Source organism: Gemmatimonadaceae bacterium (assembly GCA_035606695.1).
Lineage (GTDB): Bacteria > Gemmatimonadota > Gemmatimonadetes > Gemmatimonadales > Gemmatimonadaceae > JAQBQB01.
Genome location: DATNEW010000004.1, coordinates 1 through 52,031, shown reverse-complemented (window position 1 = coordinate 52,031; position 52,031 = coordinate 1). Strand labels below are relative to the sequence as shown.

The 52,031-nt window shown below is 63.9% G+C and carries 58 protein-coding genes; 42 read left to right on the top strand and 16 right to left on the bottom strand.

Going from position 1 to position 52,031, the window contains the following annotated elements; genetic code table 11:
• Positions 1-325 precede the first annotated feature (325 nt).
• The 8 genes from VN706_01700 (at position 326) to VN706_01665 (ending at position 5,894) form a co-directional block, all read left to right on the top strand.
• Positions 326-976, top strand: coding sequence for a hypothetical protein (locus VN706_01700; GenBank protein HXT14313.1), 651 nt, complete (start codon positions 326-328; stop codon positions 974-976).
• Positions 963-1,748, top strand: coding sequence for a hypothetical protein (locus VN706_01695; protein ID HXT14312.1), 786 nt, complete (start codon positions 963-965; stop codon positions 1,746-1,748). Before VN706_01700 ends, VN706_01695 begins: the two co-directional genes overlap by 14 nt.
• Before the next feature lie 463 nt (positions 1,749-2,211).
• Positions 2,212-2,589: a hypothetical protein gene (locus tag VN706_01690; protein ID HXT14311.1), complete on the top strand. Its 378-nt coding sequence runs from the start codon at positions 2,212-2,214 to the stop codon at positions 2,587-2,589.
• A 192-nt stretch (positions 2,590-2,781) separates the two neighbouring features.
• Positions 2,782-2,988 (top strand): AbrB/MazE/SpoVT family DNA-binding domain-containing protein, encoded by a 207-nt coding sequence (locus VN706_01685; protein HXT14310.1) that lies wholly within the window; start codon positions 2,782-2,784, stop codon positions 2,986-2,988.
• A complete protein-coding gene (locus VN706_01680; protein ID HXT14309.1) occupies positions 2,985-3,404 on the top strand; it encodes a type II toxin-antitoxin system VapC family toxin in 420 nt (139 codons plus the stop codon). Before VN706_01685 ends, VN706_01680 begins: the two co-directional genes overlap by 4 nt.
• 101 nt (positions 3,405-3,505) lie before the next feature.
• A complete protein-coding gene (locus VN706_01675) occupies positions 3,506-3,931 on the top strand; it encodes a nuclear transport factor 2 family protein (GenBank protein HXT14308.1) in 426 nt (141 codons plus the stop codon).
• A gap of 505 nt (positions 3,932-4,436) precedes the next feature.
• Positions 4,437-5,438: a serine hydrolase domain-containing protein gene (locus tag VN706_01670; GenBank protein HXT14307.1), complete on the top strand. Its 1,002-nt coding sequence runs from the start codon at positions 4,437-4,439 to the stop codon at positions 5,436-5,438.
• Positions 5,439-5,582: 144 nt separating this feature from the next.
• The gene (locus VN706_01665; protein ID HXT14306.1) at positions 5,583-5,894 is read left to right on the top strand and encodes a hypothetical protein; all 312 of its coding nucleotides are present in this window, start codon (positions 5,583-5,585) and stop codon (positions 5,892-5,894) included.
• Positions 5,895-6,072: 178 nt separating this feature from the next.
• Here VN706_01665 and VN706_01660 read toward each other — a convergent pair whose 3' ends face one another.
• Positions 6,073-6,216, bottom strand: coding sequence for a hypothetical protein (locus tag VN706_01660; GenBank protein ID HXT14305.1), 144 nt, complete (start codon positions 6,214-6,216; stop codon positions 6,073-6,075).
• A gap of 13 nt (positions 6,217-6,229) precedes the next feature.
• Here VN706_01660 and VN706_01655 point away from each other — a divergent pair, with 13 nt between their 5' ends.
• The 3 genes from VN706_01655 to VN706_01645 all read left to right on the top strand — a co-directional run bounded on the left by VN706_01655 (position 6,230) and on the right by VN706_01645 (position 8,097).
• Positions 6,230-6,520, top strand: coding sequence for a hypothetical protein (locus VN706_01655; GenBank protein ID HXT14304.1), 291 nt, complete (start codon positions 6,230-6,232; stop codon positions 6,518-6,520).
• A 234-nt stretch (positions 6,521-6,754) separates the two neighbouring features.
• Positions 6,755-7,495, top strand: a complete 741-nt coding sequence (locus VN706_01650; GenBank protein HXT14303.1) for a hypothetical protein — start codon at positions 6,755-6,757, stop codon at positions 7,493-7,495.
• 56 nt (positions 7,496-7,551) lie between these two features.
• Positions 7,552-8,097: a dihydrofolate reductase family protein gene (locus tag VN706_01645; GenBank protein ID HXT14302.1), complete on the top strand. Its 546-nt coding sequence runs from the start codon at positions 7,552-7,554 to the stop codon at positions 8,095-8,097.
• Between the two features lie 114 nt (positions 8,098-8,211).
• Here the strand turns inward: VN706_01645 and VN706_01640 are convergent, their stop codons facing one another.
• From VN706_01640 to VN706_01630, 3 genes are all read right to left on the bottom strand, one after another.
• Entirely contained in the window at positions 8,212-8,700 is a 489-nt protein-coding gene (locus VN706_01640; GenBank protein ID HXT14301.1) for an SRPBCC domain-containing protein, read from the bottom strand.
• Positions 8,697-9,038, bottom strand: coding sequence for a metalloregulator ArsR/SmtB family transcription factor (locus VN706_01635; protein ID HXT14300.1), 342 nt, complete (start codon positions 9,036-9,038; stop codon positions 8,697-8,699). Before VN706_01635 ends, VN706_01640 begins: the two co-directional genes overlap by 4 nt.
• 167 nt (positions 9,039-9,205) lie before the next feature.
• Positions 9,206-9,472: a hypothetical protein gene (locus VN706_01630; protein HXT14299.1), complete on the bottom strand. Its 267-nt coding sequence runs from the start codon at positions 9,470-9,472 to the stop codon at positions 9,206-9,208.
• A gap of 217 nt (positions 9,473-9,689) precedes the next feature.
• On the opposite strand from VN706_01630, the gene VN706_01625 reads away from it, so the two are divergent.
• The gene (locus VN706_01625) at positions 9,690-10,220 is read left to right on the top strand and encodes a hypothetical protein (protein HXT14298.1); all 531 of its coding nucleotides are present in this window, start codon (positions 9,690-9,692) and stop codon (positions 10,218-10,220) included.
• 182 nt (positions 10,221-10,402) lie between these two features.
• A complete protein-coding gene (locus VN706_01620; GenBank protein HXT14297.1) occupies positions 10,403-10,822 on the top strand; it encodes a GNAT family N-acetyltransferase in 420 nt (139 codons plus the stop codon).
• A gap of 170 nt (positions 10,823-10,992) precedes the next feature.
• Here the strand turns inward: VN706_01620 and VN706_01615 are convergent, their stop codons facing one another.
• Positions 10,993-12,066, bottom strand: coding sequence for a hypothetical protein (locus VN706_01615; GenBank protein ID HXT14296.1), 1,074 nt, complete (start codon positions 12,064-12,066; stop codon positions 10,993-10,995).
• Positions 12,067-12,182: 116 nt separating this feature from the next.
• Here VN706_01615 and VN706_01610 point away from each other — a divergent pair, with 116 nt between their 5' ends.
• From VN706_01610 to VN706_01590, 5 genes are read left to right on the top strand one after another with little or no spacing between them, the layout of a single operon-like run.
• Positions 12,183-12,710: a hypothetical protein gene (locus tag VN706_01610; protein HXT14295.1), complete on the top strand. Its 528-nt coding sequence runs from the start codon at positions 12,183-12,185 to the stop codon at positions 12,708-12,710.
• A 20-nt stretch (positions 12,711-12,730) separates the two neighbouring features.
• Positions 12,731-14,617 (top strand): CocE/NonD family hydrolase, encoded by a 1,887-nt coding sequence (locus VN706_01605; protein ID HXT14294.1) that lies wholly within the window; start codon positions 12,731-12,733, stop codon positions 14,615-14,617.
• Positions 14,618-14,632: 15 nt separating this feature from the next.
• Positions 14,633-15,109, top strand: a complete 477-nt coding sequence (locus VN706_01600; protein HXT14293.1) for a GNAT family N-acetyltransferase — start codon at positions 14,633-14,635, stop codon at positions 15,107-15,109.
• A gap of 3 nt (positions 15,110-15,112) precedes the next feature.
• The gene (gene aac(6') / locus VN706_01595; protein ID HXT14292.1) at positions 15,113-15,565 is read left to right on the top strand and encodes an aminoglycoside 6'-N-acetyltransferase; all 453 of its coding nucleotides are present in this window, start codon (positions 15,113-15,115) and stop codon (positions 15,563-15,565) included.
• Between the two features lie 46 nt (positions 15,566-15,611).
• Entirely contained in the window at positions 15,612-16,532 is a 921-nt protein-coding gene (locus VN706_01590; protein HXT14291.1) for a hypothetical protein, read from the top strand.
• A gap of 90 nt (positions 16,533-16,622) precedes the next feature.
• On the opposite strand, the gene VN706_01585 is transcribed toward VN706_01590, so the two are convergent.
• The 3 genes from VN706_01585 to VN706_01575 form a co-directional block, all read right to left on the bottom strand.
• Positions 16,623-17,468 (bottom strand): hypothetical protein, encoded by an 846-nt coding sequence (locus VN706_01585; protein ID HXT14290.1) that lies wholly within the window; start codon positions 17,466-17,468, stop codon positions 16,623-16,625.
• A 92-nt stretch (positions 17,469-17,560) separates the two neighbouring features.
• Complete coding sequence (locus tag VN706_01580; GenBank protein ID HXT14289.1) at positions 17,561-20,545, bottom strand: hypothetical protein; 2,985 nt, start codon at positions 20,543-20,545, stop codon at positions 17,561-17,563.
• Positions 20,546-20,750: 205 nt separating this feature from the next.
• Positions 20,751-20,888, bottom strand: a complete 138-nt coding sequence (locus VN706_01575) for a hypothetical protein (protein HXT14288.1) — start codon at positions 20,886-20,888, stop codon at positions 20,751-20,753.
• Positions 20,889-20,902: 14 nt separating this feature from the next.
• On the opposite strand from VN706_01575, the gene VN706_01570 reads away from it, so the two are divergent.
• Positions 20,903-21,217, top strand: coding sequence for a hypothetical protein (locus tag VN706_01570; protein HXT14287.1), 315 nt, complete (start codon positions 20,903-20,905; stop codon positions 21,215-21,217).
• A gap of 53 nt (positions 21,218-21,270) precedes the next feature.
• Here VN706_01570 and VN706_01565 read toward each other — a convergent pair whose 3' ends face one another.
• Entirely contained in the window at positions 21,271-22,062 is a 792-nt protein-coding gene (locus tag VN706_01565) for a hypothetical protein (protein ID HXT14286.1), read from the bottom strand.
• A 169-nt stretch (positions 22,063-22,231) separates the two neighbouring features.
• Here VN706_01565 and VN706_01560 point away from each other — a divergent pair, with 169 nt between their 5' ends.
• Positions 22,232-23,371: a helix-turn-helix transcriptional regulator gene (locus tag VN706_01560; protein HXT14285.1), complete on the top strand. Its 1,140-nt coding sequence runs from the start codon at positions 22,232-22,234 to the stop codon at positions 23,369-23,371.
• Here VN706_01560 and VN706_01555 read toward each other — a convergent pair.
• Complete coding sequence (locus VN706_01555) at positions 23,337-24,092, bottom strand: DUF5602 domain-containing protein (protein ID HXT14284.1); 756 nt, start codon at positions 24,090-24,092, stop codon at positions 23,337-23,339. The two genes, VN706_01560 and VN706_01555, sit on opposite strands and share 35 nt — an antisense overlap.
• A gap of 148 nt (positions 24,093-24,240) precedes the next feature.
• On the opposite strand from VN706_01555, the gene VN706_01550 reads away from it, so the two are divergent.
• The 13 genes from VN706_01550 (at position 24,241) to VN706_01490 (ending at position 32,662) form a co-directional block, all read left to right on the top strand.
• On the top strand, positions 24,241-24,717 hold the full coding sequence (locus VN706_01550; GenBank protein HXT14283.1) for a DUF4440 domain-containing protein: 477 nt from the start codon (positions 24,241-24,243) through the stop codon (positions 24,715-24,717).
• A 217-nt stretch (positions 24,718-24,934) separates the two neighbouring features.
• Complete coding sequence (locus tag VN706_01545; GenBank protein HXT14282.1) at positions 24,935-26,059, top strand: DUF11 domain-containing protein; 1,125 nt, start codon at positions 24,935-24,937, stop codon at positions 26,057-26,059.
• A gap of 219 nt (positions 26,060-26,278) precedes the next feature.
• Complete coding sequence (locus tag VN706_01540) at positions 26,279-26,512, top strand: hypothetical protein (protein ID HXT14281.1); 234 nt, start codon at positions 26,279-26,281, stop codon at positions 26,510-26,512.
• Positions 26,513-26,563: 51 nt separating this feature from the next.
• On the top strand, positions 26,564-27,052 hold the full coding sequence (locus VN706_01535) for a VOC family protein (protein HXT14280.1): 489 nt from the start codon (positions 26,564-26,566) through the stop codon (positions 27,050-27,052).
• Positions 27,049-27,873 carry a hypothetical protein gene (locus VN706_01530; GenBank protein ID HXT14279.1) on the top strand — a complete coding sequence of 275 codons (825 nt, stop codon included), beginning with the start codon at positions 27,049-27,051 and terminating at the stop codon, positions 27,871-27,873. The genes VN706_01535 and VN706_01530 overlap by 4 nt, the downstream gene beginning before the upstream one ends.
• Before the next feature lie 19 nt (positions 27,874-27,892).
• Entirely contained in the window at positions 27,893-28,651 is a 759-nt protein-coding gene (locus tag VN706_01525; protein HXT14278.1) for a hypothetical protein, read from the top strand.
• Between the two features lie 15 nt (positions 28,652-28,666).
• Entirely contained in the window at positions 28,667-29,428 is a 762-nt protein-coding gene (locus tag VN706_01520) for an NAD-dependent deacylase (GenBank protein HXT14277.1), read from the top strand.
• 85 nt (positions 29,429-29,513) lie between these two features.
• Positions 29,514-29,771, top strand: coding sequence for a hypothetical protein (locus tag VN706_01515; protein ID HXT14276.1), 258 nt, complete (start codon positions 29,514-29,516; stop codon positions 29,769-29,771).
• 1 nt (position 29,772) lies between these two features.
• Complete coding sequence (locus tag VN706_01510; protein ID HXT14275.1) at positions 29,773-30,315, top strand: hypothetical protein; 543 nt, start codon at positions 29,773-29,775, stop codon at positions 30,313-30,315.
• Positions 30,308-30,868, top strand: coding sequence for a hypothetical protein (locus VN706_01505; GenBank protein ID HXT14274.1), 561 nt, complete (start codon positions 30,308-30,310; stop codon positions 30,866-30,868). The genes VN706_01510 and VN706_01505 overlap by 8 nt, the downstream gene beginning before the upstream one ends.
• Positions 30,858-31,577, top strand: a complete 720-nt coding sequence (locus tag VN706_01500; GenBank protein HXT14273.1) for a GNAT family N-acetyltransferase — start codon at positions 30,858-30,860, stop codon at positions 31,575-31,577. Before VN706_01505 ends, VN706_01500 begins: the two co-directional genes overlap by 11 nt.
• Positions 31,578-31,602: 25 nt before the next feature.
• Positions 31,603-32,256: a hypothetical protein gene (locus VN706_01495; protein HXT14272.1), complete on the top strand. Its 654-nt coding sequence runs from the start codon at positions 31,603-31,605 to the stop codon at positions 32,254-32,256.
• Between the two features lie 7 nt (positions 32,257-32,263).
• A complete protein-coding gene (locus tag VN706_01490; protein ID HXT14271.1) occupies positions 32,264-32,662 on the top strand; it encodes a VOC family protein in 399 nt (132 codons plus the stop codon).
• 3 nt (positions 32,663-32,665) lie between these two features.
• Here the strand turns inward: VN706_01490 and VN706_01485 are convergent, their stop codons facing one another.
• The 4 genes from VN706_01485 to VN706_01470 all read right to left on the bottom strand — a co-directional run bounded on the left by VN706_01485 (position 32,666) and on the right by VN706_01470 (position 38,696).
• On the bottom strand, positions 32,666-33,829 hold the full coding sequence (locus VN706_01485; protein ID HXT14270.1) for an amidohydrolase family protein: 1,164 nt from the start codon (positions 33,827-33,829) through the stop codon (positions 32,666-32,668).
• Between the two features lie 142 nt (positions 33,830-33,971).
• Complete coding sequence (locus tag VN706_01480; GenBank protein ID HXT14269.1) at positions 33,972-35,039, bottom strand: EAL domain-containing protein; 1,068 nt, start codon at positions 35,037-35,039, stop codon at positions 33,972-33,974.
• A 94-nt stretch (positions 35,040-35,133) separates the two neighbouring features.
• Positions 35,134-36,306 carry a thiolase family protein gene (locus tag VN706_01475; protein ID HXT14268.1) on the bottom strand — a complete coding sequence of 391 codons (1,173 nt, stop codon included), beginning with the start codon at positions 36,304-36,306 and terminating at the stop codon, positions 35,134-35,136.
• 74 nt (positions 36,307-36,380) lie between these two features.
• On the bottom strand, positions 36,381-38,696 hold the full coding sequence (locus VN706_01470) for a 3-hydroxyacyl-CoA dehydrogenase/enoyl-CoA hydratase family protein (protein ID HXT14267.1): 2,316 nt from the start codon (positions 38,694-38,696) through the stop codon (positions 36,381-36,383).
• A gap of 429 nt (positions 38,697-39,125) precedes the next feature.
• Between VN706_01470 and VN706_01465 the strand changes: the two genes are divergently transcribed.
• Positions 39,126-39,710 carry a hypothetical protein gene (locus tag VN706_01465; protein ID HXT14266.1) on the top strand — a complete coding sequence of 195 codons (585 nt, stop codon included), beginning with the start codon at positions 39,126-39,128 and terminating at the stop codon, positions 39,708-39,710.
• A 40-nt stretch (positions 39,711-39,750) separates the two neighbouring features.
• On the opposite strand, the gene VN706_01460 is transcribed toward VN706_01465, so the two are convergent.
• Together VN706_01460 and VN706_01455 are read right to left on the bottom strand one after the other, a co-directional pair.
• Positions 39,751-41,559 (bottom strand): PDZ domain-containing protein, encoded by a 1,809-nt coding sequence (locus VN706_01460; GenBank protein ID HXT14265.1) that lies wholly within the window; start codon positions 41,557-41,559, stop codon positions 39,751-39,753.
• On the bottom strand, positions 41,559-43,532 hold the full coding sequence (locus VN706_01455) for an oligopeptide transporter, OPT family (GenBank protein ID HXT14264.1): 1,974 nt from the start codon (positions 43,530-43,532) through the stop codon (positions 41,559-41,561). Before VN706_01455 ends, VN706_01460 begins: the two co-directional genes overlap by 1 nt.
• 152 nt (positions 43,533-43,684) lie before the next feature.
• On the opposite strand from VN706_01455, the gene VN706_01450 reads away from it, so the two are divergent.
• The 8 genes from VN706_01450 to VN706_01415 all read left to right on the top strand — a co-directional run bounded on the left by VN706_01450 (position 43,685) and on the right by VN706_01415 (position 51,959).
• Positions 43,685-44,437, top strand: a complete 753-nt coding sequence (locus tag VN706_01450) for a carboxypeptidase regulatory-like domain-containing protein (protein ID HXT14263.1) — start codon at positions 43,685-43,687, stop codon at positions 44,435-44,437.
• Positions 44,438-44,530: 93 nt separating this feature from the next.
• A complete protein-coding gene (locus VN706_01445) occupies positions 44,531-46,222 on the top strand; it encodes an amidohydrolase (protein HXT14262.1) in 1,692 nt (563 codons plus the stop codon).
• A 33-nt stretch (positions 46,223-46,255) separates the two neighbouring features.
• Positions 46,256-46,699, top strand: coding sequence for a hypothetical protein (locus VN706_01440; GenBank protein ID HXT14261.1), 444 nt, complete (start codon positions 46,256-46,258; stop codon positions 46,697-46,699).
• Positions 46,700-46,977: 278 nt separating this feature from the next.
• Positions 46,978-48,048: a M20/M25/M40 family metallo-hydrolase gene (locus VN706_01435; protein ID HXT14260.1), complete on the top strand. Its 1,071-nt coding sequence runs from the start codon at positions 46,978-46,980 to the stop codon at positions 48,046-48,048.
• A 43-nt stretch (positions 48,049-48,091) separates the two neighbouring features.
• Positions 48,092-49,378 carry a M28 family peptidase gene (locus tag VN706_01430; GenBank protein ID HXT14259.1) on the top strand — a complete coding sequence of 429 codons (1,287 nt, stop codon included), beginning with the start codon at positions 48,092-48,094 and terminating at the stop codon, positions 49,376-49,378.
• 9 nt (positions 49,379-49,387) lie between these two features.
• Complete coding sequence (locus VN706_01425) at positions 49,388-50,335, top strand: hypothetical protein (protein HXT14258.1); 948 nt, start codon at positions 49,388-49,390, stop codon at positions 50,333-50,335.
• A gap of 45 nt (positions 50,336-50,380) precedes the next feature.
• Entirely contained in the window at positions 50,381-51,292 is a 912-nt protein-coding gene (locus VN706_01420; protein HXT14257.1) for a histone deacetylase, read from the top strand.
• A 262-nt stretch (positions 51,293-51,554) separates the two neighbouring features.
• Positions 51,555-51,959 (top strand): prepilin-type N-terminal cleavage/methylation domain-containing protein, encoded by a 405-nt coding sequence (locus VN706_01415; GenBank protein HXT14256.1) that lies wholly within the window; start codon positions 51,555-51,557, stop codon positions 51,957-51,959.
• The last annotated feature ends 72 nt before the right edge of the window (positions 51,960-52,031 follow it).

The window sequence follows — 52,031 nt, the reverse complement described above, 5'->3', positions numbered from 1 at the left end:
TGCGTCGGCGCTTTCGCGCCCATCGGCAGGACGGCGATGGTGATGGAGTCCTTGTGGACATCCATACCGAGGTAGATGATAGAGGGAGCAACAGCAGCGGACACTGATGACATGGGTTGGTCTCCGCGAAGGGGCGACAGATCGATCGTCGCAGGTGGCTCTGGCAACTCCGTCTCACAGCGCGAGGAGCTAACCCACGCGAGAGTCGGAGGCCAGCCCAGTCATATTTTCTAGATGACCATATACATCAACGCTCATTAAGGAATTTGCCGCGCGCCTTCTGTCGCGCTATGTTTATGCCCCCCAATCGCCGACGGAGGCATGCGTGGCAAAGTTCCGCGTGAAGCTCAAGCTGCAGGGGCTGGAGCTGGAGATCGAAGGCAGCCGAGAAGACGCCCCTCTCATCGCCCAAAACCTTGGCAGGCAGTTCGCGGGTCTTCTCCAACCGGCAGCGCAGATCGTCGCTGGGAACGACGACGTGCCGCTCGACGCGGCGCCGATCGCGATACAGGAGCCCGATGCCGCCAGCACCGTACGGAAGCGAGGACCGCGGAAGAAACGCGGCGCTCCCCCTGCCGCAGCCGCGAGCGATTCTGCAGAGGAAGTGCCACTTGATTGGCGCCACGACCCGGCGAAGTGGGGATCACCAAAGCAGGCTTGGAACACAGCTAACAAGGCTATGTGGCTGTTGTACGTCGCTTCGAACGAGACGGATCAGAAGGAACTCTCTTCCAAGCGTATCGCGAATACGTTCAACAAACACTTCAAGCAGGCCGGTCAGATTCTCCCGTTCAACGTCACGCGTGATCTCGGAAAGCTAAAGATCGGCAAGGACGCACCGGTGTCTGAGGATACCACCCAAACTTCGTCTCCGTGGTTTCTCACCGAAGCCGGTACGAAACGCGCGCAAGGGTTGGTTTCGGAGGCTCTAGGACGCACCGCCGGCGAACAGGAAGAGAACAGTGGGGCTGATTGAGAAGCAGGCCTTGCTCGTGCGAATCTCGCCGCCGCTTGACCACCTCCTGTCAAACCAACTCGTCGACGAGTTCATCTCGGCCGAGCGGCGATTCATCCAGCGAGACTGGGAGCCGGCCGAGCTGGATGGTGGCCAGTTCTGCGAAATTCTAGCTCGAATCCTATATCACATGGATTCGGGCAACCTCAACGCATCGAAGGGATTTGATGACTGCATCAAGTACTTAGAGAACGACCAGGTCGCGCACACATTAGTCCCTCGACAAGACCCGCTGCACCTGACAAAGGTTCTGCGCACAGTCTACAAGTTTCGCAGTCAACGAGGCGCTGTGCACATCTCCCCCACCTATACTCCCAATCACATGGATTCGAAGCTTGTTATCGAGTGCGTGCGATGGGCCATGAACGAAACTCTACGCCTGTTTTGGCAGGGCGACCGGGAAAAAGTTGCTAAGGCGATTCGCGAACTGCTGCAGTTTGATGTGCCATGCGTCGGCGTATTTGAAGATGTCATCATCGTTCAGCGCACAGATCTTCAGGCCGAGGAAGAGCTCTTGATTCTGCTCCACTATGCGGGAGAAGCGGGATTCACCAGAACTGAACTCGGCCAATACAGCCTGTCGTCAGCCCCCTCGGTGACTCGCGCTCTTCAGTCTCTGGTCGCGCCTGCAAAGCGGCAGATTGTTCTTATTGGCAGCGGGCGGTATCGCTTGACTGACTTGGGCTCGCGTCGAATACGCAATGAGCTAGCAGACCGATTGCTCGTCGAATGAATGCGAGCGGTCATCTAACGAACGCTGAAACTGACAAGGAGTCTGCGGAATTGCACGTGGCTTCGCCACGTGCTCATATTGGGTCTCCTTGCAGCTGAGCTAAGGCGTTAGCCGGATTATACAGAGTATGGGTGAAGGCCGCCGCAAGCCCGATCGTTCTAGTCGTGTTCGAGCGAGTCGCGCACTGTCACGCGATCTTGTGTTCTATGACGATGGCCCGGTCCAACGCAAGTTTCAGCAGCGGTTTAGTCCCGAGTTAGACGCGTTTGTTGCTGCGAGCTTCGCTGCGCACTCGGAAATCGAGTCAGCGGGTAAACACTGGCCGCGCAACGAGCGGGTGCACTACGTTCTGCTTTTCTTGCACGTCGGCCTCAACAGCCTCTATACGTCTGCGCACTTCCTAGTATCGGGATACCAACAGGCGGCAGGGTACCAAGCTAGGAGTTATGGGGAATCTTGCGCGATGGCCATGCTGCTTCTCGCTGACGCTGAATGGCAGGCATTTTCACGGCAGAAGACAGAGTACCCTGCACACAAAGCGATGAGCCGCATCACGCGGAAGGCAACCGCACAAATCCTCGAAAAGAAGCTGGGATTCAACCTTAAGGGCTGGGACGCCTACAGCAGCATTCATGGCCTATACGACCAGTTTGCACACGCGGGAGCCTTCACACTCGCATTGCATCTGAACCTCGGCACTCATGCCACGATCGTTGGCGGAGACTTCGACGCGATCAAGCAGCCGGAGTACCGTGGCCACATCGAGTCGCTTACTCGTGGCGCATCGAGCTTGGCCGAGCTGACTCGACGCATCGGAATGCATACCTCTGGTATCTCTTAGCAACCGGCTAACGGACGCTGCAGCTGACAAGTAGGCTGCGGAGTTGCACGCGGCTTCGCCGCGCGCTCTTATTGGGCCTCCTTGCAGCTGAGCTCAGGGGTCAGCCAGCCCGTCCGGTGCTCGTTGCCCGTATGGCGATTTAATGATAGATTGCCATATCGTCATACGATTCTTCGATCGATCGAGGCCCCGATGGACGTCGTGACTATTTCGCCGAAATTCCAGGTCGTAATCCCTCGGGAAATTCGCGAGCGGCTGGGATTGGCGCCTGGCCAAAAAGTGCAGGCGCTCGCCTACGAGAACCGCATCGAGCTGATCCCGGTACAGCCACTGAAACGCATGCGCGGCTTTCTCGCGGGTCTCGACACCACCATGCGTCGCGAGCGCGACCGGGTGTGATCGCGCCAGCGAAGCGGGCCGCGACGACAGGCCCGAATGTCGTCGACTCGTCGGCGTGGCTCGAGTACTTCGCGGATGGCCCGGGGGCCGGGCGCTTTGCCGCGGCGATCGAAGCCGTCGACCGGCTCGTGGTACCGAGCGTGTGTTTGCTCGAAGTGTTCAAGGTGGTATTGCGCCAACGCGGGGAAAGCGACGCGCTCCAAGCGGTGGCGCTCATGCAACAAGGCACGGTGATCGACCTCGACGCGGCGCTGGCGTTGTCAGCGGCCACGGTAGGCGTGGTGCACAAGCTGCCGTTGGCGGACAGCATCGTCTATGCGACGGCGCAGCGGATGGCGGGGACGGTGTGGACGCAGGATGAGGATTTTGACGGGCTGCCGGGCGTGAAATTCCATCCGAAGCTCGCGAAAGGATAGCTCCTGACGCCGCCCAACGAACGCTGAAGCTGACTATACACATCGCACGCGGAGGACCCCGTGTGCCTCTCTGCGCTCTCGTTCCAAGAGGTGCGGTGAACATGTTTTTCGCCATTCTGCTCTTGTTCTCATCGCCTCATGGCGCTGCGTGCCCAGCCGACGAGGCCAAGGACGAAGCCGCTTTGGTGCGGGTCGAACAGGCGTGGGTCCGCGCCGCGGAGCACCATGACACCACAGCGCTCGAATGCCTCCTGGCGACCGAATTCGAGGAGGCCGACTTTGATGGTTCGCTCATCACCCGGTCCGCGATGTTGGCTAACGCGGCGAAGCCGAGCAGCAGCCACAGCGAGCTAGTGGATTTACACGTTCACATATACGGTGAGGCCGCGTACGTCCGAGGCATCGGCGTGAACAGCGAGAATGGCCGGCCTACAGGACGCACACGATTCACCGACGTTTTTGTCTTTCGTGACGGACGCTGGCAGTGTGTGGCTGGCCACGATTCGCGTTTTCCAAAGGGTCGGTAGGATTCGCGGTTCGTGACGTCGTGACTTCGTGACGTCGTGACGTCGCGACGTCGCGCGTCTCGCATCGGGCCGGGGGCGGCCGCATCTGATGTACGACGAGAATCGAGAGGCCGTCCGAGTTGCGTAATTCGAGTGTCCATAACCGAGTCAGCTAACGAACGCTGAAGCTGACAAGGAATCTGCGGACTGGCGCGGGCTCCGCCCGCGCCGCTTATTAGACTTCCTTGCAGCCCCAGATAGGGCGTTGCGCCGCCATTGACTGGCGCGCGCTGACACATCACCTTTATCGAAGATTCTTAGTGGAGTGTCTTCGATGAGGACATCGACCGTGTATGCGTTCACGCGCCTGGCGTACTGCGGCCTCATTTTCTCAGCCCAAGCCACCTGGTGCGCAGCTCAGCAGCCACTGCCTCGAGCCGCCTCTGCAACTCGCGCCTACTCCCGCGAGATCGGCGCGGCCCACCGGATCGCGTTGGCGGCCTACGAACACGGGCTCCCAGCCCCGATGGAGGCGCCGTTCCATGGCGAACGCGTACGACCGCCGGCGTTGTCCGTCGCGATCGCAGTGCACGGGCAGGTCGTCTACGCCGAGGCGTTTGGTTTCGCCGACCTTGAACAGCGCGTTCCAGCCACCACTTCCACGAAATTTCGCATCGGCAGTATTTCGAAGCCGCTCACGGCGGCGGCACTCGGGCTCCTCGAACAACACGGCCGACTCGATTTCGACGCGCCCGTTCGCCGATATGTGCCCTCATTTCCTGACAAGGGTGCCACAGTAACGGTCCGCGAGGTTGGCGGCCATCTCGGCGGCATTCGAGGATACAAACCGAACGAGCCGGAAAGCCAGAGTCACTATCCGTCCGTCGACTCGAGTCTCTCTCGGTTCCGAGACGATTCACTCGTCGCACAACCCGGAACGCGGTTTGTCTACTCGAGCTACGGCTTTGTTTTGCTGAGCAGCGTCATCGAACACACGGCCGGGGTCCCGTACTTGGATTTCATGCGCGATAGCGTCTTTGGTGTGCTCGGCATGACGAGTACGGTACCTGACGATCCCTCCGCCATCGTTCCGTGGCGCGCACGATGGTACGATCTTCAAGCCGACGGAACATATCGCAATTCTGAATTCGCCGACCTCAGTTACAAGTGGGCGGGCGGGGGGTTTCTGTCGACGCCGACGGATCTCGTACGGTTCGGCGCCGCGATGCTCCATCCCGGTTTCCTCAGTGCCGCGACACTCCGTGTGTTGGAGACGTCGCAACTCACGGCCGCCGGCAAACCGACTCAGTATGGAATCGGGTGGTTTGTGTCCGATTCAACGCGTTTCATCAAGCAGCGTACTATCCGACATAGCGGCGGCGCGATCGGAAGCACTGCCAACCTGCTGCTGTACCCAGACTACGACATCGTCGTGGCGTGGGCACAGAACGATGGACAGCTGAACGACAACGACCTGTTCGGTCTTGTCGCCCCGTTCATCCACGGTCCGGCCCGCAAGGGCCGATGATTCGCGCGGCCGTCGACACGCGTTGACTCGCTCCTAGCCTGCCTAACGCGTTACCCGGCGCTTGATCGTTGGAGCTGACGCACATACGTTCGAGCAGTTGCTCAACTCGCAACCGCTGACATGTCGACGAGATCTTCTCGTGCCATGATGCGCCTGCTCATCGCGGCGTTCCTGTTGCTTCTGGGAAGCGACGCGAACGGACGCGCGCGTGTCTCGCTGCGCAGGCATCACGGCTCGCACCCAAGTATTGCGACAGCGAACCATAGTGCGCTGCTGGCGGCGACGCTCGTGCCGAAGGACGTCGATGCCGCGCGGCCGCAGCTGTTGGCACCCGGCGCGAGCCTGCACGACCGCCGAGTTCAATCCGCGCCGCCGCCGACTCGCGATTCTTCGTCGTTGTGCTCGTGCGAGCGCACGACCGGCCAAGCCGCCCGACCACCTCCGTTCCAGGCCTGAAGTCAGACGAAACGATCGCCGGCACTCGCGTGCCGCGCATCGCGCTGTCCGCGAACACCTCGCGGCGGTGAATCTCTCACGTCCGATCTCTCAGACTGGAGCACCCAATGCACGAATCATTTCGCAGACGGTCATGCGTGAACCCCCGCATGAACCGCAAGCCGCCTTTTGTAATCGTTCACACGCTGTTGTCGCTGACGATCTGTCTATCCGTCGCTTGCGCCACACGCCATGCGGCGGGCGTACCATGCCCCGCCGTCGAGATGAGCGCGGTCGCGGATACACCGACGGACTCCACCAAGACCGTCACTCTGAACGACACGACGACAATCCTGATGTCTCGAACTCCTCTCGTCGCTACCGGCGATATCACCGGCGCCACAGCGTCACAGGGCAAGGACCAGTGGAGTCTCGACTTCACGGTGACCGATGATGCGGCCATGCGCGTTCGTGAATTCACCAAACAGCACGTCGGCAGAAGGCTGGCCCTTCTCGTCGACGGGAAAGTCTATGGCACGCCTCGAATCGCCTCGGCGATCACCGGCAATGGATATCGAATCGGAGGTCTCAATCGATCAGACGCGGAGCGGGCGGCGACCGCGATCAGCAACGGTTGCCGTCGCTAGACGCGGGCGGTCTCACTCAGCACCATAGAGTCGGACGCGGACCAGCCTGGTGGGTCGCAACTGCGGCCGCCGGCTGGTCCGCGCAGCGTCGCGAACTCGTCACGCACGCGGTCACCCCGAGTTCCGTCGTCCCGTATGTCCCGGCAACCGTTTCTCTCCGGATGGTGACGAACGTCGTCAGTTCGTTCACCGCTCACTCCACATTGCGAACGGGCCCGAAATCGGAGAACGCGTATGTCAGACCAACTTGTCCAATTGAAGCGTGAGGTCCGGCTTCTTCGCGCGTACGTGCTCGGCGCCGTGCTGGGCATCGCCATCATCGGCTTGACCGCATTTCGGCGAACGGCGGCCCCGACGCGTTTCGACGAAATTGACGTGCAGCGCATCAACATCCGCGAGCCTGACGGCAAGCTCCGGATGGTGCTGTCAAACAAGGCTCGGTCGACCGGCCCCGTTGCCTACGGAAAAGCATTCGGCTACCCGGGCGGAACGCGGCCCGGAATCATCTTCTTTAATGATGAAGAGACCGAAGATGGAGGGCTCGTCTTCCACGGAAAGACGGAAGATGGTAAGTACGATGCCGGCGCTCAGCTGTCATTCGATCAATACAACCACGACCAGGTGATGACGCTCGCCTATGTTGACCGGAACGGAGATCGGACCGTCGGTCTCGAGATGGGAGAGCGCCGCGGGCCGATGGTCGATGAGCGTGTCGGGCAGTTGGACTCGATCGACAAGATGCAGAACGGCGCGGCGAAGGATTCCGCCAGACGAGCTTTGTTTGCCCCGATCAACGGAGCTCCACAATTTGCTCCACGAGTCTTTGTGGGCCGGCGCGACAACGGCAACGCTGCCGTCGTGCTCATGGACGGCAAGGGCCGGCCTCGCCTGAGATTCATCGTCGATTCTCTTGGTTCGGCGCGGATAGAATTTCTGAATGACAGCAATCGCGTTGTCCGTAGCTTGGCTCCATAGTCCTTGGCGCGCGCCAGCGAACGTACGCGCGAGCCGACAATCGGAGGAATAAAGGCATGGGTAAGCTCGTCTTCGGCATGATGCAGTCCCTCGACGGCTACGTCGATGGCGTCGCGGGCACGCTGGAATTGCCTCCGCCCGACGCTGCCCTTGGCCGTCATTTCATGGATCACGTCCGCGGCTTGGCCGGCTCGTTGTATGGCCGACGGATCTACGAGATCATGCGCTACTGGGACGAGGATCGACCGGAGTGGGATGACGGCGATCACGAGTTCGCGGCGGCATGGCGTGCGCAGCCGAAGTGGGTCGTCTCGCGCACGCTGAACTCGGTCGGCGCGAACGCCACGCTCGTCGCCGAGAACGTCGACGCATTTGTTCGCAGGCTGAAAGAGGACGTCGAGGGTGAGATCGACGTCGCGGGACCCACCCTGGCGGCAAGCCTGACCGAACTCGGTCTCGTCGACGAATATCGTCTCTACTTCCGCCCGTTCGTGCTTGGCGGTGGCAAGCCGTACTTTGCCGGAGCCCGGGCACCGCTCCGCATTATTGCCAGCGATCGCATTGGCGAGGAAGCGGTTTGCCTGACGTGTGTTCCGATCTGAGACGGGTTAGCGCAACGGGCGTCCGTCAGCTCCATTTCACGGGCGTTCATCGTTCGCGTGGATCGAGAGCGGCGCACTTCTCGTCATGCGTTCCGAGATCGACGAACCGGGGAACTACTTCATCGACATCACGTGCGCGACAAACTGCTCCAGCGCGATCTCCGTTCCCTCCTGCCAACCGGACGCCTTGTCTTTCTCGTAGTCAGCTTCATCCCGATGCAACGCCGTGAAGATGTAGCGCGTGCCGCTCCCGACGCTCTCGAGCGTCATGATGGCGGTGATCGGAATGTCGTCGAAGACGGCCGGACGGTAGCCGGGGAACAACATGGAGGTCCAGACGAGTCGCTGCATCGGAACGACGTCGAGGAAGCAGCCAAGGTTGGGAACTTCGCGACCGTCTCCGGTTGCGATGTCGATGCTGAACATGCCGCCCGGCCGCACGTCCATTTCGACTCGCGCCACGCGCCCCCACGCCTTGGGCATGTACCACTCCGTGAGATGCTCCGGTTTCGTCAACGCTTCCCACACGAGCCGCGCGGGAGCGTCGATGAACCGTTCGATGACGAAGTCGAGCTTCGGATCGATCGCGAATTGCTTTCTCATGATTCCGATTCCTTCTGCTTGAGTTGTTTGACGTAGAGGTCGAATCGGTCCAATCGCGCTTCCCACAACTGCCGGCGCGCGGTCAGCCAGTCTTCAACAACTGTGAACCGTTCGGGTGCGATCTCGTACGTCCGCACGCGCCCTCGCTTCTTCGACTTCACCAGCCGGCTCTGTTCGAGCACCGAGAGGTGCTGCACGAACGAGGGGAGTTTCATGTCGAATGGCGCCGCCAGCTCGCTGACCGTGGCGGGTCCCGCGGACAGGTGCTCGAGGACCTTCCGCCGCGTCGCGTTGGACAAGGCATAAAACACGTCGTCAACGACAGCGGATTGAACCATTGCAATACCAGTCGATTGGTTGAGTCGCCCGATCTGACTGAGCGATTCTATCAGCGAATAATACTAAGGTCAATACCTAAGTATTTCGGAACTCGAAGCAGCGTCTTCGATGTGCTCGACTTCAGCGCGCGGAAGCTGCTCTGGGCGTTGGGCCGGCCGAGTCTTGCTCAGCGCACGAAGCGGCGCGCCACTTGCTCCAGGCGTTCGTCACCATCACGTTCCGCCGCGGCACGGATCTCCTCGACGTACGCGTGCAGCCGCGGCTCGCCCCAGTAGTAGCCCGTCGCTCGCTCGGCGAGCTGAGTCTCGTTCACCCGCGCCGCCTCGAGCAGCGCGCGAGCGGCGGCGCGGTCGTAGCCGGGATCGTCGCGAGGCGGCAGGTCGTAGTGGCGGCGCGGCATCTCCCCTTCCGCGTCATCTCGAAGAAACGCCATCGACATGCCTCGTCCTCCTCACAGCTGTCCGCTGCCTACGGTGTAGATGCGAAATTTAACGCGTGGGGATCGCCGCCGCCGTGCCGTGCGCCCCTGCGAACGCCGAGGCTGATGGCCGAATTCATGATTGCGAACGCTGATTCCGCGAGGGCACGCTGTGTCTCGCTCGCGACCGACCGACTTGGGGATGCATGCAATATCAATTGAGCGTTGTTTAATGGCGTCCTCTCCGCGCGTACGCGGCATGCCGTTGATTGGAGTCGTGCTCGTAGTCACGAGCGCCTGTGGCCAGCTCGCCGCGCAGGAACCTGCTCCTCGATCTCGAGTCACGCTCGATGCCGGTTTGCTTGCGGGCGGACTCAGTTATGCTCGAGTGACGAGTCCAGACAAGCTCGTTGGCGTGGGTTTGGGACTGGGATACGAGTTCAACTTCAGACTCGTTCACAGCGAACCGTGGGGAACGAAGTCCGCGGAGATTGCGCACATCGACGCGTTCGAGCGGCTCGAACCACCGGGACGCTGGCAGTACGACGTCGGCGTCAGAGCCGCCTTCGACTTCCACGCGGCGCAGGTCGCGTCGGAGGCAGAACCGGGCGGGTTCGCAGGCGGGTACATCGCGCCGATGTGGGGCGGGTCGCACTTCCGGATCGGACCGCGCGTTCAGGCGGGGGCTTATTGGTCGTCGCCTCATCCCGCGTTTGGAATCTCCGTCACGCCGCTCACGGCAAGATTCGTATTCAAGTTCTGATTCAAGTTCTGATTCAAGTTCTGAAAATCGGATGCTGCGCCTGCGACGGAAGCTCGAGACTATTGCGTTAGCCGTATGACGTGGGTTGCGCCAGACGCGCGATCGAGTGATTGTTCGCCTCGCTCGCTCTTGTGAGCTCGCCCGCACTCACCCTGAGCATTGATGGCCATACACATCTCGGTATGACCGACGTGACCTACAGTGATGGATTCGGCGTCGAGGATTTTCTCGCACTGGCTCAACGTGTTTGGCCGCGCCCATACGACTCGGCGGCTGCGGCGCAGGCGTTGACCCGCACCATCAACGTCGGTGCCTGGGATGGCTCGCGGCTCATCGGGAGCGTCCGCGTACTGACGGACGGTTATTTCTTCGCCACCATCCCGGAGATCCTCGTCGACCCAGACTACGAGCGGCGCGGCATTGGCCGCCGTCTGATGGAGCTCGCGCTCGAGCGATCGCCTCGCGGCAAGGTTGGGTTCGGGGCACAACCGCAGAGCGTGGGATTCTTCGAGCGAATTGGCTGTCGGCGGGCGTCGACTGGGTTCGTTGCGGAACGGCCGCTCGGACCGGGCGTCGGGGAGCAGACGTCTGAGGAGGGCTGAAGTTCACGGGCGAGCCAGGGCATTCGACGGCATTCAGCGGCGACTGACGGTCGGGTCCGCGCGGCGGAGCGCCGAGCGAAGCGGAACTGCGGCCGGGCGCTGGATCGTCGCGGCGGCACAGGCGGCGGAGCTGCTTCAGAGCCGTATGCCGCGTACGGAGATTCACCCCGTTACCGCACGAACGTACTCGCCCCCGCATCCATCTGCCGATTCACCGTTCTCTCCCCCACAAACAACTCGACACTAATCGTCGTATCGTCATTCATCCTTACGAGCAACAACCCATACGGCGGAAACCCTTTGTCGAACGGACTGTAAAGCAGATACGGCACCACCCCACTCCCCGCCGTCACCCTCTCTGGCCGTGGCGCAGCTGAGTCGATCGCCCACACGCCCGCCGGCCCAACGGTGCCGCCGATCGACACCCGCACCTGACTCGGATCATAGTAGTCATACGCGAACGAAATCGTCCGCGTCCACCCATACGGCTCCCAGCTGCTGTCGGCCGGCATGTCCGACACAAACCAATCGCCGGCGAGCTTGCCGGAAATACCGAAGTCGAGTTGGCCGTCCTTGTCGCTGGCCGCCGCGGTGCGATACACGTGCGGATAGAGCTGCGCCTGCAACTCGGGCGTGAAGTACTGCCACGGCGATACGTAATACAGCGTTTGCTCGCCGTATCGCGCTCGATTCACAAATCCCGAATGCGTCGCCGTCGTGTCGAACGCACCGAGATCGAGCGTCGTGCCCTTCGTCGTGTTGCCAAGCTTCGTTCCGACTTGTACGATCTGCCCGATCGTCAGCGGCTGCGTGAGAACGACGTGATCGAAATAGAAGTAGAACGCCGGCGTCGCGCGGAACATGACCTTGGTCTCACCTTGCGCGTTGGGCAGAAGTGAAATGACCGCACCGGTCGCGGGCATGAACACGTCGCGCGTATCGCTGCCGAACGGCTGGTTCTTCGAGAGATCGCCGTCGTAGAAATAGACGTGATCCGTCGGCAGCACATGCCCCGGCGGATTCAGGCTGCCGAGCGCGGTGAGCGACATCCCCGGCGCGATCGCGACCGGCATCACGGTGAATTGCGCGACGCCACCCGGCGGCGCGGGAATGTTCGTGAACGGGCAGGGGCAATGATTCCCGCCACTCGAGGACTCGGGGCCATTCATGTCGCTGCCGCACGACAACGAAGACGCGAGCGCCGCGGCGGCGAGGTAGGTTCCTACACGGCGTGCCTGGTGCATGATCCGCTGGGTGGTCGATCCTCGGAAGTATCGGCAGCCCGAGCGTCCTTCACCATGCCGCCAATCACAGTATTCCTTATCCAATAGATGCCATCGGAGCGGAGTAGATTCGACTAATGCCGGCGTCATTCTGGATTCGGCCACTCTTGTGCGTTGCCGCGACGACGCAGCTCGTGGCATGCCTTCCCGGCGAGCCATGTGGCGATGCAATCAGAACCGCGGCCGCCACGGGCGACATCATCGGCAACCCCGGACAGGTGCTCGGGACGGTGAGTCTCAATCTCGCCGAGTCGGAGACCGTGACCGGGTCGACGATGTCGGTGGCCCTGCAAAGCAACTTGACGCCGGACGGAAACGCACTCCGCGGGCACATCGTGAAAGTACGAATACTCGGGAGCGAGGGCCGAGTGTTCTTCGAGCCTCCGGTGGATCAGCTTCCGTCGTCCGTTTCGCCGGGGCCGCTCACTGAGACGATGAACATCAACATCGACGATGCGACCGTTCTTGCGGATCTGCGTGCGCAGTTCGTCGCGGGCCTGCTTCTCGTGGAGCTCACGACCGATGAAACGCCGGTGCGGCAATTCATCGTGTCGACCGAGGTCACCAGCGTTTCGAATACGTTCCAACGGGCGATTTGCTTGTAGTCACCTCTATGAGGATCGCGATGCGACATCTTCGAGTACGCCTCTCCGCCGCCCTGCTCCTCGTCGCCGCTCCGTTCTTCGCGAGCCTCGCCCAACAGTCCGGCGCTCCGATCTTCACGCTCGAGGAAGTCATGATCCCGATGCGCGACGGCGCGCATCTGCAAACGGTGATCGAGCGCCCGGTGAATCAAACCGGCCCGCTGCCCATTCTGCTTCGCCGCACGCCCTACGGAGTGCCGAGCGCGTCACCGACGTCCGTACCGCCGGTGCTCAACGAATTGATGGCGGACGGTTACATCTTCGTCGTGCAGAATCTGCGCGGACGATTCAAGTCCGAGGGCACGTTCCTCCTGTCGTCGGCGGTCGATCTCTCCAACCCGTCGCCCAAGAACGTCAACGAGGCCACGGACGCCTACGACACCATCGATTGGCTCGTGAAACACGTCGCGAACAACAACGGCCGAGTCGGCATCTATGGCGTGTCGTACGATGGGCTCACCGCGGCCACGACGCTGCTCATGCCGCACCCGGCGCTCAAGGCGATCAGCGAACAGGCGTCGCCGGCCGATCAGTGGATGAACGACGACGACCACCGCTACGGCGCGCTGCGCGAAAGCTACTCGTTCGAGTACGCCGTGTACGAGCAGGCGGACAAATTCAAGAATACTCATTTCGACTTCGACGTCTACGACGGGTACGACTGGTATTTGAAGCTCGGCCCGTTGTCGAACATCAACGCGAAATATCTGCACGGGTCGATTCCGGCGTGGAACGCGCTCGTCGCGCATCCCAACTACGACGCGTTCAACAAACGCGAGGCGTGGTACACGCAGATCACGGGCGCGACGGTGCCCAACCTGAACGTCGCCGGCTTCTGGGATCAGGAAGATCCGTGGGGGCCGTGGCAGATCTTTCATCAAGCGGAGAAGAACGATCCCCAGCACACGAACCTGATGGTCGCCGGCCCGTGGTATCACGGCTCCTGGCACACGCCCGTCAACGACAGCATCGGCCTCATCCCACTCGGCGGACATGCCACGGCGCGCGAGTTCCGCGAGAACATCGAGGCGCCGTTCTTCCGCTACTATCTCCACGGCAAGGGCACGAAGCCCGCGTGGCAGGCGATGATGTTCGAGACAGGATCGAACACATGGAAGACGTACGACACGTGGCCGGTGAAGGGCGCGACGCCGACGAGTCTCTATCTCCATTCCGATGGAACGCTGTCCTTTGAGAAGCCGGCGGCGTCAGCAAAGCCGTTTCGAGAGTATGTCTCCGATCCGGCGAATCCAGTTCCCTATCGCCAACGGCCGATCTCGCCGACATATCCCGCGGGCGACTCGCGCCGATGGGAGGTGGCCGATCAGCGGTTCGTCGACGGACGGCCGGATGTGCTCACCTACACCAGCGCGCCACTCGACCACGATGTCACCGTCACCGGCGCGCTCTCGGCGACGCTGTTCGCATCGACGTCGGGCACGGACGCGGACTTCATCGTCAAGCTGATCGACGTCTATCCCGAGAACGCTCAGCCGAACGCGTGGAACCCGGACGCTGGGCCGGAACCGAGTGAATATGCGAGATCTCTCAATGGGTACGAGCTGCCGATCGCGATGGAGGTGCGGCGCGGACGATTCAATCAGAGCTTCGAGACGCCGCATGCGCTCGTGCCGAACAAGCCCAGCGAGTGGACGATCCCGCTGCGCGAGCATGATCATGTCTTTCTGAAGGGGCACCGGATCATGGTGCAGGTGCAGTCGACGTGGTTCCCGGTGATCGACCGCAACCCGCAGAAGTTCGTGCCGAGTATTTACGAGGCGAAGGCGAGCGACTACGTGAAGGCGACGCAGCGCGTGTATGCGACGCCGGCGATGGCGTCGCACATCACACTGCCGGTGGTACGGTAGCGAGAGCGGACGGTGATGCTCAACGTTCGCGTTGCGACACCCAGCGACGCACCGGCGATCGCGGAGCTCAGCGCCGAGTTCGTGAGGTATCTCGCTCGACTCGGCGATCCCGCGCCTGGCGGAATAACCGCGGACGAGGTTCTGCGCGAGGGCTTCGGCGACCACGCGGCATTCGGCGGATTCGTCGCCGAGTTCGCGGGCCGCATCGTCGGCTATCTCTTGCATCATCCCGGCTACGATGTCGATCGCGGCGGTCGCGTTTGGTATGTCTTCGACCTGTTCGTGACCGCGACAGCGCGTCGAGCCGGCGTTGGCAGAGCGCTGATGATTCGTGCGCGCCACGCCTGTCAGGACGCGGGCGGACGCGCGTTGATCTGGACGGTCTACCCGCCGAACCTCGACGCTTTACACTTCTATCAACGCCTTGGCGCGACCGTCAGCGAGGATCGCATATTGACCTGGCTCACCGCGGCGGCGACCGACGGAGTCTAGCGCATGCCTCACGTTCGCATTCGACGTTACGACCAGCACGATTGGCCGGAGTGGCTGCGGATGAACCTCGCGCTTTTTCCACAACATTCGGCAGATGAGCTCACACAGGGCATGCGGGAGCTGTCCGCCAACCCTGACGCCGCGGTGTTCGTCGCGCCACGCGACGACGGTGGGATGGCCGGGTTCGTCGAGGTCGGCACTCGACCATATGCCGATGGCTGCGATACGACGCCGGTGGGATACATCGAGGCGCTGTTCGTAGATCCCGATATGCGCCGCCAAGGATGCGCGCTCGCGCTGCTCGACGCCGCCGAAGCATGGGCACGCGAACACGGCTATCGCGAGGTGGCCTCGGACGCACGTTTGGACAACGTGGTGAGTCACGCGACACATCGACGCGCCGGGTACGACGAAGTCGATCGCGTCGTGCAGTTTCGCAAGCGGCTGAACGAGTAGCACACCCGCGCCTTGACGCCCTCGTATTCACGCGCGAGTCTATCGCATGCCACAAGCCACCTGCCCGCGCTGCCACTCCTACATCGACGTCGAAAACGTCGCGTCGCACGATCTCAGCGACTGCCAGTATTGCCGCGGCGAGATCTTCCTCTACAAGTGCACGTCGTGCATGAAGGTGACCGCGCTCATGCCGGGGCAGATTCCACGCGCGTGCCCACGCTGTTCGACGCTCATCCGGCCCGACGCGCGGCGGGCCGGGCTCACCGCGCACGTGCCACCCGCGGCCGCCCTCACGGTAGACCTGCACAACGACATGCCGAGTGCGACGGCCTCGACCCAGTCGGTGCTCCTCAACCGGCTCGTCTTTCGAGGTGACGGCACCGGCTTCCTGAGTCTCAGACCGCCCGGCTTCACCGCGAAGGCGGACGCTCGGTTCGCGGGCCCGGTGATCATCCGAGACAAGTGGAAGGAAAAGGGCGTGACGACACACATGCAGACCAAGGTGGTGCTTGCGTGGTCGAAGTCGATCTACAAGGCGCTCGAGTACGCGATGGGATGCATCAAGGGCGGACTGGCGCAGGACTCCGACGCACGCGCCTCAGCGGCGGCCGCCGTCTCGGCTCCGGCATCCGGTCCCAAGCCCGGCTGGTTGTACGTGGCATGGGTCGAGTATGGGATCGACGTACTCGCTGCGGTGCGTGAATGGGAACGGATTGAGCGTTGGCCGGCCATTCGGCCGGGAACGCAGGAGGAAATTCTCTCGCCCACATTGCCGCTCGAACGAATCGTCGGGTGCTGGGCGATTCAGAAGGGCGCATCCTTTGGGGATATCCGAATCACGCAGCACGTTCCGATTCCGGATCGGGGCTTGCCGATCCCGGTGCTTGCCGCCTATCGCCGACTCGCCGAGGAGTTTCACGTGGGGCGCGAGCTCAACGTCTATACATATTTGGCGGCGGACTCGTAGGGTCGCTCGGCCCGCGGTCCGCCATTCCAAATACGACCTCGGCCTTGTCTATTAGCAAACGTTGAATCGACCAAGGACCTTACCGGCGAGCTACGGCCTCCCGACAACGCCCGCTTTCGAGAGGTCCGAGCCGACCGCGCGCAACACGAAGGGACAGGGCCCGATGCCGTTAAAGACGTGTGGGTCCGCCGCGGTAATCGTCCCAACGAGCCGAGTGCTGTCCGCCAGAAAGGCGTGATACACGAATTGAATGGTATCCGACAACGTCATCGTGCCGGCGATGTCGGCATCCACGACAGCTCGCGATTCGGGACGAACAGCAGTGAGCTTGACGGTGCCCGCGGTGAGCGTGCTGTTGCCGCAATGCATTGCGGGCGTGGCCGAGTACGTACCAGTGCCATGCACCGAATCGCGCTTCGACCACGCGAGCGTCAGGTTCATTCCCAGCCCGTTGAACGCGGAGTTCGTCGACCAGTTTCCGCTTGGCGGCAGCCGCAGAGGCTCGGGCACCACCTTTCGGAAGTGAATCAATCTCGTCGTCCCCTTCCGGTCGTGCATCGTGCCGACGAGATCGGTCGGCGACTCGAGCGTTGCGTTGATGTCTCCTTCGTCATTGATGAGGAGATCTTGCGCGATATCCGGGAAGAGCAGGGCCGAATACAACACATGGAGCTGTAAGACGTTTCCGCTCACGGTCCCGGAGACGCCGACCTCGCCCCAGAAGAAAGGTCCGTGATCCCAGGTCCCGCCGCCGCTCACGGTGTCATTGGTGACGCTGAGCTTCCAGTTTTCCGTCGAGTCCGCGCTCGCCGCGACCCACGTGCCGGCAAGACGCGCGGGATCTGGAGCCAGCGAGCGGATCTCCGAACATCCGGCCGTCACGATCGCGAGCACCAGCATTCCCCCGGCTACGACATTCAAACGACGCACGTGCATGCACTTTCTCCTATGAGGTGGATACCTGCTAAACGCCCAATCGTCACGGAGCGTCACTCCGCGGTCGAGGCCTTCGCGGTCGAGGCCGCCGCTTACAACGTTGCGCGAATCCATCGCGCAAACCGGCTGATGAGCGACGACTGGCGCGGCAGCAGCCGCTCCAGCTCCGCCGGCTGATCCACCCACGTCGTGCGCGCCATCATATAGAAGAGATCCGCCAGCCCGGCCGACGCCTGCGGGCCCGACACGATCAACATCGCCTCGCCATCCGAAACCAGCCCGCGATCGTCCATGTTGTGCGAACCCTCGGCGAAGTAGAAGCTCACGCGCTTGCGCTCCGCCTCCGGAATGCTCGCCTCGTAGCTCTTCATCATCTGATCGGCGCGGCGCGTTGCCGCGGTGTCGACGGCGGGATGTGTATCTCCTAATTGCTGGGCGAACGTTTCGCTCTGGCTCGACTGCGTGCGCATCGCTTCGGCGAGCATGTCGTCCCACCCAGGCTGGCGCAGCAGCGCCGCGATCGCGTCCGGCCGGGCAATGAGCTGCGTCTTGCGATGCGGCTGCGGCGGTTGCGGTTTCGCCGTGGTGGCGAGCTTCGTCGCGTCCGGGCGGCCGGCGTTCGCGATCTCGTGCTCGACGCGATCGAGGACCATGAGAGTTTTGTCATCGAAAGGAATCACCTGGCGAATCCACGGGTATTTCGCCAGACCCGCGCGGACCTCGCGCAGCCGGCCCGCTGCGTCGTCCTCTTGTGCCTGCGCCGCGAAGAGACCGATGTGCAGCTCACCACCGCTCTCGCGCATCGCCGGTGTGAGACTGTCGCGCAGCGCGAGCATGTGAATCAAGACGTCGTGGGCGCGCGCCATCGCCGGTGCGTCGGGAATCGGCGCGTTGCCGAGTGCCGGCGCGATGATCTCGACGCGCGCGCCACGAGCCGCGGCTCCGGCGAGCATTCCCGCCCATGTCTCGCTGAACCAAAGTTGGTCGGGTACGACGATCACCGCGCCCGGCTGCGCGAGGTTGTACAACATCGCGCGCGCGATCGACGATCGCTTGTCGCCGAATCCCACTTCGTTGTGCACCTGCAACGCGCGCCCGATGAACTCGCCGAGGTTGGCCTTCTCTTCCTGAGCGCGTTTGCTGGCGACGGAGCGCAGTGGCGCCGGAATCTCGCTCTCCGAGAATCCGTTCACGCGCAACGCCTGCCGAAGACCGGCGCGCGCGTCCAACGTCGCCGGACCACGAATACGAAATCCGCGATCCTCCCACGATGCACTGGAGTACACGTCGCCGATGCCGATCCCCATCACCAGCACCGCACCGCGATTCGGATCGGCTTCGTTCACGTCGTAGATCACGAGCTTGCGGTGATCGCGCATGACGTTGTCGGGCGTGAACGAGACACCCGGGATGATGTGGCCGCTGCGGAACGAGAAATCCGACTGATTGGCGACGTTCACGTGCACCGAGACGATGTTGCGCAGCCAACGCCCGGCATCGCCCGACGCGCGCGCATCCTGCTGCAATCGGCGCGACGCCGCGATGGCCGCGCGCAGCTCGTCCTGTCGCTCGCGCAGATGCCGCTCGCGTGTGCCGTCGTCGCCCTTCAGGTGCATCGACGCGTTGAGCGGATCCTGAAGAATCGTGAGCCAGAGACGCCCGTCGGACGTTTCGTAGAAGTATTGGTCGTGCAGAATCATGTACATCGGCATCACGCCGGTGCTGTCGTAGCGACGCACCGCCGCGGTGAGCGCCGGAAAATACGCATCCGCCACGATCGTATAGCCGACGTTGTCGATGGCGCGGGTGTACCACTCGCGTCCCATGAACTCGTGCGTCCACAGCACGTGATACTGCCGCGCCGCGAGGATGGAACGCGCCACCTCGAGGGTAAGATCGGTGCTGCGCATGTACGTCAGCGCATTGCCATCGGTGAATGGATGCCCGACCACGCGGCCGATCAGCGAATCGACCTCGAGCTGGTCGTCGTACTGATCGAACGTGAGCGCCAGGTCCATCGGCAGCCAGACGAGGCGCGAATCGCGAGTGTGCGCGACGATCGCGCGCATCGGCGACGTCACCGCGTCGAGCCACGCGGCAAACGCCGACTCGGCGAGCGATCGTTTGTCGGTCGCGATGCCGGATGAATCGCTCAGCCAACGCTCGAAGTCCGCGATCGCGCCGCCCGCAAGTCGCGAGATGTCGACGTGCTTCGCTCGCCCAAACACCGAGTCGACGGGAATGATGATGCGATCGAGCACCGCGTCGCGCGCACGCCGCGCCGCGATCGCACGCTGGGTGCCGTCGAGCGCACGGCCGAACAACTCCTCGAGCGCCGTACGCGAGCGGTCCATTGCACCGCGATAGCTGCTCGCGCGCGCCGTGTGAATCGCATCGTTCGTGTAGAGATTCGAATAGGCCGCGATCGTCGCCGACGCAGACTCGATGTCGCGCGCGAGGTGTTGCATGGCCGCGTCGCGTGCCGCAGTCATCGGCGCTCGCGCTTGCGGAGGATCTGGAATCGTGACGGTCGTCGCGCGCGGACGCGTGCGTCCGGCCAACGGTTGGAAAGTGGGAGCGGTAATGCCAATGCGCAGAGTCTGTTCGCGCGCTGGAATCCAGTCCACGCGCACCATGGAGCCGTGGCCGAGCAGGCCGCCGCGGCGAATGGCGCTCTGCCAGCTCACGATGGTGTTGACGCGCCCGTGCCGAATGTCCCAGTCGGCGCCGATGCTCGTCGCGAGCAGTCGCGAGGTCGCCATCGCACGAATGCCGTCGTCCTCGATGCCGCCGATGCTGCCGTAGCCTTCGACGGTTCCGCCGATGACACCAAGCAACGGGTTGAACGCAGTGATCGGTGGTTTGTTGAAGGAGTGAAACGCGCCATAGCTGAACGTCGCGCCATAGCGGCCACCCTGCGCGTACGCCGTTCCTTGTGCCGAGAACTGCTGGCGCCAGATCGGCGGCTGTCCGATTGAAAACACTGCCGCCGAGTCAGCTTGCTGGCTTCGCAATGCGCTGGCGTCGAGTACAGCGAGCGCGATGACGACGGCGCCCGCCTTGAATGAGCGGATCATTGCCCGCCACGAAGGCAATCTTTATGCGCCGCCATCAGCGTTTCTGCGATGCTTGCCCGCCTCATCGCTTCGCCATGGCCTGCGGCCAGGCGTGCAGGGCGCCTCTCGTCCGCGGACAGGACCGAGTCCACCTGAGCAGTCGCGAGCCGTTCGGAAACTGATCGCCGAACCTCCTTTGCCCGACGCCAGCGGACCACGGGCATGATCAAGGAGGCTTCTCATGTCCGTTCGCCGCCTGCCCGTGCGGCCTGACCTGGAACAGCTGCAGCGTCAGGCCAAGGAACTGCTCCGCGCCATCCATGCGGGCGATGCAGACGCCATCGCCGAATTGCGCGAGCACCATCCTGACCGCACGGTGTGGACGCGAACACGATGGAGCATTTGCTCGGCACCGATAGCCGGAATCCGGCGGCCAGGCATCGCATTCTCGAGATGTACGTCGAGCACGGCTTCGTGCCGCCCGATACGCCGGCGATGGCGCTGCATCGTGGGCGCATCGCCCTGCTCGAGGCGCATCTCGCGCGTGAGCCGTACACCGCGCAAGGGACGCCGGTACACGGAACGACGCTTCTTCACATCGCCGCGTACTTCGACGAGCTGGAGATCGGCGAATGGTTGCTCGATCGGGGCATGAATCCGGACGCGAGCAGTATCACGCGCGAATCTTCGTGAGCGCCGAGTCGCTGCGGTCGATCGAGGCGAGCGGCGGCCGTCGATGATAGCAGTTATTTAATGATGAAATCATGAACCATCCCGTGGGCGGCGTGCGGTTTGCCGTCCTTCGCGTCCGGAACGAAGCACAGCATCACGTAGTGGCCCGGCGTGAGATCGAGCGTGAGCTCGTTCTCATGACCGCGCGCCATCGGACTGACCCCGCCGAGGAAATGCGCCGGTGGCGGCCCCGCCATCTTCTCCGCCCACGCGGCGAGATCCCCTGGCGTCTTGCCCGGCAGCAGCCGCGCGAGCTCGAGCTCGTGTGACTGCGCCGCCGTGTTGCGTACGATCACTCGATGGACGCCGCGCGTGAGCGGTCCGCTCATCTCGAAGGCGTAATCGGTCAGCGTGATCGTCGCGCCTCGCGACACGTGCGGCATGGACGCCGGCTGTACCGACGGGGCGACGATGAGATCCTTGTACATCCCCTTCATGACGTGCGGAACGCCGTCGGGGCCGGGGATGATGCACAGCACGGCGTAGTGCCCGGCGGTGAGGGGCACGGTCGTGGCGAGCGAGGTCGTTCCCGGATCGGCGCCGTTCGCGCCGCCGACGTCCGTCGCCCACGCCGGCGGTGGACCGCCGGCCTTGAACGCCGCCACGAGATCGGCCGCGGTCTTTCCCGCCGCGAGTCGCGCGAGATAGAGGTGGTGCAGCTCCTTGCCGCGATTCACCACGCGAAACGTCGTCGCGCCAGCGGGCAGCGTATCTGGCATGGCGAACTTGTAGTCCGTCGCGACGACGGTGACGTCGCGCGGCGGCGATCCGCCCGCGACGGCGAGCGCGAAAAGCAGACTCAGCATCGTTCGACTGTCCTCCGTGACCGTGCGCCGAGCGCACGGCGGCATCCCTTGTGTTTTGTCCGGACTTTCGCCCAGGTTGTGTACGTCAGTTTGAATGAGCGCACGGGTCGCCCGCTGTCCCCAAAAATCGGGACGTGACGTTGGCGGCTCGGCAGGAGAAGTCATTCGTATGGAATCGATTCTTCGCAACATTCAACGCGCGTGCACGGCGGGACTCGACTCGGTGACCCTGCGCCGGGAGCTCGTGCAGCGCATTGCCTCCGACGTCCCGGTCGACGCCTACGCGTTCAGCATCTGCGATCCCGACACGGGCTTGATGGCGCACACCGTCGCCCAGGGCATTCCGCCGACGCTCGGCCGCGCGTATGTGGAGCGCCTCTATCCGACCGAGTGCGCCACCATCGCGGTGACGATGTCGCGTCGCGGCGCCGCGGTCTTCTCGATGCTCGACAAGTCGCCCGCCGCGCGACGAACGTTCGGCAATCACGGCATCGAGTCGCACATTCACTCGACGTTCGTGCTCGACGGACGGCTCTGGGGCACGTGGTGCATGATGCGCGAACACAAATCACCGCACGACGCGCGTTCGATGGCGCTCCTGCGGCGCGCCGGTCCGTGGATCGCACGCGGGCTCAAGTCCGCGTCGCTCGTCGATCAAGCGCTCGTTGCACAGGAACGCAAGGACATAGCGGAATCCGGATCGACGAGTCCCGGCGTCGTCGTGCTCGACGGCCGCAACCGCCCGCTCGTTCGTACCGCGCTCGCGAAGCGATGGTTGGCCGACCTCGCGGATTCCGGCGTCGGCGATGCCGATGATGTACCGCTCTCGGTGTTGGGCATCGCCACGCGTCTGCGCCGAACCCCGAGTGATCTGCCGCAGGAAGTGGTGCTTCGCCTGCGCGGCGCGTCGGGACAATGGTATGTGCTCCGCGGATCGCTCGCCGAGTCGGATGCGTCGGCCGCGTCGGCGGTCGTCGTCGTCGTGCGGCCGGCGGTGCGGCGCGAAATCGCGCCCATGCTCACGCATCTCTACGCGTTGTCCGAGCGGGAGCGCGAAGTCGTCGCCGCCGTCGCGCGCGGCGAGCCGACCAAGTGCATTGCCGCCGCACTCGGCGTCTCGCCGCATACGATCGAAGAGCATCTCGAGCGCGCGTGCCGAAAGATCGGCGTTCGCGGACGGAAGGCGCTCGTCGCCAAGCTGTTCGTCGACGGATACGCGCCGACGGTGACGGCGCCGTCGCCCGCGAAGACGCCGGCGGCAATCGCGCGAACCATCAGTGCATCACGAGAGAATCGAGCGACACCGTAATCGTGTGCGCAGTGGCGTCGTGACGTACGCTGTAGCTCGTCGGATATGATCCGCCGGTTTGAAACGCGGCCGGCTGTTTCACCGCGCCGCTGAAATCGGCGCCACTCTCGAGGAACGCGAGCGTCACCATCGGCTCGGTGAAGATCATCTGACCCTGATGGAACCCGTAGATGAACGTGTGATCGAACGGATGGCCGTGGAACTCCGCGGCGAGCGTATCGCCCCAGTGCACGCCCATCATCGGCACCGACTCCACTTCGGACTGGTAATCGCGCGGCACGAACTGCGCGGCGACGGCTGTCGTGTCCGGTCCGCCGGCAATCGCCATCTGCGCGCTGGTCGGGATCATATAAAAGTGAAAGTCGAAGTGGGGCACGGTGTATACATGCGGCGGCGGATGGCCCTGCGGATTCCAGTCGAGCGCCAGGTGATCCCATGGTCCGGCGCTGACGCCCGCGGGAAGACTCAATTGCCATTCGGTCATCGGCGTCGTCGCCGGCAGGCCGGTGAGCGCGTTGTCGCTGAGCTGCACGCCGATCGACCTGATTTGGCCATCCTGCTCGATGACCACGGCGTGCGCCGTTCCGTTGCCGACGGTCACGCTTGGGCCGTCGAGCTCCGTGGGTGCCGGTGGCGTGACGTTGTCGTCGCTGCACGAGGCGACGCCGGCGACCAAGGCGGCGCCGGCGAGTGTCACGAGTGTGGTGAGTACTGCTCGCATCCTGCTTCTCCTCTCGAGGCTTGTCATACGTCAATGCTCGAAGGATTCGAGATGCGGCGCTGTCCCGTTTTTTGGGGACGGCATGGCGCACGGTACGCAACGTGCGCCAGTCGAGTGATTTCAATACCAGTTTCTACCTGGAGCGTCCATGCGTACTCGTCTGTCGTCAGGCCTTGTGACGGTGTGTCTTCTGTCGCTGAGCTCGACCCATGCGTTCGGGCAAACGACGTCAGAAGCGCGGAAGTCCTACGACGCCGCGATTCAAGAGGCGAAGCGCAGTTTTCTGAAGTGCGATGTGGATGCGATGGCCGGCGTGACGGACGACTACACCGGCGTCAATCCGGCTGGACGCGTCACGAAAGGACGAGCCGCCGAGTTGCAGGGAGACCGTGAGCTCTGCGCAGCGAACACGATTACAGCGTGGGACGCGACGACCACCGATTTTCACAGTAGTGGTTCGCTTGCGTGGGCGGCGGGCACACTGAAGATGACATTGAAGTCGAAAGCGACGGGCAAGGTGGAAACCCAGGAAGGGCGTTACCTGGCGACCTACGTGCGGCAGCCCAACAACAAATGGCTGCAGCAGTACTTCATGATGGCACCGATGGCGCCGGAGAAGAAATAGTCGGCTCATCGCGCGCGCTGGGAGTGCCGCTGTATCGATTCGAGCAAATGGCGTCTCGCTTCGATGCGCTCTCGCGCCCTCACTCGTAAGGATTCTGGGAGTGCACGAACCTTAACGCCAAACCGAGGAACGATCGAACCAGGCTCCGCGTTCGTGTCCACGTCGCACGCACATACATGCAGGGACACGCACACACTTCTCGCGCGGAGCGATTCAAATGGGTCGACGTTCAGCTACACTCCTTTCCCTGTTCGCAGCTACTGCAATTGCGACGATGGCGGCGTGCGGCGACCATAATGATCCCGTCAGCAGCAATCGCACGGCGGCGGGACTGCATGCGTCGGCGTCGGGCGGCACCTCGGGGTCGAGCGGGCCAGCCGCCGATCTCCAGATCAGCGGGTCGGCGAGCACCGGATCGCCATTCACCGATTCACTGTTCGTCTACACGTTCCAGATCAAGAACGTCGGGCCGGACAGCGCGCCGGACGCAACGTTCGTCGACACGTTGCCGCCGTCGCTGACCTTCGCGAGCGTCACGCTCGTCAACACCGGTGGCGTCGTCTTGTCGCAACCGGGGGCGATAATCGGCCCCATATCCATCACGCCGTTCTGCACGCAGACGCTGACCCCGACGAACGTCGTCGCGCTATGCGACGTCGGCTTCCTGAAGAAGAGTGGGAGCGTCACGATCCAGGTGAGCGTCGTCGCGCCCGATAGTCCAGGGCCCATCTCGAACACCGCGCACGCCGTCTCGAGCTTCCCCGATCCGTCACCGGCGAACAACTCGGTCACTATCAACGTGCAGGCGCAGGCGGCAAAGCCGGCCAAGGTCAATCCCACGCCGACGCCGCCTCCTCCGACGCCCGTCCCGACGGTGGCGTTCTCCACGCTGCCGGCCGAACAGTTCGGCGGTTACGTCTTCGCGGGTGGCCCGAGCGGCGTCGGCTTCGAGTTTACGCCGACCGTCTCCGGTCCCATGGTGAACCTGATCACCGCGACGGAAGCGTCGGGCGGCGGAAAGTCCGAATTCTGGATCTATAATGATAATCCACTCAATCCAGACAATCCGGGCACTCTGTACTTCGGCCCGATGTTCGGCGTGATTCAGTCGACCTTTGCGCTCGACATCATTTCTTTCCCGAAGGGTGGGCCGCCGCTCGTCGCCGGCCAGAAGTATTGGCTGTTCGGGTTCGGCGTGACCGGTGAGCTCAGCGGATTGTGGCATCTCTCGTCGAATGTCCTGGCCACCACGCCCTGCGCGAGCGGCCCGTTCCCAGGCATCGGCGTGGAACCCGGCGCAGCATGCCGCTACCCGGCATTCCAAATCAGCGTGCTTCACTAATGCGGTAGCCGGCGCGTCGGTCGAGCGCGACGACACGCACATCGACGGTGAAACACCGAAACGGAGACAGCCGGTTGTCTCCGTTTTGGTGTTTTACGATGCTGGAGACAGGCCGCAACGCGTCCGGTCGCGCCGACGGCGCCGCTGCTTGACGGTCTGTGGTCGAGGGATAAAATATTATCTCATGGAGATAAAAATTTATCACTGGCGACAGGCTTCGTGTTCTATCTGGAGGCGGCTGACCTCGTGCAATTCATCGGCGCGACGTTCGGGCGCGACACGCTAAGAGGCGAGTGGTCGCACGGCGGGTTGGCCAATGTACGCGAGACGCTGGGAATCGACCGTGCAACGCTGGAGCACAATTGGCGCGCCGCTGTCGCATCGCGAACGGCCCCGGCGTGGCCCGGGTGGCCGGCGTGGCGCGCGCAACTCAACAAATACGGTTGCTCGTGAAGGTCTGTATCATGAATGTTGATGCGGACCACACGCTAACGGAGATCTGACATGGCCACCCCACCAAAGAACACGATTTGTCTCTGGTACGACCGCGAGGCCGAAGAGGCGGCGCGCTTCTACGCCAGCACCTTCCCCGATTCGAGCGTGCGGGCCGTTCATCGCGCGCCGGGCGACTATCCGTCAGGCAAGAAAGGCGATGTGCTGACCGTGGAGTTCACGGTGATCGGCATTCCGTGTCTCGGACTGAACGGCGGACCGACGTTCAAACACAACGAATCCTTCTCGTTCCAGGTCGCCACGGTCGATCAGGCCGAAACGGACCGGTACTGGAACGCCATCGTCGACAACGGCGGCCAGGAGAGCCAGTGCGGTTGGTGTAAGGACAAATGGGGATTGTCGTGGCAGATCACGCCGATCGCGTTGACGCAGGCGATTACGGATCCCGACCCCGCCGCCGCCAAACGCGCCTTCGATGCAATGATGGAAATGCAGAAGATCGACATCGCGACCATCGAGGCCGCACGCCGCGGGCATTGAGCGTCGGCAGCGACGCCGAACGCGCGGCGATCGATCGCCCGACGGTCTACGCGATCGGAGCGATCTCGTATTTCGCCGCCGTATTGATTCATGAAGGCCTCGGTCACGCCGGCACCACCATGTTGCTCGGGGGCCGTGTCGTTCAAATCACGAGCGCCGCGTGCACGTGTGATGTATCGGCGCTCACGCCGTGGGCGGCGCGCACGGTGTATGCGGGCGGATGCATCGCGAACGTGCTCACCGGTATGTTGGTCCTTACGCTCGAACGGCTCGTGCCTACGACGCGTTCAACGTTGCGCTATGCCTGCTGGCTGTTCGGTCATGTGAGTCTTCTCATTGCGACCGGCTATCTCATGGTGTTTCCCTTTCTGCCGGCGGGCGATTGGCATGACTTCGTTGCAGGGTTGCCGAACGTCCTCGCGTGGCAGTTGGGCTTGACGTTGATTGGCATCGTTGGCTACGTCGCGACAATGCAGCATGCGCAACACGGATTGGACGTATTCGGCGGCAGCGATCCGCGCGAACGAGCGGTGCGTGCACGTGTCCTGACGCTCGGACCGTACCTTGTTGGTGGCATTCTCGAGACACTCAGCGCCGTCGTCGGCGGCGGCGGAATTCTGGCGTTGATCTCCGCGGCACCGGCGACGTTCGGCGGTACGATTGGACTGCCCATCGTGGGACGTCGCATGAGTAGCGCGCGCGGCACGTCGGCGGCCCATGGGATGACGTTGTCGAGGTCGCGCGGTGTCCTGGTGTTCGGGTGGGTTGCGGCGATCGTTCAGCTCTTCTGGCTTGGTCCGGGGCTGCTGCGGAATCATTGAAACGATACGCGATGGAGCTATGACCGTCGATTTCAGCGCGCAGTGCACGTGGCCCAATCTCGCCGAACCGTTTGCGTCGGCACTACGCGATGCGGTCGAGTTCATCTTCAAGGAATTCGAGCCCGCCGGCATCATCGCGACCGGAACGATCGTTCGCGGCGCCGCGCACGCGAACAGCGATTTGGACCTCTATGTGATTCGCCTTGGATCGCATCGTCGTCGCGTGCAACGTTTCTTCCGCGGTGTGCCGGCCGAGATCTTCGTGAATCCCCCGTCCGCGGTACGCAGCTATTTTCGCGACGAGGATCGCGACGGACGGCGGCTCACCGCGCACATGTTGGCGACGGGCGTCGTCGTCTTTCAGCGTGACGCAGTCGTCGACGAACTGCGCTCGGAAGCCCGAGAGTGGCTGGCGAAGCAGACGGCGACGTCGGACTTCGAGCGGCTCGCCACGCGATACTCCATTGCGTCGCGGCTCGAAGACGCGATCGACGTGCTCGCGACGGACGAAGTCACCGCGACCATGCTGCTGGCCGACTCGGTCACGGCTATGCTCGAGTATGCGTGCAAGACCGGCACCGGCGCGATTCCCCGGCGGAAAGATTTGCTTCGGACGCTCGCCGAGCGGCATCCCGATCTCGCGCGACTCGCGGATGCATTCTTTCGCACGGCACCGACCCGCGAGCGCGCCGACCTCGCATTAGCACTCGCTGATGCCACGATCGGTGCGCGTGGCTTCTTCGAGTGGGATTCCGGCGAGGGTACGGCCCCGGAATGAGCCTACCTCGCGCGAATGAGTGACGACATACTCGGGGCCGCGATTGACGCCGCGGCGCGCGCGTTGGCGGCGGCAACGTCCGTCGTCGTGTTCACGGGCGCCGGCGTGTCTGCCGAGTCGGGTATTCCGACTTTTCGTTCCGGCGCGAATGCGTTGTGGTCCAACGCCGACATCGCGCAGTTCGCGAATCCCACCGGGTATCGGCGTCGTCCGCACGACGCGTGGAGCTGGTACGCGAAGCGTGCACAGGTCGCGCGCGAAGCGCAGCCGAACGCCGCGCATCACGCGATCGCCGAGATCGAGCGGCGCGTGTCGTCGTTCGTGTTGGTGACTCAGAATGTCGACGGCTTGCATCGCCGCGCGGGAAGCGCGAACGTGATCGAACTGCATGGAACATTGCGTCGTGCGCGTTGCTTCGCGTGCTCACGCTACTCGGAGTGGCCCGAACCCCCGGGTGAGCCGACGTGCGGCGATTGCGGTGGATTGCTGCGTCCGGATGTTGTGATGTTCGAGGAGATGCTGCCGGAAGGCGCGATGGAGGCGGCGATCGACGCCGCGCGCGCGTGTGATGTGTTGTTCTCGGTCGGGACGTCGGCGCTCGTGTGGCCCGCGGCGGAGATTCCGCGGGCGGCGGTGAACGCGGGAAAGACGGTGGTCGTCGTGAATCCCGATCTGGAAGGGCACCCGTGGGGACGCACGACGATCTCGGTCAGGGGTGCGGCCGGAGCGGTGTTGCCGCGGGTGGTGGAGCGAGCGTGGAACCGAGAACAACGGTGACCGGAGGAATGGGAGCAATGCGGTTTATCGGTTGCCATGTGGCGAAAACCATGGATCGCACGCGACCGTCGAGACGCGTTCACACATGAGCCGACCGCCCCGCGCACTGCTGCTCGACTATGGCGGCACGCTCGTCGAGGAAGTCGCGTTCGATACGCGCGCCGGCATCGACATCCTCCTGGCCGCCGCGGAGAACTCCCCAAGCGAGGGCGTCGTCGCCGGTGCACGTGCCGCCGGCATGCATGCGATTCACTATGTGGATTCTCGAACAGCGGGTGCCGACGTATCTTCGCTCTCTTGCACGTGGCCCGACATTGTGACATTGGTGCGTCGCGCTCTCTGACATGACCGAATCCCGCCTCCTGCTTCAGCATTTTCTCGCCGCGCTGGCGTATCGCACGCAAAAGGCGCTGCGCGACGCGCCCGACGACTTCGCCGACTTCCGCGCGGCGCCCACAGCGCGCACGCCATACGAGCTCCTGTGGCACATGTCCGGCCTGATCGGCTACGCACGCACCATGTTTCACGGCGGGGAGTTCGAGCCGCCCCGTCTGACAAGCCTCACGGCGGAGATCGAGCGCTTCCACCAATTGCTCGGCGAGCTCCGAGACGATTTTGGCAACGCGGCATTGTCCGCGCACATTCGCGACGAGCAGTTTCTCCAGGGGCCGTTGGCCGATGCGATGACGCACGTGGGTCAGATCGCGATGCTTCGGCGCATTCATGGCGCGCCCATACCCTCGGGGAATTTCATCTTCGCGACGATCGATGCGAAGAATCTCAGTCCCGCGCAATCACTGCCCAACGCCCCGGATCCTGATTGGCGCGCCGACGAGATGCCGCATGCCCCCGGTCCGCGGCGTCGGCACCGCGATGGCAATGTCTAGCGAGCGTCGCTCGAAATCATCCGCCGCGTCGGTCGAACGAGCGCTCGATGGCGGCGATCGGCGCTCCGTGGGACAGGTGGCTCAACTGGTGAGACGTGTGCGCCGAAATCCGGCGATGCTCGGCGACGTCGTTGCTGCGCTCGCCTCGCCGCGGCCGCTTGTCGCCATGCGCGCCGCCGATGCGCTGGAGAAGATTTCGCGCGACGATCCGAATTGTCTCGCGCCGTTTCGCCGGCGATTGATCGACGTCTGCGTGCGAACGGGCGATCCAGTCGTGCGGTGGAATCTGATTCAATGTCTTCCGCGTTTGCGGCATCGTCGGCCGGCGCTGCTTCGGCTGACCCGCCAGCTCGAGGTGTGGCTCATGACCGACCCGAGCGCCATCGTGCGTGCCACTGCGCTCGACGCGTGCGTCGCTCTCGCGGAGCGCGACGCGGAGCTCCGACCATTTGGCGAGCGTCTCGTCGCGGAGGCGCTCGCCGCGCCAAGTGCGTCGCTTCGCGCGCGGGCGCGCCGACTGTCGGCAGCACGCTCGGCTCCGAATGCGCGATGATCGTATGCTCATGGATCTGCACATCGAGGCGCTGTACACGCTCGATGGCGCCGGTCAGCTCGTGCGGGTCCGCGTGCACGACGGCTTGCCGGCTCCACGCGTGTTCGTCGGCCGTACCGCGAATGCCGTCGCGTATCGCTTCCGCGCCGACGTAGCGGAGACGATTCGTCGTGAGGTCGTCGCGGCGTGCGATGCGGCCGGCGAGCTTACCGAAGACGCGTCGCTGGAAGCGCCGGCTGAGCTGGCCCGTCTAACGGCGATCGTCGCACGCTCGGCGCCCGTCGACGGCAGCTCGGCCGGGCCGGTATTCGCATTCTCTAATAACGCCGACGTGCCCGCCGTGCCAAGCGGCACAACCGTCGTGCACGTCACCCGGGACAACGTCGGCGTGCTGCGGGCTTTCCTGCCGGCGTGGATGCCCGATGTTCACCACTCTCCGCCACTTTTCGCGCTGCTCGTCGATGGGAACGCGGTCGCCGTGTGCGGAAGTGTGCGCATCACGCCTCGCGCGCACGAAGCGGGCGTCGAGACCGCCGCGGCATTCCGAGGCCGCGGCTACGCGGCGTTGGTGGTTGCCACGTGGGCGCAGGCGGTGCGGGCGATGGGTGCGGAGCCGCTCTATAGCACCAGTTGGGCGAACACTGCCTCGCGCACGGTGGCGCGAAAGCTCGGACTTCTGCATTTTGGCAACGATCTGCACGTGACGTGAGGGGCCACTTCCCAACGGAGCCCGCATGACCAAACGTCGGACGTTCCTCGGCCAACTCGGTGCCCTCGCCGCCGGGGTATCGGTCGCTCCCGACGAGCTGCGCGCCGCCTCGGCGCGAAACATGGGCCCGTGGGACACCTCGTGGCTCGACCGCCTCGCGGCCGCACAGTACCGCGTCGTCTTCAACACCAGCGAGATCAACGACGGCAACGTGCTGAGCTACGCGTCGACATTCCTCGACGATTACCACACGGTCCATGGCACGACCGACGCGCAAACCCGGCCCGTCATCGTGTTTCGCCGGCTCGGTACTCCGATGGCGGTGAACGACGCGATGTGGGAACGCTACGCCATTGGCGAAGACCTCAAGATCAAGGATGCGAATACCCACGCCTTCGCGACGCGCAACGTGTACTGGAAGGCACGCGATGGGGCAACGGGGTACGAAGCAAAGTACGCGATCGAACCGCTGCAACAGCGCGGGTTGATCTCGCTCGTGTGCAACGTTGCGCTCGGAAACTGGGCGGCAGGCATGGCGCGGAAAACCCAACGCGATCCCGAAGCGGTGAAAGCCGAAGCGCGCGAGAATCTCATTCCCGGCGCGATTCTCGTTCCGTCGGGAATCTACGCGTTGATCCGCGCGCAGAACGCGGGGTGCGCCTACATGCCTGGTACGTAGCGCATCTATGATCGAAATCTCACGCGTCGTTCCACAGCTGCGGACCACCGATCTCGGGGCGTCGATCCGATTCTACACGTCGCTGCCCGGATTCTCGCTCGCGTTCCAGTACGAGGACTTTTACGCCGGCATCCTCGCGGGCACGCAGCCCATCCACCTCAAGCTCGTCGACGCGAAGGATCCGTCGATCGACGTCGTCGCGCGCGACGAGCATCTGCATCTCTACTTCGTGACTCCGGACATCAGCGCGGCGGCACAAGCCGTCCGCGACGCCGGCGTGCCCATGGTGAAAGACGTCCACGCGACCGAATGGGGCACGCGCGAGTTCGTCATCCGCGACGATCAGGGACACACGTTGTACTTTGGCGAGGCGGCCGAAGATTCATCGAGCGCGAACCCGGAATAGGCGCTATTTCTCGTTCTTGTAGATCCGCCCGCCCTTCATCACGAACACGACGTTCCGTAGCGCCGTGATGTCCTTCGTCGGATCGCCGCGCACCGCGATGATGTCGGCCTGCATGTTCGGCGCGATCGTGCCGATCGAATCCTGCAGGTGCATCGACTCGGCCGTCAGTGACGTGGCCGACGTGATGGCGTCCATCGGCGACTGACCGCCCGCCTGCACGCGGCACACCAGCTCTTCGGCGTTGCGACCGTGCGCGCCGGCGACGGCGTCGGTGCCGAAGATTACCTTGAGTCCCGGGGTGTGAATCGCGTGGTTGTATACTGTCGCCGCCAGCGGCAGCGCTTTCTCCATTGCCGCGAATCCTTCCGCATTGTAGTTGCCGATGCCTTCGTACTTCGCGCGATTGTCGAGATAGTTGCGGAAGACGAGGCACACCTGGGGATCGAAGTAGACGTGATGATCCGCCATGAGCTTGAGCGTTTCATCATCGGCGAACACGCCGTGCTCGATCTGGTCGCAGCCCGCGAGCACCGACGCCTTGATGCTGGCCGAGCTGTGCGCGTGGACCATGGTGCGCATGCCCTGCGCCTTGGCTTCGCCGCACAGCGCGTTGAGCTGATCCTGGCTCAACGTCTGCGCGCCGCCGTCGCGAATGCTGGCCGATGCAAAGATCTTGATGACGTCCGCGCCTTCCGCTTTGCGCTGGCGTACTTGCGCACGAAGCGTGTCGGGCGTCGGGCGCGTGCTGCTGAATGGGTTGAGTGACGTCAGCACGCGCGGGCCGGGAATCTGACCCATTGCGATCCACTCGCGCAGATCCTTGTCCTCGGGCGAACCGGGACTTTGAATCGTCGTGAAGCCGGCCATGAGCGTCGCGTAGGCGTTGCCCGCGGTCGAGAGCATCGACTCGACCGGCGTGTCGCCGTCGCCGCGCGTGTGATAGCGCCCCTGCCGATTGAAGTACCACGTCAGATGCGAATGCGCGTCGATCAATCCGGGCAATAACGTCAGGCCCTTGAGATCGTACGTTGCGGCGCCGCCGGCCGACTTGTCGACCTTCGTGATCCTGTCGCCGACGACGGTGATGCTGCCGCCGGGAATGACATGACCGCGTCCGTCCACGATGCGGTCGGCGTGAAGGATGATCGGCTTCGGCGAAGCGGTCATGGATTGAGCCTGAGCCAGCGACGCGACGGTCGCACTAACCAACATGAGCATCGAGAGCAACAGCGAGCGCATGGAAATTCCGATGAGATGGCCGCGGGAGATTATCCCCGTTGCGCCCGGAAATCCAGACGGAGCCGCTGAATTACGCCACTCGCAATCCGCCGGGCTTCGCGATGTAGTAGCCCTGCACGTAGGTCGCGCCGCGCTCGCGATTCCAGTCCAGCTCCTCGACCGTCTCGACGCCCTCGGCGATCGTCTGGATCTGCAGCTGTTGCGCGAGATCGAGCAGCCGTTCCGCGCCGCCAAGATGCGGCTGCGGCGACATGCGGACCCGCTCCATGTCGAGCTTCACATAGTCGGGGCGGACTTCGTGAATCAACCGGCGCGATTGCTCCTGGCATCCGACGTCGTCGAGGGCGACGCGAAATCCAGCCTCACGCACCGAGTCGACGACCAGCCGCAGCTGCCTGAGGTCTTGCGTCTGTTCGGCGTCGATCACCTCGAGCACCACGCGCTCCCGCGGAATATCCGCGAATTGAATCGCCTCGATCGTTGGGGCGAGCGCGCTCGCGCCGCCGCGCATGGATTCCTGCGTCACGTTGAGAAACAGCGGACGTCGTTCATCTCGACTTGCCGCGACGCGAATCGCCGAGCGACGCGCCGCGCAGTCGAGCTCCGGCAGCATCCCGCAGCCGCGCGCGGCGTCGAGCAGCTTCGCCGGCGACATCTGGCGGCCGTCGTGACCGATCCCGCGCAGCAACGCCTCGTGTCCCAGCACACGACTCGGCTCGCTCGCGTGAACGATCGGCTGAAAGATGCTCGTCAACCGGTCGTCGCGAAGCAGATCAACGAACCAGGCCGACTCGCGTGCCCGGCGCAGCTCGTCGATCGTTCGCACGCGCGCGATGTCGTCGACATCGAGATCGTCCGTGCCGAACTTGAACACGCAGCGAGTATCGGCCGCCTCGTCGCTCGAGAGCAGCGAGAACAGGTCGATGAGCAATTCTTCAGGATAGCCGTTGGGTGATTCGACCATCAACGCGCCGCTGGGTGCGGTGCCGACGGTCCAATCGACGCGGCGGAGGTACGTGCGCACTTTGCGCAGCGCCAGCCCGACCGGAAACCACAGGTACAGGCGACCAGCATCCATTCCTCCGCTGCACGGCGCCGCGGCGTCGCGAGCGCGAGTGGCATCGGGTGAGTGAGTCATTGCGCGTCGTCTGAGAGTGTAGTTCAGGCCCTGCACTCTCAGTATCGGCGCCAACGCGCATTTCTGTTGTCTTATGTCCGGCGAACGCTTCGGCTTACGCCGCGTAGACCTCGAAGAGGCCCGCCGCGCCCATGCCACCGCCGACGCACATCGTGACCATGCCGATGCCGCCGCCCTGCTTTCCAAGCTCGTGAATCAGCTGCGTCGTGAGCTTCGACCCCGTCGCCCCGAGCGGATGGCCGAGCGCGATGGCGCCACCGTTCACGTTCACCTTCTCTTCGGGGATTCCAAGTTCCTTGATGACGGCCATTACCTGCGCGGCGAACGCTTCATTGAACTCGATCAGCTTCACGTCGTCGAGTTTGAGGCCGGCCCGCTTGAGCGCCTTTGGAATCGCCTTGATCGGACCGACGCCCATGATGTCGGGCTCGACGCCGGCGGCGGCGAACGTGATGAATCGCGCGAGCGGTTTGAGGCCCAGCTCCTTCGCGCGATCCGCGCTCATCAACAGCACGGCGGCAGCGCCGTCCGAGTAGGGACTCGCATTACCCGCGGTCACCGTGCCGTTCGTCTTGAACGCGGGCCGCAGCTTCGCGAGGCCTGCCATCGTCGTATCGGGGCGAGGCAGCTCGTCGCGCGCGAACTCCACCGTCGTCTCGTGCTTCTCGCTTCCTTTCCATTCCACCTTCTCGACGGGCACGGGCGCGATCTGATCGTCGAACGCGCCGCGCTGCCACGCGCGCGCCGCTTTCTGTTGGCTGCCGAGCGCCCAGCGATCCTGATCTTCGCGCGTCACGTTCCAACGCGCGGCGACGCGCTCGGCGGTGAATCCCATACCGATATAGGACTCGGTGAGGTCGGGATCGAGTCGCGTGTGATAGCCGGACATCGGCACCTGGCTCATCATCTCGACGCCGCCCGCGAGGACGATGTCGGCCATGTCGCTCATCACCGACTGCGCGCCGAGCGCGATGGTCTGGAGTCCCGACGAACAGAATCGATTGATCGTGGCCGACGGGACCTCGACGGGCAGTCCGGCGCGCAGCCACGCGAGGCGCGCGACGTTGAGTCCCTGCGTCGCTTCGGGCATGGCGCAGCCCCAGAAGGCGTCGTCGATCGACGCGGGATCGACGCCCGCTTTGTCGATGGCGGCTTTCATGATGTGCGCCGAGAGATCGACGGCGTGCACGTCCGCGAGCGCGCCGTCTTTCTTGCCTTTGGCGACGGGGCTGCGGACGGCGGAGACGATCACGACTTCCTTTGACATATGGAATCTCTAATATGAAGTTGTCATCCCGCGCGGCGGCGCGAAGCGCCGGAGTCGCTCGGGATGACACGGAATTAATTCCTCAGCGGCTTCCCGGTCTTCAACGTGTACTGCATTCTCTCTTGCGTCTCCTTGGTCCCCAGCAGCCGCAAAAAAGCCTCCCGCTCGAGCGCGAGAATATCTTCTTCGGTGACACGCCGCGGCGGTCCGTCGCCCCCGGTGAGCACATACGCGAGCTCGTGCGCGATCTTGACCTCGTGCTCCGTAATCTGTCCCGCTTCGCGCATCGCCCACACGGCGTACTGCAAGTTGCCGAGCGCGTCCTTGCCCATGGCCGTGATCGAACGCGGCAACGGTGACACATAGTCCGGCGCGAGATCGACAACGCGCGCCACGGCGTCGGCAAGCAATCGATCGCGATTCATCGTGATGCGATCGCGCGCGCGCAGGAAGCCGAGCTTCCGTGCCTCGGGCGCGCTCGTGCTCGTCGTCGCCATCGCGATCAGCTGAAACGCGCGACGCACCGCTTCGAACGGATCGGCCTCGATGTACGGCACGAGGTCAGTCGCGAAGCGGAACAACAATTCCGTGGTACCGCCGCCCGCGGGAATCAACCCGACACCCACCTCGACGAGCCCCATGTACAACTCGGCATGCGCTTGCACCGCGTCGGCGTGCAGCGAGAACTCGCATCCACCGCCGAGCGTGAGACCGAACGGAGCGGAAACGACGGGAAACCGCGATCGCCGAATACGAAGCGAAGTATCCTGGAACCGGCGCACCGCACCGTCGACCTTCTTCCAGTCGCCGCCGCCGACCAGCTGAAGCACCATGTACAGATCGGCGCCGGCGCTGAACGTGCGCGGATCATCGTTGCCGATGACGAGGCCTTGTAGTCCGTCCTTTTCGACACGATCGAGCGCGCGATGCACCATCGTCACGACGCCTTCACCGAGCGTGTTCATCTTGCTATGGAACTCGAGCACGGCGACGCCGTGCCCGGCGTCGACCAGCGACGCATCGTTCGAATGCTCGAGAATGCGCCGCTCGCGGTTTTGCGGCGTATGAAATTCAGCGAGCCGAATCTCGCCCGGATCGCGCGGAATCTCCTCGTATCCACCGCTGAGCGAGAGCACGCGCTCGCCGTCGGCCGTGTAGAAGCCGTCGGTTGCCTCCCGCAGCAGCGCGGGCTCGTCGAGCCCGAGCTCGGCGAATCCCTTTCGCAGGAAATCGATGCCGAGGAGATCCATCTGCTTGAACGCCCCCAAGTCCCAGGCGTAGCCCCACTCCATGGCGTGATCGACGGCGGGAATGTCGTACGCGATCGCCGGGGTCGTCGTCAGCACGTAATGAGAGAAGCGTAACAAGTATTCCCTGACGAACGCCCCTTCGCGGTCATTCCAGTCGCGGAAGGCGGCGAATCGTTCGGGCAACGGCAGTTTGCTCAGCCGCTTGAGCTCCGGCGTCTCGGGCTTGACCTGGGGCTTGTACGCGCCGGTCGTCCAATCGAGCGTATGAATTTCCTTGCCGACGCGTTTGTAAAAACCGGCGCCGCTCTTCTCCCCGACGTTGCCGGCCTTGATGAGATCCTGTACCCACGTCGAGAGCGTAAAGTCCTCGCCGGTCGTATCGCTCAAGCCACGCGTCACGTGACCGATGACGTCGATGCCGGACAAGTCGGCCGTGCGATACGTCGCGGACTTCGATCGGCCCGTCAACACGCCGGTGAGGACGTCCGCTTCGTCGATTGTGAGCTTGTGTTTCTCCGTCTGGCGAATCACGAGCACCATGCCGAACACGCCCAGGCGATTCGCGACGAACCCCGGCACGTCCTTCGCGACGACGATCCCTTTGCCAAGGATGCGATCGCTGAACCGGCGCGCGGCGTCGATGGTCTCGGGGGCGGTCTCCGGCGTCGGAATGATCTCGAGCAGATGGAGATAGCGCGGCGGATTGAAGAAGTGCATGCCGAGAAAGCGCGAGCGCCACGACTCGCCGCGGCCTTTCGTGAGCAGCTGCATGGGAATGCCCGACGTGTTCGACGCGACGATGGTGTGCGCCGGCAGCAGCTTTTCCAACTTCTCGAATAACGCCTGCTTCGGCTCGAGCTGTTCGATGATCGCCTCGATCACGAGATCACACTCGGCCAGCCGAGCCAGGTCGTCGTCGAGGTTGCCGGTTTCGATCGCGCTCGCGCGGTCGGGATCCATGAATGCCGCCGGCTTGGATTTCTTCATGCGCTCGACGCCGGCGCGCGCGGGCCCGTTGCGGTCGCCGTCTTTACCCGGCACGTCGAGGAGAATCACCGGAACGCCGGCCGATGCAGCGAGCGCGGCGATTCCCGCGCCCATCGTGCCGGCACCGACGACTCCGAGCTTGCGGATACGCATTCGTGTTTCCAGAGAGTGTCTCCTCGAATGATACTACCGATAAACAGCGGACGAACCGTACCACGGACGGAGTTCGGACGTACACGGACCGACACGGAAACACCGTTAACTGCAGTCAACTGCTGTTGAGTTATTCTTTGAAGAACACCCTCGGGATGCCGGTTCCCGAAGCATCCGAGGGTGTTCTGAAGAGCACTCGTTCGAGACGCCGTCTCCGTGCCGATCGGTGAACGTTCGCCGTCCGTCCGTGGTATGCACTTGTCCGACGCATCCCGGCGAAAGGCCAACTCCTCAGCTCGCTCACCGGCGATGTAGATTGAAACGAAGTCAGCCCGGTTCCGTGGCCGGAAGGGCAAAGAGGTCGGTGCGTGTCGATGTCGCTGAGTTCAGTCCCAATCGCTTCGTGAGGGTTCAGTGCGATCCGATAGAATGAGGTTTGTCGCGGCAGCCGTCGTGCTGGCCGGTTGCGCGAGCAGTGCTCCGAAGACATTCGGCGCGTATCATGATCTGGCGCCGGCGGTGGCGCCGACGCAGGGCGAGCGCTTGCCGCAGCATCTCACCGTGCAGCTCAACCGGCCCGCGAACGTTGCGGTGTTTCTGGTGGTGCCGGGGCGCGGCAGCCAACTCCTCTTCCCCGCCGATTCGAATCAGAGCGGCTTCATGGACGCGGGCTCGCACCTCGTCGAGACGTATTATGCGCGGCGTGCGCCGACCGATACGTCGCGTCTGATTCGGCAGCCGGCGACTCGCCCCATGAACCCGCCGGGTGGACGCGGTTTTCCGCAGCGCGGCCGCGGTGATTCAACGATCGCGTTCGGCGGCGCGGCGCGCGGATTTCTACTCATCTACGCCTCGCAGGAACCGTTGCCGTACAACATTCTCTCGACGAAGGTGAGCGGCCTCTCGCTCCCGATCGAAGATCAGGATGCACTGAATACCGTGACGAAGCTGGTTCGGGAGACAACGCATACGACCGGGCCATGGGCGGCGTATGCGACTGATTTTCCGAAGTGACCAGATCGGCGGTAGGGGCTGGTCTCAAGGCGAAAAAAAATTAACGATCGTCAATTCCTTTCCCGCTCTTGTCGCCGCGCAGAATCCCGTTGCGGATCCGGACTGCCTTCTCCGACGCCGTCGGATCTTCGTCCACGACAACGTCGCCCGGCGCGAACTGCAGCTTACCAGCGAGGGTGATCTCCTCCGAGCCGCGTCGGACCCGGATCGGCATGAGCGTGCCTGGCATCGACGCACCGTACTTGGCGCGCATCTTTGCGCCGAACTGCTGGTCCTGAACCGGAATGTCGCCGACCGAAATCAGATAATCGCCCGCGCGCACGCCCGCCGCCGCCGCTGAGCTGCCCTCGGCCACGTTGGCGACCAGGATTCCCGACGAATCCATTGACGTCAATACACCGAGACGGGGGACGCTATCCTGCCGCGCCCGCAGACCGGCGAGGGGCAGCACCGTCTCCCACGGGAATGGCTCGCGCCCGTCGATGTACTTGGACGCGAACGACGTGAACGATTTGCCGTTCGCCGCGGCGCTCACCGCGTTCCACCAATCCGCCGACGTGAAGCCGCGCCCGTGCTTGTACACATTCTGATACAGCCCGCGCATCACGTCGTCGAGGGAGTGTTTGTTGTCGCTCGCGTCGCGGATGACGATGTCCAGCATCAGTCCCGCGAGCGAGCCTTTCGGATAGTAGATGTATCCCGTGCCGTCGACGGGATGAATCCACGTGCTGAGCGACGCATCCTCGAGCGAGATCGGCTCGACGTCCGCCACTTCATTGATCTTCGCGGCCGTGAGCCCGTAGAAGGCGTGGGCGTCAACAAGCCCGCTGCGCACTTCGGCGAGATCGGCGTAATAGTCGGTGATGCCCTCCGACACCCACAACCACGGCGTCGGCTGCGCATGCGAGTACTGGTATGGCCACATCTCCGACGGCCGAAGTCGCTTCACATTCCATGAATGAAAGATCTCATGTGCGTACAGCGACGGCTGGAATTCGCTGCCGACGTACGAGGGCGCGAGCACGTCGACGTGCGAGCTCTGATGCTCCAACCCGCTCGCGCCGCCGTACGACGAATCGACGATCTGCATGAGCGTGTAGTTCGCCCACGGCGCTTCGCCGAACACCTTGATCTCCGCGGGAATGATCTTTCGAAGTTGCTCCCACGCCGCGTTGCGCGTCTGTCCGCTCACCGAGCCCGCGGGATACGTCGCGAGCCGCACCCACTTGTCGGCGATGCGCGTGCTGTCGTAATCGAAGCGGCCGACGAAGAACGGCATGTCCACGAGATCGTGATAGTTCGCCGCCGTGTACGTGCGCGTACCGGCCATCGTCATACCCGTCGCGACTTTCCAATCGGTCTCGGTGCGTACAACGACCGTCGCCGGAAAATCGAGCGTCTGGCCTTCGGGATACAGAAAGAAGTTCGTGCCGTTGAACAACAGGAAGTCGGACTTCGACCACGCCATCGCGTTGTCGAGCGTATCGGCGCGATAGACGAAGGAAACGTGAATCGACTTCGCGCCCGCCGGGCGCACGCGCCACGTGTCGTAATCGAGCTTGTCCCAGGTGAGCGGCTTGCCGTCGCCCGTCTCCGCCGCGAACCCCGTGACGAATCGCGCGAAATTATCCAACTCGTACGCGCCCGGCGTCCATGCGGGAAGTGACAACACCACCGGCGCGGTTCCCGCCGTCGTGAACGTCATCGCCACCGCGACCTCTCGCTCGGCCGCACTTCGGCGATTGAACATCACCTCGTACCGAATGTCGCGCACCGGCGCCGAGACGGTATCTCCGCGCGTTTGCGCGAGGAGCGACGCCGGCACCGCCAACAGCACGAGCCAGCGCATTACTGCATCGCCCTCGCGCGGCGCAGCATCCATCCGTAGAGCAGCACCACGATCGCGATGAAGGCGAACGTCCCAAGCCACGGCGCGGGCGCGAAGGTCTCGGGGACGAGCGCGATCGGCGCATCTTTCACCAGCGCCACGATCAGGCCGGCGTTGATCACGCCCCAGATGCTCTCGCCCACGATCAACCCCGACGCGACGAGCGTTCCAAGCCGCTCCGCGCGTTCCGGGTCTGGCGCGGTACGAATTCGTCCAAGGTACCAGTGCGACACGATCGCGCCGACGACCACCGCGAACGTCGCCGACATCGGCAGGTAGATGCCGATACCCACCGCCAACGGCGGGATGCGAAGCCTTTTCATCGCGCCGAGGATTTCGTCGAGAACGATCAGGCCGACGCCGACGAGCGCGCCGATGCCGATCATCGCCCACTCGAGATTGCCGCCGATCACACCCTTCGCGAGCGCCGAGATGAGCGTGGCTTGCGGCGCCGCGAGCGGATGAGGCGCGACGACACCGACATTCGCCGCGCCGGCGAAGCCGTACGCGTGCGCGAGCAAATTGAGCACCCAGGGAATCACCGCCGCGCCCGCCGCGACGCCGACGATCAGCGCAACCTGCTGCCGCATTGGCGACGCACCGACGAGCTGTCCTGTTTTCAGATCCTGCAAGTTGTCGTTCGAGATCGTCGCGCACGCGAAGACGATCGCGGTGATGAAGAGCGAGAACGCCACCAGCGCCGACCGCGCATCCGGCGTGGACGGCTTCACCGCGACGACGAGCACCGACGCGCAGATCACGATCGAGAGAATGCCGACGCCCGAGATCGGGCTGTTCGAGGCGCCAATCAGTCCGGCCATGTACCCGCAGATGCCGGCGATCAGAAATCCGACGAGCACGACGAACGGCACGGTGACGGCGGTCAACAGCACCGCGTTGCTCGCGAGCACGGTCGAGCGCGCGAAGCTGAACGCGAGCCACGCGGCGATGACGGCGCACACGAACGCGAGCGCGTAGATCCACACCGGCGCCAGATCGCGATCCAAATCGTCGCCGACGACTTTCGACTTCGAGGCGGCCAGGGTGCTGACCAACCCGCCGAGCACGGGCTTCGCGAGCCGCGCGAGTGTGTAGATCGCGGCAATCGCGATGGCGCCGGCGCCGATGAACCGCACCTGCGTCCGCCAGATGGCGCTCGTATGCGCCGCGAGATCCGCGCCCGCCTGGAGCGGCGCCGCGTGCGTGAGAATCGGAACCGCAATCCCCCACGCGATGATCAGTCCCGTCAACATCGCCATGCCCACCGAAAGGCCGACGAGATGGCCCGCGCCGAGCAGCGCAAGTGACCACGCGAAGTCGTAACCGCTCGCCGCACCGCCGCCGATGTTGAAGAAACCCGTGAACTCACCGGCGATGAGTTGTGTCGCGCTCACGATCGCCAGCCCCGCTGACGCCACGGCGCCCAGGATCACGGCCACCAGTCCTTCGCGCGATTCGCCAGCCTGTCCCGAGCGGAGCGAGGGATCTAAAACCTCGCCGCGCGTGCCCGAGCCAACCTTCAACACCTCCGCCGCCGCGACGCCTTCGGGATACGGCAGGTCGGACGTCGTCACCAATGCGCGCCGCAGCGGAATCGTGAACAACACGCCGAGCACGCCACCACTCAAACAGATGAAAAATGATTGCCAGAATGGAAAGCCCTTCCACCAGCCGATGATCACCAGACCAGGCAACACGAAGATGATCGCCGACAGCGTCCCCGCTGCCGAGGCAACGGTCTGAACGATGTTGTTCTCGAGAATGGAGGAATCCTTCACGGCGCTCAGGATCGCCATCGAGATCACGGCGGCCGGGATCGACGACGCGAACGTGAGCCCGACCTTGAGGCCCAAATACACGTTGGCGGCGGTGAACACCGTCGTGATGAGCGCGCCGAGGATCAGTCCGCGCAGGGTCAGTTCTTTGGGTTTCATGGGCCCAATCTTACACCTGAAGGCGAGCGGAGGGACAGCCCGGGCGAGTCCGACGAACGTATGGGTCTCGCCAGGGATTCGCACCGTGAAGTATTGTTCCGAGGGGTCCCGGCCAAGCGGCGTGACCGCGGCCGGCTTCCGGAGGAAGTATAATGAGCAAAGCGGTATTAACAATTGCTCAACTCTGCCTGATGGCCGGCGTCGCCACGGCCCATGCCCAGGCTCGGGCGGGCGCCGTCGCCGGGGTGGTGCGCGACAGCATCGGCAACGTGCTCGAGAACGTCGAAGTCACGGCGATCACGGCCGCCAAATCGGTACGCACCGATTCGCTCGGCCGCTTCACCCTCGCCGGCCTGCCGGCCGGGCCGGCGGATTTGAGCGTGCGGCGATTGGCGTACAGCCCCGTCATCCTCGGCGTTCAGATTCCACCGGCCGACACGACGGAGGTCGAGATCGAGCTCGGCGTCGTCGCCCAGCAGTTGACCGGCGTCGTCGTCCAGGCCGATCGCGACCACCTGCACGAGCTGTTCGCGTTCGAGACGCGCCGCCGGCAGGGCATCGGACACTTCATCACCCGGTCGCAGATCGAGGATCGGCACCCGATGCTCTTGAGCGACATGGTTCGGATGATCCCCGGCACGGTGCTCATTCCCGGCGACAACGGCCGCACGTCGCTCCGCTTCTCTCGCGTATCGCGAGGCAACTGCCCGCCGCAGTTCTACGTGGACGGCATGGAGGTGTACGGGTTCAGCATCGACGACATGCCGCCGGGCGACGTCGAAGGCGTGGAGCTCTACGCGGGCTCCGCCGGCTTGCCGCCGGAATTCAATCGGGTGCACAGCACGGCCATCTGCGGCACGGTCGTGATCTGGACGCGGCTGCCGGGGAGCGACCGAAAGAAATAGCGCTGGGCGCTGGGCGATGGGCGCTGGGCGTCGACAAGCCGTAGTTTGATCTTCGTCGGTCCTCTCTCGTCTCCCTTCCACCGTCCGGTTTTCATGCGTTCTCGTTTCTTCGGCATGGCGCTTTACGCGCTCATCGCGGCATCTGCGAATGCGTTCGCCCAACGCCCAGCGCCCACCGCCCAACGCGCTGACCTCATTGTCACGAACGCGCGCATCTACACCGTCGACGACAACCATCCGTTCGTCGAAGCCATGGCCGTGCGCGAGGGCCGCGTGACGTTCGTCGGCTCGGCGCGCGAAGCCATGCTGCTTCGCGATCCCTCGACACGCGTCGTCGACGCCGGCGGCCACACGATCATTCCCGGCATGGTCGACGCCCACGCGCACCTGTTCGAGCTCGGCGAATTTTTGCACAACATCGATCTGCGCGCGACGCGGTCGTATGAGGAAATCGTGAACATCATCGCCGCGCACGTGAAGGAGACGCCGAGTGGGCGGTGGATTCGCGGCCGCGCGTGGGATCAGAACAAATGGGGCGATACGCGCTTCCCGACGCACGAGGCGCTGTCGCGCATCTCGCCAAACAATCCCGTGGTCCTCGAGCGTGTCGACGGCCACGCGCTGCTCGCGAACGCCGCCGCGATGCGCGCGGCAGGCGTCACTGCCGCGACCAAGGACCCCGCGGGCGGACGCATCGAGCGCAACGCCAACGGCGAACCAACCGGCGTGTTCGTCGACAACGCGCAGGCGTTGATCGAGCGCGTCGTGCCGCCGTGGTCGCATGACGAGATGGTCAGCCTCGCTCTCGCTGGTGTGAAGGAAGCCAACAAGTACGGTCTCACCGGCGTGCACGATCCCGGCGAGCCTCGCACCGTGCTCGACGTGTTCGAAGAGCTCGCGAAGGCGAACAACCTGAGTCTTCGCGTGTACGCGATGATTTCCGACGACAGCGCCGCGATCGAGCATTACTTCGAGCTCGGGCCGCGCAGCGATCTGTACGACAGCCACCTCTGGATTCGCGCGATCAAGCTCTACGCCGACGGCGCGCTTGGCTCGCGCGGCGCCGCGCTGCTCGACCCGTACACCGACGATCCCAAGAACAACGGCCTGCTCAAGTCCACCCCCGAGCATCTGCGCGATGTGTCGACGCGCGCGCTGCAGCACGGCTTCCAGGTGGCGACGCATGCGATCGGCGACCGCGGCAATCGCATCGCGCTCGATGCATATGAGGCCGCTCTCGAGGCGGTTCCGACGGTCGATCATCGTTTTCGCATCGAGCACGTGCAGGTGCTCGATCACGCGGACGTTCCGCGCTTCGCGCAGCTCGGCGTCATTCCGTCGATGCAATCGGTGCATCAAACGAGCGACATGTACTGGGCGTCGAACCGGCTCGGCTACGCGCGCACGTTCGGCGCGTATGCGTGGCGTTCGCTGCTCAACACCGGCGTCATCCTTCCGAACGGCAGCGACATGCCGGTGGAGCGCGTGAATCCGCTCTATTCGTTCCACGCCGCGGTGTCGCGGCAGGACGACAACAATTGGCCGCCGGGCGGTTGGTTTCCGGAGCAGAAGATGACGCGCGACGAAGCGCTCAAGTCGATGACGATCTGGCCCGCGTTCGCGGGGTTCCAGGAGAAAGAGCTCGGCTCGCTGACACCAGGCAAGTTTGCGGATTTTGTGATACTCGACCGCGACATCATGACGGTGCCGGACCAGGAAATCCTCGGCACTTCGGTGCTCGCGACATATATTGGTGGACGGGCGGTGTTCGAGCGCAGTCGCTAGATCACCGTCCGCGACATCCTTTTTGGTGGTTTCATGGTTCCCCTGCCCCTCTCGAGCGAGCTGGCGCGCCCCGCCCGCTACCCTTGGCTGACCGCCGATCGCTTGGGCCGTGTGCGCGCCATTTTGCTCGCCCTGTCGTTGTTTCTGGGACTCGCGGTCTACGTGTTTCACACCGTGAGCACCGCGCGAAACGCGACGCCCCCGCTGATCACCAAGTTGCGCGGCGTGGGAGTGCTGACATGGCTGTACGCTTTGGTGCAGATGTTCGATCTGCGCTTCTACAACAGCCGCTGGGCGCAGCGCCGGCGTGAGTCCACCGGGCTGCCGGACAGCCTCCACGGCTGGCTGCTGGGCCAGATGCTGGCGTGGTATGGCATCCTCTATTACGGGCTTACCGAGGACGTGCGGTGGTACGCGGCGGGGATGATTTTGCTGGTGGTGAGTTTTCTGGCGTTTCCGATCGGGCGCCGTCGGTAGCGTCGACCAAACCGGACGCGACCGTAGCCGGCCTTCAGACCTCACAACTGTGACCACGACCAGATCTGACCAGATCTGACAAAACCTGAAAGTGCCAAAAGCCCTTCTGATTCTTGCATCAGAAGGGCTTTTGCTACGGCGTTTTCCAGCCCTGGCCAGATATCTGGTCAGACGTTGTCATGATGCAACGTTGTGCAACCCCAAGAAGGCGGCCATTTCTTTTTGTGGCGGTGCAAACTAGCATTTTTGGGATGTTTACGATTACACCTCTTTTCTAAATGCTCAGCCCGACATCGCTGGCTTTCCTGAAGCGCTTGCTCGATACGCCCGCCCCGTCCGGCTACGAAGGGCCGGCCGCGCGCGTTTGGCGCGAGGAAGCATCCACGTTCGCCGACCGCGTCACGACCGACGTCGCCGGCAACAGTATGGCCGAGATCAATCCCGGCGGCTCGCCGACGATCATGCTCGATGGCCACATCGACGAGATCGGTCTCATCGTGCAGTACATCGACGATGACGGTTTCGTCTATCCGTCCGCGATCGGAGGCTGGGACTGCCAGGTCCTCGTCGGCCAACGCATTCGCTTCCTCGGCAAAGGCGGCGACGTGGTCGGCGTCGTCGGCAAGAAGCCGATTCACCTCATGAAAGCGTCGGATCGCGACAACGCGACCAAGTTCACCGACATCTGGGTCGACATCGGCGCATCGAATCGCGCCGAGGCGGAAGGGCGCATCAGCGTCGGCGATCCGGGGGTGATCGACTCGAAGACGATCGACTTCCCGAACAACCGCATCGTGTCGCGCTCCATCGACGATCGCATCGGCGCGTTCGTCGTGCTCGAGGCGCTGCGCCGCTACGCCCAGAATCCCGGACCCGCCCGCGTCGTCGCCGCGGCGACGACGCAGGAAGAGATCGCGTGGCACGGCGGCGGTGCGCTCGTCTGCACGAACTGCATCAACCCGACGATGGCGATCGTCGTCGACGTGACCTTCGCGACCGATCACCCGACCGTCGAGAAGAAAGAGATCGGCGATCACAAGATCGGCGGCGGACCCGTGCTGAGCCGCGGCGCCGTGATCTCGCCCGTCGTGTACGAGCTGCTGCGCAGCACGGCCGAGCGGCAGGGAATCAAATATTCCGTGCATGCAGCGGGGCGCGACACGTCGACGAACGCCGACACGATTCACATCTCGCGCGAAGGCGTCGCGACGGGCCTCGTGTCGATTCCGAATCGGTACATGCATTCGCCGAACGAGCTGGTGAGCCTGGACGACGTCGACAAGACGTCGACGTTGTTGGCGGAAGCCTGCCGAGCCATCACGGCGAAGACGGACTTTACGGCGCGGTAGCTTGTCATTCCGAGCGCAGAGAGGAATCTACCGTCTGACTCGCATGGCTAGCCGGCGGCGCCGCGACGGGAGATTCCTCGTCGCTTCGCTCCTCGGAATGACGGCGGTGATTGGCTGCGGCGTCGTACACCCAACCCCCGCCACCGCCGCCGACTCGCTCCGCCTCCGCCGCGACATCGAATACCTGGCGAGCCCCGCGCTCGCCGGGCGACTCACCGGAACATCAGGCAACGACTCCGCCGCCGCATACATCGCGCGCCGGTACGCGGCGCTGCACCTCGTCCCGCTCGATACCGATTTCCAACAGCGGTTCATCGCGCGACCGCCCGCGCACTTCGGTCCGAGTCCATCGCTCCGAACGCAGAATGTGTTCGCGGTGTTGCCCGGTCGCGATCCCGCGCTTCGCGAACAGTTCGTCGTCGTCGGCGCGCACTTCGACCATCTCGGCGCGTCCACCGAGGGCGCGCTCGATCCCGACTCGCGCGAATTGCGTCTCGGTGCAGACGACAACGCATCCGGCACCGCGGCGGTGCTCGAGCTGGCGCGGATCTTCGCGCGCTCGCCGGCGCGCCGCTCGATCATCTTCGCCAACTTCAGCGGCGAAGAGCAGGGACTGCTCGGCTCCGAATACATGGTCGAGCACTTTCCCGCGACGCTCGACAGCGTGGATGCGATGCTCAACTTCGACATGGTCGGCCGCATGAAGAACGATCGGCTGATCGTGTATGGCGTCGCGACCGCCATCGAGCTGACCACGTTGCTCGACAGCGCGAATCAATCGACCGAGAAGTTGAACATCGCCGCGCAGGGCGACGGCTACGGACCGTCGGACAACACGTCGTTCTACGCGAAGAAGATTCCGGTGCTCTTCTTCTTCACCGACCTGCACGACGACTACCATCGCGCGACGGACGTCGCGAGCAAGATCAACGCGGCGGGCGAGGCGCGCGTCGTGAACGTCGCCGCGGCCGCCCTTCGTCGCATTGCCGACCGGCCGGCGCGACTGAGCTATGTGAACGTGCCGGCCAAGCCACAGATGAACGCCGGCGAAGGCGGGAGCCAGGTGTATCTCGGCTCCATTCCCGACATGGCCGGCGGTGACACACCGGGCTTGAGGCTCAGCGGCGTCCGCGCGGGAACTCCCGCCGACGCGGCGGGTCTCAAGGCGGGCGACGTCATCATCGAGTTCGGCGGCGTTCCGGTAAAAGACCTGTACGAGTACTCCAACGCCCTGTACTCGCACAAACCGGGAGATGAGGTCGACATCGTCGTGTTGCGCGACAGCAAGCGCGTGACGCTGCACGCGAGGCTCGGCAAACGCAGCGGATGAGGACGGTGCATGCTCGCTACGAACGGCCCGCGATGGTTCGATCGTACGACGCCAGATCCACGCTGGCCGAGCTTTGGCGTTTCGCTCATCATCACGGCCGCCATGTTTGCGGCGGCGCTCGCCGCGATGCGCACCATCGCGCCATGGCGTAGCGACACATCCGCGCCCGACAAACCGGTCGTCGTTCGACTCACGCCGCCGACACCCGCGCCGGTTCCCAAAGCCAAGCCCGTACAGACAGTTCAACAGGTGCCGCGCTCGGCGGTCGTCGCCGCACCGACGACGATTCCCACCACCATCGCACCAATTGCGACGCCTGGTCGCATCGACGTACCGCTCGTCGCCCCAGTGGTGCCGAGTGTGGCAGCGCCGGCGCGCACGAGCGCGGATAGCGGGGTCGGGGCTCGCGGCACCGCGGGTGCGGCGTCGGCATCGACGGGCGACCGCGTGTTCGCGGGCGGGGCACCGATCGCGCGGAGTGGAATGGTGCTGCCGCCGAAGGTGTTGGATACACCGGCGGCGCGCGATTCGATTATGAAAGTTCGCATGGCGGCGATTGTCGAAATGGCGAAGAAACCGCCGACCGGTGAGATCAAGGCCGAGATGGACGCGAGAGCGCGCCAAGCCGATCGCGTTGCGCGGCGCGCGACGACTGTCGGCAACGCGAACGACGTGCACGTGCCGATGGGCAAGGGCGTCGACGGCGTCGGCGTCGATGGCGGTCCGGGCAACGGCGTGAAGATGACACCGAACGGTCCCATGGTGAGCATTCCCTTCCCGCTTTTTTATCCGGGTCCGTCGCCGGCGCAGCGCAAGCGCGATTCGATCGTCAACGCCGACAACGTTGCGCGACTCGGCCGACTGGGCGTGCGCGTCAAAACGAAGGCGGATTCCGTGCGTGCCGACTCATTGCGCGCGGATTCGATCGCCAAGGCTCGCCGGCGAATCATTCCGTAGCTCGGAAGCGACGAGCGTCGCGCCGCTCGCTGATAACTTCCAGCGATGCCGCTCCACGTCTGGACGAGCGCTCGCTACAGCTTTCCGCTGCCCGAAGGGCATCGCTTTCCGATCGCGAAGTACGCGATGCTGCGCGATCGCGTGCTGGCCGAGGGGATCGTGCCGCCGGAGTGTGTGCACGAGCCGGCGTCCGTCGCGCGCGACGATTTATTGCTCGTGCACACGCGCGACTACGTCGATCGCTTCACGCGCGGCGAGCTCACGTCCGGCGAAGCGCGAACGCTTGGCTTCCCGTGGTCTGAGGCGCTCGTCGAGCGGTCGTATCGTTCGACGGGCGGCACGATGGAAGCGACCGCGCACGCCATGACGCACGGCATCGCAATGAACCTGGCGGGCGGGACGCATCACGCCTTCCCCTCGCATGGTGAGGGGTTCTGCGTATTCAACGACGTGGCGATCGCGATTCGTGCGCTGCAGCGCGACAGACGCATCGAGCGCGCGGCGATCGTCGATCTCGACGTGCATCAAGGCAACGGAACGCATGCGGTGTTCGCGAGCGATGAGCGTGTCTTCACGTTCAGCATGCATGGCGGGCGCAATTATCCGTTTCACAAAGTGCCGGGGCGGCTGGATCTCGAGCTGGACGATCGCACGGGGGACGACGAGTATCTGTCGCTGCTCACCGAAGCGATGCCGCGCGTGATGGCCGCCGCGCGTGCGGACCTGGTGGTCTATCTCGCCGGCGCAGACCCGCACGAGCACGATCGTCTGGGCCGATTGGCGCTGACGTTCGCGGGTCTCGAGCAGCGCGACGCATTGGTGTTCGATGCGTGCCGCAACGCCGGTGTTCCAGTGGCGGTGACGATTGCCGGCGGCTACGGCGATCCGATCGACGCCACCGTCCAAGTCCATGTGAACACGGCACGTATCGCATCGAGATACTCGATGTCCCATTAGTAAACATGTGCTGCTTTTTTCATCTGGCAGTTTGCATGGAAGTTTGCAATTGACTGCTTCATTCCGGGTGCGATCTGCCGATGCTGATGGGTCATCAGGGAGTCATGTCGTTGGCTCGACGCAACATGCAGCGCCCTGTCCGCCCGTACCGTCGGACGGCCCCTCGCTTGCCTTAGTTGGCGGCATCTCCCTGACATCAGGCTGGGGCGTCACGATTGGCCCCCCAAGAGATCGATCCCACCCCACTCCGCCAGGAGCACCAATGCTTCGCATTCGTAAAGGCTTCACGCTCATCGAACTTCTGATCGTCGTCGTGATCATCGGCATTCTGGCCGCGATCGCGATCCCGAAGTTCGCGAACACGAAGGAGAAGGCGTACCTGGCGTCGATGAAGTCGGACCTCCGCAACATGGCGACCGTCCAGGAAGGCTACTTCTCGGATTTCCAGGTCTACACGAACGGTACCGCGCTCAACCAGGGTGGTTCCACGCAGTCGCTCGTCGGGTTCGTCCCGTCGGCTGGTGTGCGCGTCGTTGCGGCGAACACGGGTGGCACGGGCTGGAGCGCCACGGCGGCTCACAGCGCCACGACCCGTACCTGCGCGATCTTCCTCGGTGTGGCGGCGGTCTCGCCGGCCACCGTCGAAGCAGAACCGAAGTGTAACTAAGCTTTCACTGCGGGGGGTGCCTAACGGCGCCCCCTGCACCCCCAGCCGCCGCCCGGCGGCGCGTACGACCAA

Coding starts and splice junctions, on each gene's coding strand:
- VN706_01615 (HXT14296.1), bottom strand. CDS start 12,066: ATGCACCAGGCACGCCGTGTAGGAACCTACCTCGCCGCCGCGGCGCTC.
- VN706_01495 (HXT14272.1), top strand. CDS start 31,603: ATGACCAAACGTCGGACGTTCCTCGGCCAACTCGGTGCCCTCGCCGCC.
- VN706_01450 (HXT14263.1), top strand. CDS start 43,685: ATGAGCAAAGCGGTATTAACAATTGCTCAACTCTGCCTGATGGCCGGC.
- VN706_01645 (HXT14302.1), top strand. CDS start 7,552: ATGGGTAAGCTCGTCTTCGGCATGATGCAGTCCCTCGACGGCTACGTC.
- VN706_01475 (HXT14268.1), bottom strand. CDS start 36,306: ATGTCAAAGGAAGTCGTGATCGTCTCCGCCGTCCGCAGCCCCGTCGCC.
- VN706_01670 (HXT14307.1), top strand. CDS start 4,437: ATGGAGGCGCCGTTCCATGGCGAACGCGTACGACCGCCGGCGTTGTCC.
- VN706_01555 (HXT14284.1), bottom strand. CDS start 24,092: ATGCGAGCAGTACTCACCACACTCGTGACACTCGCCGGCGCCGCCTTG.
- VN706_01510 (HXT14275.1), top strand. CDS start 29,773: ATGACCGAATCCCGCCTCCTGCTTCAGCATTTTCTCGCCGCGCTGGCG.
- VN706_01550 (HXT14283.1), top strand. CDS start 24,241: ATGCGTACTCGTCTGTCGTCAGGCCTTGTGACGGTGTGTCTTCTGTCG.
- VN706_01470 (HXT14267.1), bottom strand. CDS start 38,696: ATGCGTATCCGCAAGCTCGGAGTCGTCGGTGCCGGCACGATGGGCGCG.
- VN706_01460 (HXT14265.1), bottom strand. CDS start 41,559: ATGCGCTGGCTCGTGCTGTTGGCGGTGCCGGCGTCGCTCCTCGCGCAA.
- VN706_01535 (HXT14280.1), top strand. CDS start 26,564: ATGGCCACCCCACCAAAGAACACGATTTGTCTCTGGTACGACCGCGAG.
- VN706_01425 (HXT14258.1), top strand. CDS start 49,388: ATGCTCGCTACGAACGGCCCGCGATGGTTCGATCGTACGACGCCAGAT.
- VN706_01620 (HXT14297.1), top strand. CDS start 10,403: ATGACCGACGTGACCTACAGTGATGGATTCGGCGTCGAGGATTTTCTC.
- VN706_01600 (HXT14293.1), top strand. CDS start 14,633: ATGCTCAACGTTCGCGTTGCGACACCCAGCGACGCACCGGCGATCGCG.
- VN706_01435 (HXT14260.1), top strand. CDS start 46,978: ATGCTCAGCCCGACATCGCTGGCTTTCCTGAAGCGCTTGCTCGATACG.
- VN706_01675 (HXT14308.1), top strand. CDS start 3,506: ATGTTTTTCGCCATTCTGCTCTTGTTCTCATCGCCTCATGGCGCTGCG.
- VN706_01580 (HXT14289.1), bottom strand. CDS start 20,545: ATGATCCGCTCATTCAAGGCGGGCGCCGTCGTCATCGCGCTCGCTGTA.
- VN706_01575 (HXT14288.1), bottom strand. CDS start 20,888: ATGGTGCTCGCGCAATTCGGCGATGGCGTCTGCATCGCCCGCATGGAT.
- VN706_01515 (HXT14276.1), top strand. CDS start 29,514: ATGAGCCGACCGCCCCGCGCACTGCTGCTCGACTATGGCGGCACGCTC.
- VN706_01565 (HXT14286.1), bottom strand. CDS start 22,062: ATGCTGAGTCTGCTTTTCGCGCTCGCCGTCGCGGGCGGATCGCCGCCG.
- VN706_01625 (HXT14298.1), top strand. CDS start 9,690: ATGGCGTCCTCTCCGCGCGTACGCGGCATGCCGTTGATTGGAGTCGTG.
- VN706_01605 (HXT14294.1), top strand. CDS start 12,731: ATGCGACATCTTCGAGTACGCCTCTCCGCCGCCCTGCTCCTCGTCGCC.
- VN706_01665 (HXT14306.1), top strand. CDS start 5,583: ATGATGCGCCTGCTCATCGCGGCGTTCCTGTTGCTTCTGGGAAGCGAC.
- VN706_01640 (HXT14301.1), bottom strand. CDS start 8,700: ATGAGAAAGCAATTCGCGATCGATCCGAAGCTCGACTTCGTCATCGAA.
- VN706_01465 (HXT14266.1), top strand. CDS start 39,126: ATGAGGTTTGTCGCGGCAGCCGTCGTGCTGGCCGGTTGCGCGAGCAGT.
- VN706_01440 (HXT14261.1), top strand. CDS start 46,256: ATGGTTCCCCTGCCCCTCTCGAGCGAGCTGGCGCGCCCCGCCCGCTAC.
- VN706_01690 (HXT14311.1), top strand. CDS start 2,212: ATGGCCATGCTGCTTCTCGCTGACGCTGAATGGCAGGCATTTTCACGG.
- VN706_01505 (HXT14274.1), top strand. CDS start 30,308: ATGTCTAGCGAGCGTCGCTCGAAATCATCCGCCGCGTCGGTCGAACGA.
- VN706_01545 (HXT14282.1), top strand. CDS start 24,935: ATGGGTCGACGTTCAGCTACACTCCTTTCCCTGTTCGCAGCTACTGCA.
- VN706_01635 (HXT14300.1), bottom strand. CDS start 9,038: ATGGTTCAATCCGCTGTCGTTGACGACGTGTTTTATGCCTTGTCCAAC.
- VN706_01455 (HXT14264.1), bottom strand. CDS start 43,532: ATGAAACCCAAAGAACTGACCCTGCGCGGACTGATCCTCGGCGCGCTC.
- VN706_01430 (HXT14259.1), top strand. CDS start 48,092: ATGGCTAGCCGGCGGCGCCGCGACGGGAGATTCCTCGTCGCTTCGCTC.
- VN706_01520 (HXT14277.1), top strand. CDS start 28,667: ATGAGTGACGACATACTCGGGGCCGCGATTGACGCCGCGGCGCGCGCG.
- VN706_01525 (HXT14278.1), top strand. CDS start 27,893: ATGACCGTCGATTTCAGCGCGCAGTGCACGTGGCCCAATCTCGCCGAA.
- VN706_01590 (HXT14291.1), top strand. CDS start 15,612: ATGCCACAAGCCACCTGCCCGCGCTGCCACTCCTACATCGACGTCGAA.
- VN706_01685 (HXT14310.1), top strand. CDS start 2,782: ATGGACGTCGTGACTATTTCGCCGAAATTCCAGGTCGTAATCCCTCGG.
- VN706_01490 (HXT14271.1), top strand. CDS start 32,264: ATGATCGAAATCTCACGCGTCGTTCCACAGCTGCGGACCACCGATCTC.
- VN706_01445 (HXT14262.1), top strand. CDS start 44,531: ATGCGTTCTCGTTTCTTCGGCATGGCGCTTTACGCGCTCATCGCGGCA.
- VN706_01420 (HXT14257.1), top strand. CDS start 50,381: ATGCCGCTCCACGTCTGGACGAGCGCTCGCTACAGCTTTCCGCTGCCC.
- VN706_01630 (HXT14299.1), bottom strand. CDS start 9,472: ATGGCGTTTCTTCGAGATGACGCGGAAGGGGAGATGCCGCGCCGCCAC.
- VN706_01610 (HXT14295.1), top strand. CDS start 12,183: ATGCCGGCGTCATTCTGGATTCGGCCACTCTTGTGCGTTGCCGCGACG.
- VN706_01500 (HXT14273.1), top strand. CDS start 30,858: ATGCGCGATGATCGTATGCTCATGGATCTGCACATCGAGGCGCTGTAC.
- VN706_01650 (HXT14303.1), top strand. CDS start 6,755: ATGTCAGACCAACTTGTCCAATTGAAGCGTGAGGTCCGGCTTCTTCGC.
- VN706_01585 (HXT14290.1), bottom strand. CDS start 17,468: ATGCACGTGCGTCGTTTGAATGTCGTAGCCGGGGGAATGCTGGTGCTC.
- VN706_01560 (HXT14285.1), top strand. CDS start 22,232: ATGGAATCGATTCTTCGCAACATTCAACGCGCGTGCACGGCGGGACTC.
- VN706_01485 (HXT14270.1), bottom strand. CDS start 33,829: ATGACCGCTTCGCCGAAGCCGATCATCCTTCACGCCGACCGCATCGTG.
- VN706_01655 (HXT14304.1), top strand. CDS start 6,230: ATGTCTCGAACTCCTCTCGTCGCTACCGGCGATATCACCGGCGCCACA.
- VN706_01480 (HXT14269.1), bottom strand. CDS start 35,039: ATGACTCACTCACCCGATGCCACTCGCGCTCGCGACGCCGCGGCGCCG.
- VN706_01415 (HXT14256.1), top strand. CDS start 51,555: ATGCTTCGCATTCGTAAAGGCTTCACGCTCATCGAACTTCTGATCGTC.